General features: G+C 69.0%; 56 protein-coding genes (2 of these 56 only partly in view). 33 read left to right on the top strand and 23 right to left on the bottom strand.

The window, feature by feature from the left end; translation table 11 throughout:
- From ABOD76_RS17360 to infB, 7 genes are all read left to right on the top strand, one after another.
- Positions 1-811, top strand: the 3' end of a protein-coding gene (locus tag ABOD76_RS17360) for a DNA translocase FtsK (protein ID WP_350243216.1). It extends 2366 nt beyond the left edge of the window; the window shows 811 of its 3177 coding nt (coding positions 2367-3177); the start codon falls outside the window, past its left edge; its stop codon occupies positions 809-811.
- 156 nt (positions 812-967) lie between these two features.
- On the top strand, positions 968-2911 hold the full coding sequence (locus ABOD76_RS17355) for a fasciclin domain-containing protein (RefSeq protein ID WP_350243215.1): 1944 nt from the start codon (positions 968-970) through the stop codon (positions 2909-2911).
- A gap of 103 nt (positions 2912-3014) precedes the next feature.
- Positions 3015-3656 carry a septum site-determining protein MinC gene (locus ABOD76_RS17350; protein ID WP_350243214.1) on the top strand — a complete coding sequence of 214 codons (642 nt, stop codon included), beginning with the start codon at positions 3015-3017 and terminating at the stop codon, positions 3654-3656.
- 145 nt (positions 3657-3801) lie between these two features.
- Entirely contained in the window at positions 3802-4299 is a 498-nt protein-coding gene (gene rimP / locus ABOD76_RS17345) for a ribosome maturation factor RimP (protein ID WP_350243213.1), read from the top strand.
- An 82-nt stretch (positions 4300-4381) separates the two neighbouring features.
- Complete coding sequence (gene nusA / locus ABOD76_RS17340) at positions 4382-5581, top strand: transcription termination factor NusA (protein WP_350243212.1); 1200 nt, start codon at positions 4382-4384, stop codon at positions 5579-5581.
- A gap of 3 nt (positions 5582-5584) precedes the next feature.
- Positions 5585-5869 carry a YlxR family protein gene (locus ABOD76_RS17335; RefSeq protein WP_350243211.1) on the top strand — a complete coding sequence of 95 codons (285 nt, stop codon included), beginning with the start codon at positions 5585-5587 and terminating at the stop codon, positions 5867-5869.
- 47 nt (positions 5870-5916) lie between these two features.
- Positions 5917-7830, top strand: a complete 1914-nt coding sequence (gene infB / locus ABOD76_RS17330) for a translation initiation factor IF-2 (protein WP_350243210.1) — start codon at positions 5917-5919, stop codon at positions 7828-7830.
- A 164-nt stretch (positions 7831-7994) separates the two neighbouring features.
- Here the strand turns inward: infB and ABOD76_RS17325 are convergent, their stop codons facing one another.
- From ABOD76_RS17325 to ligA, 12 genes are all read right to left on the bottom strand, one after another.
- Entirely contained in the window at positions 7995-8471 is a 477-nt protein-coding gene (locus ABOD76_RS17325) for a hypothetical protein (RefSeq protein ID WP_350243209.1), read from the bottom strand.
- Positions 8472-8666: 195 nt separating this feature from the next.
- Entirely contained in the window at positions 8667-8837 is a 171-nt protein-coding gene (locus ABOD76_RS17320) for a hypothetical protein (RefSeq protein WP_350243208.1), read from the bottom strand.
- A 60-nt stretch (positions 8838-8897) separates the two neighbouring features.
- Positions 8898-9953, bottom strand: coding sequence for a GNAT family N-acetyltransferase (locus tag ABOD76_RS17315; RefSeq protein ID WP_350243207.1), 1056 nt, complete (start codon positions 9951-9953; stop codon positions 8898-8900).
- A gap of 278 nt (positions 9954-10231) precedes the next feature.
- The gene (locus ABOD76_RS17310) at positions 10232-13528 is read right to left on the bottom strand and encodes a chromosome segregation SMC family protein (RefSeq protein ID WP_350243206.1); all 3297 of its coding nucleotides are present in this window, start codon (positions 13526-13528) and stop codon (positions 10232-10234) included.
- Between the two features lie 55 nt (positions 13529-13583).
- Positions 13584-14129, bottom strand: coding sequence for a GerMN domain-containing protein (locus tag ABOD76_RS17305; protein WP_350243205.1), 546 nt, complete (start codon positions 14127-14129; stop codon positions 13584-13586).
- The gene (locus tag ABOD76_RS17300; protein WP_350243204.1) at positions 14126-15478 is read right to left on the bottom strand and encodes an N-acetylmuramoyl-L-alanine amidase family protein; all 1353 of its coding nucleotides are present in this window, start codon (positions 15476-15478) and stop codon (positions 14126-14128) included. The genes ABOD76_RS17305 and ABOD76_RS17300 overlap by 4 nt, the downstream gene beginning before the upstream one ends.
- Entirely contained in the window at positions 15475-15906 is a 432-nt protein-coding gene (gene smpB, locus ABOD76_RS17295; RefSeq protein ID WP_350243203.1) for an SsrA-binding protein SmpB, read from the bottom strand. The genes ABOD76_RS17300 and smpB overlap by 4 nt, the downstream gene beginning before the upstream one ends.
- Before the next feature lie 91 nt (positions 15907-15997).
- The gene (locus ABOD76_RS17290) at positions 15998-16456 is read right to left on the bottom strand and encodes a divergent PAP2 family protein (RefSeq protein WP_350243202.1); all 459 of its coding nucleotides are present in this window, start codon (positions 16454-16456) and stop codon (positions 15998-16000) included.
- Positions 16453-17304 (bottom strand): bifunctional 5,10-methylenetetrahydrofolate dehydrogenase/5,10-methenyltetrahydrofolate cyclohydrolase, encoded by an 852-nt coding sequence (locus tag ABOD76_RS17285; protein ID WP_350243201.1) that lies wholly within the window; start codon positions 17302-17304, stop codon positions 16453-16455. Before ABOD76_RS17285 ends, ABOD76_RS17290 begins: the two co-directional genes overlap by 4 nt.
- Positions 17301-17774, bottom strand: a complete 474-nt coding sequence (nusB, locus tag ABOD76_RS17280) for a transcription antitermination factor NusB (protein WP_350243200.1) — start codon at positions 17772-17774, stop codon at positions 17301-17303. The genes ABOD76_RS17285 and nusB overlap by 4 nt, the downstream gene beginning before the upstream one ends.
- 1 nt (position 17775) lies before the next feature.
- Entirely contained in the window at positions 17776-18126 is a 351-nt protein-coding gene (locus tag ABOD76_RS17275) for an Asp23/Gls24 family envelope stress response protein (RefSeq protein WP_350243199.1), read from the bottom strand.
- Positions 18127-18195: 69 nt separating this feature from the next.
- Positions 18196-20214: an NAD-dependent DNA ligase LigA gene (ligA, locus tag ABOD76_RS17270; protein ID WP_350243198.1), complete on the bottom strand. Its 2019-nt coding sequence runs from the start codon at positions 20212-20214 to the stop codon at positions 18196-18198.
- 181 nt (positions 20215-20395) lie between these two features.
- On the opposite strand from ligA, the gene ABOD76_RS17265 reads away from it, so the two are divergent.
- Positions 20396-21499 carry a BMP family lipoprotein gene (locus ABOD76_RS17265; protein WP_350243197.1) on the top strand — a complete coding sequence of 368 codons (1104 nt, stop codon included), beginning with the start codon at positions 20396-20398 and terminating at the stop codon, positions 21497-21499.
- 61 nt (positions 21500-21560) lie between these two features.
- On the opposite strand, the gene ABOD76_RS17260 is transcribed toward ABOD76_RS17265, so the two are convergent.
- The gene (locus ABOD76_RS17260; RefSeq protein WP_350243196.1) at positions 21561-22403 is read right to left on the bottom strand and encodes a phosphatase PAP2 family protein; all 843 of its coding nucleotides are present in this window, start codon (positions 22401-22403) and stop codon (positions 21561-21563) included.
- A 65-nt stretch (positions 22404-22468) separates the two neighbouring features.
- On the opposite strand from ABOD76_RS17260, the gene ABOD76_RS17255 reads away from it, so the two are divergent.
- The 3 genes from ABOD76_RS17255 to alr are packed head-to-tail and all read left to right on the top strand — an operon-like array spanning position 22469 to position 25820.
- A complete protein-coding gene (locus tag ABOD76_RS17255) occupies positions 22469-24034 on the top strand; it encodes an ABC transporter ATP-binding protein (protein ID WP_350243195.1) in 1566 nt (521 codons plus the stop codon).
- Positions 24031-24747, top strand: a complete 717-nt coding sequence (locus ABOD76_RS17250; RefSeq protein WP_350243194.1) for a metallophosphoesterase family protein — start codon at positions 24031-24033, stop codon at positions 24745-24747. Before ABOD76_RS17255 ends, ABOD76_RS17250 begins: the two co-directional genes overlap by 4 nt.
- 17 nt (positions 24748-24764) lie before the next feature.
- Positions 24765-25820 (top strand): alanine racemase, encoded by a 1056-nt coding sequence (alr, locus tag ABOD76_RS17245; RefSeq protein ID WP_350243193.1) that lies wholly within the window; start codon positions 24765-24767, stop codon positions 25818-25820.
- A 1-nt stretch (position 25821) separates the two neighbouring features.
- On the opposite strand, the gene ABOD76_RS17240 is transcribed toward alr, so the two are convergent.
- The 5 genes from ABOD76_RS17240 to trpE are packed head-to-tail and all read right to left on the bottom strand — an operon-like array spanning position 25822 to position 30313.
- Positions 25822-26802 (bottom strand): alpha/beta fold hydrolase, encoded by a 981-nt coding sequence (locus ABOD76_RS17240; protein ID WP_350243192.1) that lies wholly within the window; start codon positions 26800-26802, stop codon positions 25822-25824.
- Between the two features lie 59 nt (positions 26803-26861).
- Positions 26862-27866 (bottom strand): anthranilate phosphoribosyltransferase, encoded by a 1005-nt coding sequence (trpD, locus tag ABOD76_RS17235; RefSeq protein WP_350243191.1) that lies wholly within the window; start codon positions 27864-27866, stop codon positions 26862-26864.
- Positions 27863-28498 (bottom strand): anthranilate synthase component II, encoded by a 636-nt coding sequence (locus tag ABOD76_RS17230; protein ID WP_350243190.1) that lies wholly within the window; start codon positions 28496-28498, stop codon positions 27863-27865. The genes trpD and ABOD76_RS17230 overlap by 4 nt, the downstream gene beginning before the upstream one ends.
- On the bottom strand, positions 28495-28884 hold the full coding sequence (locus ABOD76_RS17225) for a tautomerase family protein (RefSeq protein ID WP_350243189.1): 390 nt from the start codon (positions 28882-28884) through the stop codon (positions 28495-28497). Before ABOD76_RS17225 ends, ABOD76_RS17230 begins: the two co-directional genes overlap by 4 nt.
- Before the next feature lies 1 nt (position 28885).
- Positions 28886-30313 (bottom strand): anthranilate synthase component I, encoded by a 1428-nt coding sequence (gene trpE, locus ABOD76_RS17220; protein ID WP_350243188.1) that lies wholly within the window; start codon positions 30311-30313, stop codon positions 28886-28888.
- A 275-nt stretch (positions 30314-30588) separates the two neighbouring features.
- Between trpE and ABOD76_RS17215 the strand changes: the two genes are divergently transcribed.
- The 5 genes from ABOD76_RS17215 to dxs all read left to right on the top strand — a co-directional run bounded on the left by ABOD76_RS17215 (position 30589) and on the right by dxs (position 35512).
- Positions 30589-31689 carry an NADH:flavin oxidoreductase/NADH oxidase gene (locus ABOD76_RS17215; RefSeq protein ID WP_350243187.1) on the top strand — a complete coding sequence of 367 codons (1101 nt, stop codon included), beginning with the start codon at positions 30589-30591 and terminating at the stop codon, positions 31687-31689.
- Positions 31690-31809: 120 nt separating this feature from the next.
- A complete protein-coding gene (locus ABOD76_RS17210) occupies positions 31810-32493 on the top strand; it encodes a PspA/IM30 family protein (protein WP_350243186.1) in 684 nt (227 codons plus the stop codon).
- A 37-nt stretch (positions 32494-32530) separates the two neighbouring features.
- On the top strand, positions 32531-32896 hold the full coding sequence (locus ABOD76_RS17205) for a YbjQ family protein (RefSeq protein WP_350243185.1): 366 nt from the start codon (positions 32531-32533) through the stop codon (positions 32894-32896).
- Positions 32897-32963: 67 nt separating this feature from the next.
- On the top strand, positions 32964-33638 hold the full coding sequence (locus ABOD76_RS17200; protein WP_350243184.1) for a hypothetical protein: 675 nt from the start codon (positions 32964-32966) through the stop codon (positions 33636-33638).
- Positions 33638-35512 carry a 1-deoxy-D-xylulose-5-phosphate synthase gene (dxs, locus tag ABOD76_RS17195; RefSeq protein WP_350243183.1) on the top strand — a complete coding sequence of 625 codons (1875 nt, stop codon included), beginning with the start codon at positions 33638-33640 and terminating at the stop codon, positions 35510-35512. The genes ABOD76_RS17200 and dxs overlap by 1 nt, the downstream gene beginning before the upstream one ends.
- 55 nt (positions 35513-35567) lie before the next feature.
- On the opposite strand, the gene ABOD76_RS17190 is transcribed toward dxs, so the two are convergent.
- Together ABOD76_RS17190 and ABOD76_RS17185 are read right to left on the bottom strand one after the other, a co-directional pair.
- Positions 35568-36785 (bottom strand): saccharopine dehydrogenase family protein, encoded by a 1218-nt coding sequence (locus ABOD76_RS17190; RefSeq protein ID WP_350243182.1) that lies wholly within the window; start codon positions 36783-36785, stop codon positions 35568-35570.
- 33 nt (positions 36786-36818) lie between these two features.
- Complete coding sequence (locus ABOD76_RS17185) at positions 36819-37295, bottom strand: GNAT family N-acetyltransferase (RefSeq protein ID WP_350243181.1); 477 nt, start codon at positions 37293-37295, stop codon at positions 36819-36821.
- An 81-nt stretch (positions 37296-37376) separates the two neighbouring features.
- Here ABOD76_RS17185 and aroA point away from each other — a divergent pair, with 81 nt between their 5' ends.
- From aroA to ABOD76_RS17170, 3 genes are all read left to right on the top strand, one after another.
- Positions 37377-38711 carry a 3-phosphoshikimate 1-carboxyvinyltransferase gene (gene aroA, locus ABOD76_RS17180; RefSeq protein WP_350243180.1) on the top strand — a complete coding sequence of 445 codons (1335 nt, stop codon included), beginning with the start codon at positions 37377-37379 and terminating at the stop codon, positions 38709-38711.
- A gap of 79 nt (positions 38712-38790) precedes the next feature.
- Complete coding sequence (locus ABOD76_RS17175; RefSeq protein WP_350243179.1) at positions 38791-39924, top strand: PQQ-dependent sugar dehydrogenase; 1134 nt, start codon at positions 38791-38793, stop codon at positions 39922-39924.
- A 23-nt stretch (positions 39925-39947) separates the two neighbouring features.
- The gene (locus tag ABOD76_RS17170) at positions 39948-40352 is read left to right on the top strand and encodes a hypothetical protein (RefSeq protein ID WP_350243178.1); all 405 of its coding nucleotides are present in this window, start codon (positions 39948-39950) and stop codon (positions 40350-40352) included.
- Positions 40353-40406: 54 nt separating this feature from the next.
- Here the strand turns inward: ABOD76_RS17170 and ABOD76_RS17165 are convergent, their stop codons facing one another.
- The gene (locus tag ABOD76_RS17165) at positions 40407-40931 is read right to left on the bottom strand and encodes an AAA family ATPase (RefSeq protein WP_350243177.1); all 525 of its coding nucleotides are present in this window, start codon (positions 40929-40931) and stop codon (positions 40407-40409) included.
- Positions 40928-42013 (bottom strand): aminopeptidase, encoded by a 1086-nt coding sequence (locus ABOD76_RS17160; RefSeq protein WP_350243176.1) that lies wholly within the window; start codon positions 42011-42013, stop codon positions 40928-40930. The genes ABOD76_RS17165 and ABOD76_RS17160 overlap by 4 nt, the downstream gene beginning before the upstream one ends.
- 69 nt (positions 42014-42082) lie before the next feature.
- Here ABOD76_RS17160 and purU point away from each other — a divergent pair, with 69 nt between their 5' ends.
- The 11 genes from purU to ABOD76_RS17105 all read left to right on the top strand — a co-directional run bounded on the left by purU (position 42083) and on the right by ABOD76_RS17105 (position 52378).
- Positions 42083-42967 carry a formyltetrahydrofolate deformylase gene (gene purU, locus ABOD76_RS17155; protein ID WP_350243175.1) on the top strand — a complete coding sequence of 295 codons (885 nt, stop codon included), beginning with the start codon at positions 42083-42085 and terminating at the stop codon, positions 42965-42967.
- A gap of 49 nt (positions 42968-43016) precedes the next feature.
- Positions 43017-44033: an ornithine carbamoyltransferase gene (gene argF, locus ABOD76_RS17150; RefSeq protein WP_380129700.1), complete on the top strand. Its 1017-nt coding sequence runs from the start codon at positions 43017-43019 to the stop codon at positions 44031-44033.
- Positions 44034-44038: 5 nt separating this feature from the next.
- Positions 44039-44593 carry a GNAT family N-acetyltransferase gene (locus tag ABOD76_RS17145; RefSeq protein ID WP_350243174.1) on the top strand — a complete coding sequence of 185 codons (555 nt, stop codon included), beginning with the start codon at positions 44039-44041 and terminating at the stop codon, positions 44591-44593.
- Entirely contained in the window at positions 44590-45546 is a 957-nt protein-coding gene (gene argC, locus ABOD76_RS17140) for an N-acetyl-gamma-glutamyl-phosphate reductase (RefSeq protein ID WP_350243173.1), read from the top strand. Before ABOD76_RS17145 ends, argC begins: the two co-directional genes overlap by 4 nt.
- 329 nt (positions 45547-45875) lie before the next feature.
- Positions 45876-47024 carry a bifunctional glutamate N-acetyltransferase/amino-acid acetyltransferase ArgJ gene (argJ, locus tag ABOD76_RS17135; protein ID WP_350243172.1) on the top strand — a complete coding sequence of 383 codons (1149 nt, stop codon included), beginning with the start codon at positions 45876-45878 and terminating at the stop codon, positions 47022-47024.
- A gap of 232 nt (positions 47025-47256) precedes the next feature.
- Entirely contained in the window at positions 47257-48450 is a 1194-nt protein-coding gene (nspC, locus tag ABOD76_RS17130; RefSeq protein WP_350243171.1) for a carboxynorspermidine decarboxylase, read from the top strand.
- A 45-nt stretch (positions 48451-48495) separates the two neighbouring features.
- Positions 48496-48972, top strand: a complete 477-nt coding sequence (locus ABOD76_RS17125; RefSeq protein ID WP_350243170.1) for a hypothetical protein — start codon at positions 48496-48498, stop codon at positions 48970-48972.
- On the top strand, positions 48969-49553 hold the full coding sequence (locus tag ABOD76_RS17120; protein WP_350243169.1) for a TetR/AcrR family transcriptional regulator: 585 nt from the start codon (positions 48969-48971) through the stop codon (positions 49551-49553). The genes ABOD76_RS17125 and ABOD76_RS17120 overlap by 4 nt, the downstream gene beginning before the upstream one ends.
- Before the next feature lie 158 nt (positions 49554-49711).
- Complete coding sequence (locus ABOD76_RS17115; protein ID WP_350243168.1) at positions 49712-50272, top strand: TerC family protein; 561 nt, start codon at positions 49712-49714, stop codon at positions 50270-50272.
- A gap of 64 nt (positions 50273-50336) precedes the next feature.
- On the top strand, positions 50337-51062 hold the full coding sequence (locus ABOD76_RS17110) for an endonuclease III domain-containing protein (RefSeq protein ID WP_350243167.1): 726 nt from the start codon (positions 50337-50339) through the stop codon (positions 51060-51062).
- 104 nt (positions 51063-51166) lie between these two features.
- Positions 51167-52378: an alginate O-acetyltransferase AlgX-related protein gene (locus ABOD76_RS17105; RefSeq protein WP_350243166.1), complete on the top strand. Its 1212-nt coding sequence runs from the start codon at positions 51167-51169 to the stop codon at positions 52376-52378.
- Positions 52379-52388: 10 nt separating this feature from the next.
- On the opposite strand, the gene ABOD76_RS17100 is transcribed toward ABOD76_RS17105, so the two are convergent.
- Positions 52389-52949 (bottom strand): hypothetical protein, encoded by a 561-nt coding sequence (locus tag ABOD76_RS17100; RefSeq protein WP_350243165.1) that lies wholly within the window; start codon positions 52947-52949, stop codon positions 52389-52391.
- Between the two features lie 106 nt (positions 52950-53055).
- Here ABOD76_RS17100 and ABOD76_RS17095 point away from each other — a divergent pair, with 106 nt between their 5' ends.
- The 3 genes in view from ABOD76_RS17095 to ABOD76_RS17085 are tightly spaced (each overlapping or abutting the next) and all read left to right on the top strand, a layout consistent with a single transcriptional unit that may run on beyond the window.
- Positions 53056-54147 carry an ATP phosphoribosyltransferase regulatory subunit gene (locus ABOD76_RS17095; protein WP_350243164.1) on the top strand — a complete coding sequence of 364 codons (1092 nt, stop codon included), beginning with the start codon at positions 53056-53058 and terminating at the stop codon, positions 54145-54147.
- Entirely contained in the window at positions 54144-54770 is a 627-nt protein-coding gene (hisG, locus tag ABOD76_RS17090; protein ID WP_350243163.1) for an ATP phosphoribosyltransferase, read from the top strand. Before ABOD76_RS17095 ends, hisG begins: the two co-directional genes overlap by 4 nt.
- A protein-coding gene (locus tag ABOD76_RS17085) for a phosphotransferase enzyme family protein (protein WP_350243162.1) crosses the window boundary here: on the top strand, positions 54767-55658 show its 5' portion. 74 nt of this gene lie beyond the right edge of the window; only the first 892 of its 966 coding nucleotides appear in the window; it begins with the start codon at positions 54767-54769; the stop codon falls past the right edge of the window. Before hisG ends, ABOD76_RS17085 begins: the two co-directional genes overlap by 4 nt.

Below are 55658 nucleotides of genomic sequence, written 5' to 3'. Positions count from 1 at the left end.
GGCCGGGGTGCTGCTGGGCGCGGTGGCGCACATGGAGCGGCGCTACAAGATGATGAGCCAGATCGGGGCCAAGAACCTGGAGCAGTTCAACGCCAAGATGCGTCAGGTGGGCGAGCCGGAACTGCCGCACCTGGTGATCATCATTGACGAGCTGGCCGACCTGATGATCACCAGCCCCAAGGAGGTGGAGAGCGCCATCATGCGGCTGGCCCAGATGGCGCGCGCCACCGGCATGCACCTGGTGCTCGCCACCCAGCGGCCCAGCGTGGACATCCTGACCAGCCTGATCAAGGTGAACGTGCCGGCCCGCATTGCGTTCGCGGTGAGCAGCAGCCACGACTCGCGCACGATTCTGGACGCGATGGGTGCCGAGCGGCTGACCGGCATGGGCGACATGCTGTTCTATCAGCCGGGGCTGGTGAAGCCGCTACGCCTCCAGGGGCCATACATCTCAGAGCTGGAGTCGCAGCGCATCTCAGATTTCCTGCGCCGGCAGGTGTTTGAGGACTGGTTCGTGGAAGCTTACGGCTCCGACTTCGACGGGGCGGTGGAAGCGGGCGCCGGGAGCACCCCGGAACGCGCCAACATGGACTTCTCGGACCCCTATCTGCGGCAGGCGGCCCAGATCTGCATTGAGGAGGGCCAGGGCAGCGTGTCGCGGTTGCAGCGGCGTCTCTCGGTGGGCCACGCTCGCGCCGGCAAGCTGATGGATATGCTGGAAGCCATGGGCATCGTCAGCAAGCATCAGGGCAGCAAGCCCCGCGACGTGCTGATCAGCGAGGCAGACCTTCCCGAGTACTTCGGCCGCTGAAGCCAGGCGCTCCACCAGAATGTGAGCCAAATGAGTTTGGCTCTAATTATTAATTAGGTTTTCATAAGCCGAGGTCTACAAATCTGATTTGAGTTGCATTCTGTCAACCCATAGTGTTGATTAGGATTTGCAATCCATCTACTCCGAGGTGATCTCATGAAGAAATCGATCGCACTGCTCTCGCTCGGCCTCATGTTTGGTAACGCTGCGCTCGCCGGTGGTGCGGGTGGCCCCACGACCGCTGCTCCGGCCGCCACCACCTGCCGCACCATCGCGGACCTCATCATGAACGACCCGCAGTTCAGCACCTTGCTGACCGCGGTGCAGGCGACGGGCCTGACCGAGACGCTCCAGGGCGGCAGCTACACGGTGTTCGCCCCCACTGACGCGGCGTTTGCCAAGCTGCCCAGCGACGCGCTGAGCAACCTGTTCAATGACCCGGATCAACTGAAGTCCATCCTGCTGTACCACGTTCTGCCGGGCAAGGTGAATGCCACCCAGGTCAAGGTGCTGAAGTCGGCCAAGACCGCCAACGGCGCCACCGTGTCGGTCAGCACCATGGGCAGCAAGGTGATGATCAACAACGCGACCGTCACCCGCGCCAACGTGCTGGCGTGTAACGGCATCGTCCACGTGATCGATACGGTGCTGATGCCGCCGATGGCGACCGTGACCCCGGCGCCGGCCGCGACCACCACGCCGGCCACCCCGGAACCCGCTCCAGCAGCGGCTCCGGCCGCCACCACCCCGTCGGCCCCCGCCGGCATCAGCGTGGCCGACATTCCCGTGACGCCGCTGAGTGGCGCGACCACCGCGTCCACCACCGACACCAGCACGACCACGGACACCACCACCCCCAGCGCGCCGGCGGATACGACCACCACCGACACCACCGCGACCGATACCACGACGACCACCGACGCGACGACGGACACCACCACGACCGACGCCACGACGACGGACACCACCACCACGGACGCGACGACCACGGAAGCCACCACGACCGACACCTCGGCCGACGCCTCCGCGACCACCACCGACGAGACGGCCAGCAACACCGTCTATGACGTGATCGCCTCGGACGAGCGCTTCAGCACGCTGGCTGGCCTGATCAGCGACGCGGGCCTGGACGAGACGCTGATGACCGGTGATTACACCATCTTCGCGCCCACCAACGAGGCCTTCGACAAGGTCGATCCTGACACCCTCGCCGTGATCGCCTCTGACCCGGCGCTGCTCAAGCAGATCCTGCTGTACCACGTGGTGGCCGGGAAGGTGCCGGCCTCGCAGGTCGCCACCAGCACCCAGCTGACCAGCGCGGAAGGCTCCAGCCTCAGCGTGATGGCCAGCGGCAGCTCGGTCATGGTCGGCACCGCCAACGTGACCGCCACCGACATCGCCTCCTCGAATGGCGTGATCCACGCGATCGACGCGGTGCTGATCCCGTCGGACGTAACCATCCCCGCCCCGCCCGCCGTCGCCGCCGACACCTCGACGACCGACGCGGCGGCCACGCCTTCAACTCCGGCCACGACCGACGCTGCGGCTACGCCTTCGACCCCGGCCACCACGGATGCTGCGGCGGCCACCCCCTCTACCCCGGCGACCACGGATGCCACCACGCCGTCGGCTCCGGCGGCCGCGGCCACCCCGGCTGCTCCGGCCACCGCCACCCCGGCCGCGACCAGCACCGTCGCTCAGCTGATCAGTACCGATCCGCGCTTCAGCACGCTGAACGGCCTGCTGCAGCAGAGCGGTCTGGCCGCCACGCTGGGCGGCGCCGGCCCCTTCACGGTGTTTGCGCCGACCAACGACGCCTTCGCCAAGCTGACTCCCACCCAGCTCTCCGACCTAACCAGCAACCCCACGGCGCTTGCCCGCGTGCTGTCCTACCACGTGGTGAGCGGCAGCTTCACCGCCAGCGACGCGGCAGCCCAGGGTGTGCGGACCACGACGTCCGATAACGCGCCTCTGCAGCTGGTCAGCAGCGGTGGGAACTTCATGATCGGATCGGCCATGATCACCCAGGCGGACATTCCGGCCAGCAACGGTTACATCGACGCGATTGACACCGTGCTGATGCCGCCCGCCCTGCCCTGAGCTGAACTGAGTTTCCCCTCGCCGGCGGCCTCCTAGGAGGCCGCCGCTGCGTTGTGCGGAAAGGTACATATCGCCCTTCTCAGTGGATTGCTAGACTGCCCTCATGAAATTGCGCGGCACACTGGGCGGGCTCAACCTGCTGATCGAGAGTGAGGACACCGCCGGCAGCGTGGCGGACACGCTGAGCGCCAGGCCGGATCTGCTGCAGACCAGCGTGACACTCGAACTGGCCGGCGACACCGACCCTCTGGCTCTGGAGGCGGCATTGGCGGCGGTGCGGGCTGCCGGCGGCACCGTCACTCGGGTCCGGACGCCCAAGGCCACCATTCCCACGCAGGTGCGCGTCAGCGCGCCGCCCCCCGAGGACCCGCGGGCGCAGGACGACACCCGCACCGTGATTCTGCAGCACGGTCTGCGGGCCGGCTTCCGGGGCGAGTACCGGGGCAGCGTGGTGGTGCTGGGGGACGTGAATCCGGGAGCCGAGCTGATCGCGGGCGGCGACGTGATCGTGATGGGGGCGCTGCGCGGAGTGGTACATGCCGGCGCAGACGGGCGGCAGGACGCCATCGTGTATGCCCGCCCGATCGCCAGCGCACAGATCCGCATCGCCGACGCGCTGGCCCGCGCCCCGGAGAGCAGCAGCATGGACAGCATGAAACGCCGGGAGGCCAGCCCCGAGGCGGAACTGGCCCGGCTGCAGGACGGCAGCATCCAGATCGAGGCGTACCACCCGCAGCGCAGCTAGCACCCCGGCAGATCGTCGTCTGCGTTGGGGTTCAGGCACTCAGATTTGCTATACTGTCACCAAGTTCCTCGAACGGAGGGTGGGCCGGATTCGCCCACCTTTTTTCGTGGAGGGGGTGAGAACACCGCCGAAAGGCGGACAACTTATGACCGACAATTCAGCCGTACAATCCAACCAAGCCAGGCCCAGCCAGAACACGGCGGGCGTTCTGCAGACCATCGCGCAGGAGGCGCTCGCACCGCTCGGCTTCGAGCTGCTCGAAGTGCAGGTGCAGAATCCCGGCAAACGCCCCATCGTGGTGGTGCGCATCGACCGCCAGGACGAACAGCCGGTCACCATCGAGGATCTCGAACTGGCCAGCCGCACGGTGGGCCAGGAATACGACCGTCTGGACCCGATCCGCAGCGAGTACCGTCTGGAGCTGGAGTCGCCGGGTGCCAAGCGCCCGCTGCTGCGCGCCCGGCATTTCGAGCGGATGCTGGGCCTCAAGGCCCGGGTCCGCAGCGGCGCCCATAGCTTCACCGCCCCGATCGTCAGCGTGGAAGACGAGCAGGTGACGTTCGAGCTGCCGGAAGGCCCGGTCACGCTGCGGATCGGTGAGTTTCAGGCCAATCTGGCCGAGTTTCCGGACCGCCACCGCTGAGCGGTTCGTCGCGGCCTGAGGCGTCTGAGGACGGCCAGGCCCGCTGGTGGGTGCGCCAGGCACCCGCCCACAAGGAAGTGATATGACCCAGGCAGAGAACATCAATTTCGCCGAGGCCCTGCGTGAAGTGGCGCAGGCCCGCAACATCAACGAGCTTCAGCTGATCGAGGCGTTCGAGCAGTCGCTGGCGCAGGCCTACAACCGCAACGTGGAGCCGGACAAGCGCGTCGAGGTGCATCTGGACCCCGAGAGCGGCGATCTGGAGGTGCTGATCGTGCGCGAGGTGGTCGAGAAGGTCGAGGACGAGAACGTCCAGATCTCATTGGCCGACGCGCTGGAGCTGGACCCGGAGGTCGAGATCGGGATGGAGATGGAGTTCCCGGTCGAGCGCGAGAAGTTCACCCGCATCGCGCTGCAGGCGGCCAAGCAGACCCTGACCCAGAAGATGCGCGAAACCGAGCGCAACATCGTCTTCAACGAGTACAAGGACAAGGAAGGCCAGGTCATCAACGCCACGGTCGTCCGGATGGACAACAAGCAGAACTACTTCGTGGAGCTGGGCGCCGGCGAGGCGATCCTGCCGCCGCGCGAGCAGATTCCCGGCGAGCGCCTGCTGAACGGCAACCGGGTCAAGGTGTACCTCAAGGAGGTCCGCAAGACCCCGAAGGGCCCCACCATCCTGGCCAGCCGGGCCGACGAGCGCCTGCTGGATTACCTGCTGCGCCAGGAGATCCCGGAGGTCGCCAACGGCATCGTGGAGGTCAAGGCCATCGCCCGTGAGGCGGGGCAGCGCAGCAAGGTGGCGGTGTACAGCCACAATAGCAACGTGGACCCGATCGGCGCCTGCATCGGCCACCGTGGCAACCGCATCCAGGCCGTGACCGGCGAGCTGGGCCGCGAGCGCGTGGACGTGATCCTGTGGGACAGCAACCTGCGCGAGTTCATTCGCAACGCGCTGTCACCGGCCAAGGTGGGCCTGATCGAGGTCAACAGCGACCGCAGCGAGGCCACCGTGACCGTCACGCCGGACCAGCTGTCGCTGGCCATCGGCAAGGGCGGGCAGAACGTGCGTCTGGCGGCCAAGCTGACCGGCTTCAAGATTGACCTGCGTGAGACGCAGGCGGTCAGCGACCTGGACGCCGCCATGCAGCAGGCGCTGCAGGACGAGAGTGGCGGCCGCGAGACCAGCAGCAGTGCCAAGAGCGCCTTCGACGCGCTGTTCAAGGACAGCAAGAGCGTGGCCGTCGCCAACCCCGACGGCAGCAGCAACGTCGAGGACTGAGCCGTGAGCACTGCCGCCCACACCCCGCACGTGCCGGAGCGCAGCTGTGTGGCCTGCCGCCGCAAACGCCCCCAGGGCGAGCTGCTTCGGCTGGTGCGCGGTGAGCAGGGGTGGCAGCTGCAGACGGGTCACCGGACCGGACGAGGCCGCTACGTGTGCGCTGACACCCCCGCCTGCTGGAGCGAGAAGCGGCTGCGCCGCAGCTTCGGCCCGCAGGCCGGCACCGTGAGCGCCCTGCTGAACGTCCAGACCCCACAACCGGCCATACAGGACCCTGCCATGAGATAATCAATGGCTTTGCCGCCCCTTCCGGGCGGCTCTCACCGGAGGTGAGTATGTCGAAGATCAGAATCTATTCTCTCGCCAAGGATCTTGGCGTGGACAACCATAAGCTGCTGGAAATCCTGGACAGCCTCGGCGTCAGCTACAAGAGCGTGTCCAGCACCCTGGACGAGGACACCGTCGAGACGATCAAGGAGATCCTGGCTGGCGAGGCCGAAGCGGGGACGGCCAGCGCCGCGGCGCCGGACGCCACCGATGTTCAGGCGCCTGCCCAGCCGGCCCCGGCAACCGCTGCTCCCGCACCAAGCGCTGCATCCACACCGAGCGCCGCGCCCGCGCAGAGTGCCGCACCTGCCACCGCCACCCTGACCCAGAACGCGGCTCCGGCCGCTCCGCACCCCGCCCCCAGCGCTGCGCCCGCAGTTGCCACCCAGGAGGTCGCCAGTTTGCCCACCACAGTTGAAATTCCGCACCGCGCGCCGGTCGTGACCATCATGGGCCACGTAGACCACGGCAAGACCAGCCTGCTCGACTACATCCGCAAGACCAAGGTGGCGGCCAAGGAGGCGGGCGGCATCACCCAGCACGTCGGTGCCTTCGAGGCCAAGACCAGCAAGGGCCGCATCGTGTTCATCGACACGCCGGGCCACGAGGCGTTCACGACCATCCGAGCACGCGGGGCCAACGTCGCCGACATCGCCATCATCGTGGTGGCTGCCGACGACAGCATCATGCCGCAGACCCGCGAGGCGGTGGCGCACGCCCAGGCTGCCAAGGTGCCGCTGATCGTGGCGGTCAACAAGATCGACCTGCCGCAGGCGGACGTGGAGCGGGTCAAGACCGACCTGACCACCCTCAACCTGGTGCCGGAAGAGTACGGCGGCGATACGGTGGTGGTGCCGGTGAGCGCCAAGACCGGCGAGGGCGTCGAGGACCTGCTGGAGTACATCTCGCTGACCGCCGAGCTGGAGGACCTGCGCGCTGACCCCAAGGGTGAATTCAGCGGCGTGGTGATCGAGAGCCGGGTGGACAAGCAGGCGGGCGTGCTGGCCACCGTGATGGTGCAGCAGGGCACCGTGCACGTGGGTGACTTCCTGGTCGTGGGCGAGAACTACGGCAAGATCAAGGCCATGACCGACAGCAACGGCGAGCGCATCAAGAGCGCCGGCCCCAGCACCCCGGTGCAGGTGCTGGGCTTCAGCGACGCGCCCAGCAGCGGCGACACCGTCAAGAGCGCCAAGAACGAGCACGCCGCCCGTGAAGTGGTGGCGGGCCGGGTGGACCAGCGCCGCGACGCCGAGGACGCCCGGGTGCGGCGCAAGCTGAGCCTGGACGACATCATGGGGCCGCTGGGCGAGGTGCGCGAGGTAAACCTGGTGCTGCGCGCCGACACCCAGGGCAGCGTGGAGGCCATTCAGGGCATCCTGGCCAAGAAGCAGAGCGACGACGTGAAGCTGAACGTGATGCTGGCCGGCATCGGCGCGCCCACCGAGGGCGACGTGCTGCTGGCCTCCACCGCCGAGGCCACCATCCTGTGCTTCAGCGTCACGCCGTCGGGCAGCGTCAAGAAGGTCGCCGATCAGAAGGCCGTAGAGCTCAAGAGCTTCCGGATCATCTACGAGCTGATCGACGAGGTGGACCGCCTGATCAAGGGCAACCTGGAGCCGGTCTTCGAGGAGCGGTACCTGGGCCGGGCCGAGGTGCGGATGGTCATCCGCCACCCCAAGAACGGCAACATCGCCGGGTCGTACATCACCGACGGCAGCTTCAAGCGCAACGCCAAGGCCAAGGTCACGCGTGGCCGGACCGTGGTGTACGAGGGCACCGTGGTGGGCCTCAAGCGCTTCAAGGACGACGTGCGTGAGGTGCAGCAGGGCTACGAGTGCGGGATCAACCTCGACTGGAACGATGTGCAGGAAGGCGACATCATCGAGGCCAGCGAGATGGTGGAAGTGCAGCAGGCGTAAGCCACAAAACGCTCAGAGCGCCGCGCCCCGGTTGGGGACGCGGCGCTTTTTGCTGCCGCTCAGCGGTTGTACGGGTACTCGTTGATCCAGTGGAAGCCGCGTGTCTTGAGTGGCTGCGGGGCCAGCCTAGTCAGTTCCCGGTCCGCAGCGAGCGTCCGCTGACCCTACAGGGATGCCTGACCCATCAGGGCCAGCACGGCGACCGTGGCCAGCCAGGAGGCCCAGACGCGCCCCCATCCGGTGCGCGCCGGCCATTCGGCTGCTGGCACCACCCTTCCAGTGAAGAGCGCCAGCAGCCGCGGCAGATCATAGGCGGCCAGCACCAGCGCCGCCAGGAGCAGGTGGAAGCTGAACAGCTTGACCGGAACGTCGTAGGCCATGTTGAGCGCGAACACGTTGGTTATGGTGACGACCGCGATCAGGGCGCCCAGCGTGACGGTCCGGCGGTGCAGCAGGAACAGGGCGGGCTGCACCTCGGCCACACCGCCCACCAGCTGGTACCCTGGGCTCGCCGCCATGAAGGTCCAGAGCAGGAACATCGGGCTGGTCTGGCCGTAGGTGTGGTTCAGCTGCCCCGGCGAGAGCAGCCCGAACTGGCCGAAGCTGAACTTCGCCAGTCCGTAGCTCAGCAGCCAGACCACAAGTGCTGCACGCAGGCCCGCCGCAAGCCACGCCAGATGACGAGATGACGGGGCGAGGGCGCAGCCCGCCCGTCCAGACCAGCCCCAGCAGCAGGGACACGAGGAGGCCACCCAGGGTCAACGCCCAGTCCTGAGAGGTGTCCCCGCCCCCGGCCGACAGCGGGATGGGCAGCGGCCGATGAACCAGCACCCGGTTCAACCAGTCCGCGACCGGGAACCTCCATCCACCGGGCAGTGCACCGGCGACTGCCCCACCACCAGGAAATACACGGCGAAGTAGCACGTCCCGAAGTTGATCAGGAACCGCTGTCCCAGCGGACGCTGCGCGGCTGGCAGAGTGGGGGCGGCGTCTGAAGGAAGGGTCATCCTCAGGTTGAAGTGTACCCCGATGCCCGGGCGCCCCACTCCGGACCTGCCCGGCGGACTTCAGCGGGCCAGTGAATCCTGCAACTCTGGAGCGGGGTGGCCGGGGGCAGTCAACTTGGCCGTCTCCCCCTGCCATTCCATCCGCCGGAAGACCGGCTGGAAGCCTAGGGCCCGGTTGATGCCGAGCATGGCCGCATTGCTTTCGGCGTTCCCGGTGCGGACCCGCACACCCTCCGGGTTGGCCGCCGGAAGGTCCAGCAGCAGGGCCGCCTTGAGCCACTGGCCCAGCCCGCGCTGCCGGTGGGCCGGGTCCACGCCCGTGGCTCCCTGATAGACCAGGCTGGCGCGGGCCGGGTGCCAGAACACCTCGGTGTACCCGACCAGCGTGCGGCTCTCCAGGTGTTCCACCGCGTACAGCAGGCGCCGCTCACCGCTGGCCACCAGCATCTCCTGCCAGCGGCGCACCATCGCGGGGGTGATCTCCCAGTCGTCGTAGGCCAGGTCTCCGCGCGGAGCGGTGTTCATCACCTGCATCACGGTGGCCACCCGCGCCAGCTCATGCTCGGGGATGTGGGCGTAGCGGTGCAGCGCGTAGCTGTCCGGGTGCGGGCGCGTCACCCAGCGGGACAGCAGCCCCTGGTCCAGCCCGTCCAGCCGCAACTCGCTAATGATCATCGGCAGGGCCGGATGCGCCCCCAGCCAGGCTGCGAACGCTTCGCCCGCCGGAGCGCGGCTGGCGGTGGCAGCGATATATGAGGTGCGGCCCAGCGTCAGGGCCAGCTCTCCGGCCCGCACGGCCAGGGCACGGCCCACCCCTCGGCGCCGGTTTGCGGGGCGCACCATCACGCCCAACGACGTCTGGTCCCGGTTCTGGGTCAGCGCGTAGTCCAGGCGGGCCCGGCCGATCAGCTGTCCGTCCTGATGGGCGAGCACCAGCCGGCATTCCTCGTCCTCGGAGGTCAGGCTCATCTCCTCGGCCAGCACGTCCGGCTGCAGGGGGGGGTCCGTTGGGTAGGCGGAGGCGAAACATTCGGCTTCGAGCCTCGCCACCTCCAGCCGCTGGTGCAGGCTGAGGGTGGTGGGGTCCTGCACTGTCAGATGGAGGTCCGGGTTCATGGCCCCAGTGTGCCCAGGCGAGGGTCAGCCCAGCATCCGCCAGATGGCACCCGGCCGGCTGCGCCATCTGGCGGACCCGGTCCAGGCCAGCCGGAGGACGCGACGGCTGCCAACGAGGGGCAACCCCGAGGACGCGTCCCTGACATCATCGTTCGGGAAGGCGCCGTTTCTCCTGAGCGGATCGACCCCTACCCTTCCCACTCAGGCACCGAAACCGTGACGTGCCATCGCTCTCGCAGGAACGCGTCCAGCGACGGCCCGCTCCCATGCTCCGGCGCTCAGGCCACCTCATGCGCCTGCCGGATGCTCAGCACCCGCGACGCCCCGCTGCCATCGGTGGTGACGCCCCACAGCGCCTGCGCCACCTCCATGGTGGCCTTCTGGTGCGTGACCAGCACAAACTGCGAGCCGCGCTCTGCGAACAGCGCCAGGAACCGGGTGAAGCGGCGGATGTTTGCCTCGTCCAGCGGCGCGTCCACCTCATCCAGCACGGCCAGCGGCAGCCCACCCATCCCCTCCTCGCCGCCCGCGTGGTTCAGCGCGAACAGGAAGGCGAGGCCCGCCATGGTCCGCTCGCCGGCCGACAGCAGGTTCAGGCTGCGGGTGCGCTTGCCCTTGGGCTGCACCGCCAACGCCAGCCCCACCAGCCGGCCCGTTCCGTCCCGCTCGGCGTCCAGTTCGCCGCTGCCGCCCAGCAACTCGCCAGAATACTCGGCGAAGGCGCGCGCCACCCGCTGATGCGCCAGCGTGATGGCCTGCGCCTCCACCTGCTCCAGCTCGGCGAGGTGACCACGCAGCTCGGCCACCGCCTGCTCGGCGTCGTGCCGTTCAGCGGACAGGCTGGCCAGCCGCCCGGCCTCGGCCGCCAGCTCGTCGTCTGCCGCCGCGTTCACCACCCCGATGCTCTCCAGTTCCGTTTGCACCCGGCCGAGTTCGGCCTGCCACTCGCGGGCTGTGCCGGGCAGCTGGGCGCCCGGTGGAATGCTGCCCAGGCTGCCCTCCCGCCGGGCCAGCGTGAGCCGCAGTTCGTCCAGCTGGGTTCGGAGTCGGTTCTGCCGCCCGATCTGGCTGGCGTAGTCCTGGGACGCCGCGTCTCGCGCCTGCTCGGCGCGGCCGAGCGCCTGCGGGTCCAGGGTGCCGAGTTCGGCCTGCCGCCGTTCCACCTCCTGGCGGGCCGCCTGCAGCTGGAGGGCCTGCCGGGTCAGCGCTTCCGCGTTGGCCGCCAGACGCTGCGACAGCTCACCGACCCGCTGCACGGCCGCATGATGGGCGCTCCAGGCCGCCTGGAGGTCCCTGGCCCCGCTCAGCTGCACCTGCTGTTCCCGCTCCGCGGCCTGCAGCTGCTCCAGGTCCGCACGCAGCTGCTGCAACGGGGCTTCCAGGGTGGCCGGGTCCGTGAGCGGAGTGGTCGTCGAGCGCTCCGGGAGAGGTCCGGCCGACAACTGCTGGAGGCGGAGCAGCTGCCGTTCCAGTTGCTGGACCTGGGCGCCCAGCTCGGTGGCCCGGCGCTCGGCCTGCCGCTCCTGTTGCACGGCCGCCTCGCGGCGCTGCCGGGCTTGCGCCTGCCGCTCCTGCTCACCACCCAATGCCGCGATGAGCTGTGGGAGCTCACGCTCCAGCCGCTGCTGCCGGGCGTCCAGCTCTGCCAGTTCGTCGTCCAGCTCCGCAAACCGGCGCTGATCGGCCAGCACCCCCACCCCGCTGTCACGCACCCGGCCCCCGGTCAGCGCGCCGCCCGGCTCGATCAGTTCGCCCTCCAGCGTCACCAGCCGGGGCCGGCTGGCGTGCCGGCGGGCCAGCCGGGTGGCGGCGCCCAGGTCCTGAATCAGCAGGGTATCGGAGAGCAGGTTCTGGCCCACAATGGCCGGCTCCGACGGGCACAGGTCGGCGAGGTTGCCCAGCACGCCCGGTTCGTGCAGCAGCGCGGCGTCCCGTCTGGGGCGCGGGCGCAACAGGTCCAGCGGCAGGAAGGTGGCGCGTCCGCCCTGGCGCTTGAGCAGGTCGATGATCTCGCGGGCGTCGTCGGCGCTCTGCACCACCACCTGTTCGAGCCGCCGCCCCAGCGCCGCGCCCAGCGCCGTCTCGTAGTCGGCCGGCACCGTCAGCAGATCGGCCACCGAGCCCACGATGCCGGGATGGTCGCTGTTCAGGGCGTGGCGGGCGCCCTCGCCGTAGCGGGCGTAGCTGTTGAGCAGCCCCTCCAGCCGGGTGCGCTCTCGCTGCAGGGGGGCGCGGGCCGCCTGCACGGCGCTCAGTTCAGCCTGAAGCTGCCGCTGACGCTCCCGCAGGGTGGTGCCGGCCTCGCCCATGCCGGCCAGCGCCGCCTCGGCTTCCGCCCGCGCCGACTGGGCCAGGGCCAGCGCCGCGAGCGCCTGCTCATGGTCGGGCCGCTGGGTGGTCAGCGCCTGTTGCAGGGTGGCCGCCTCGTGGCTGAGCGTGCTGTGCTGCGCTTCCGCCCGTGCCTGCTGCTCTGCGGCGCGGCTGTGTTCGGCCCGCGCCTGGGTCAGCTGCGCGTCCAGCCGCCGCGCCTCACGCTGGGCCACGTCCAGCCGCTCGCGGGTGGCCGCAAGCGCGGAGGCCAGGGCCGCCGTATCGGGGGCCGGCTGCTCTGGGGGGTGCAGCGGCAGCCGCTCCTGCTCGGCCGTCAGGGTCTGGCGTTCGCGTTCCAGATGCTGGTGGTAGCTGTGCGCCTGATCGGCCGCCCGCACCGCCGCCGAATGCAGCTCCAGCGCCTGCTGCTGGGCCTGCTGACGTTCGCGGGCCGCCAGCACCGCCGTTCTCAGCGTCTCCAGCCGCTCGGCGGCCGCCTGGATGCGGAGGGCCAGCTCTGCCGACTCGGCCTCCAGCGCTTCCACCCGCTGCTGGCCTTCGGCAAGCTCACGGGTCGCCACGTCGTGCCGGTGCCGGGCCTGGGCCTCCACCAGCGCCAGCTGACGCAGGCTCAACTCCCGCTGCCGCCGGGCCGCCTGGGCCGCGCGCTCCAGGCGCTGCACCCGGCCGCGCAGCTCGTCTTCCAGCAGCTGCAGCTGGGCCAATCCGTCATCGGCGCCGCGCAGCCGCTGTTCGGTCTCCTCGCGGGCCGCCACGCTGCGCGACAGACCCGCCGCCTCCTGCAGGTACCCGAGCAGGGTGCGGCCTTCCGCCTGCACCACGCTGCCCACCTCGCCCTGGCCGATCACGGCCAGCCCGCCGGCGCCCAGGCCGGTGCCGCGCAGCGCCGAGTGCACGTCGCGCACCCGCACCGGCCGGCCGGCCAGGTCCTGCTCGGTGCTGCCGTCGCGGTAGACCCGGCGGCACAGGTTCAGCCGCTGCCCCTGGGCGTCGCTAAGTTCCAGCTGCACCTCGGCCAGCCCCAGCGGCGCCTTGCCACCGGAGCCGTGGAAGATCAGCTCGCTGGAACGCCCGGCGCGCAGGTCCCGGGCACGCGCCTGATGCGTCACCCAGCGGATCGCCTCCACGACGTTGGACTTGCCGCTGCCGTTGGGTCCGATCACCGCGCTGACGCCCGGCCCGAATTCCAGCCGGGTGCGGTCCGCGAATGATTTGAAGCCCTGCAGGGTAATGCTCCCGATCAAGCCCGCCACCTCAGAGAGGCGTAGCCCTGCGCCTCAGCCACCGGAACCCTGTACCTCATTCCTCGGCACAGTCCTCGCGGGCGTACGGCGAACTCAGGTCGGCGTGGCCCAGCAGCGTGGACGCGTTCTGGCCGCCGACCAGGAACATCACGTCCTTGCCACGCTGCTCCAGCAGGGTGCGGGTCAGGCTGCAGATCAGCATCCGCTCGCCGCTGGAGCCGTAGTTGAGCTGGGTGTAGTTCTGCGGCAGGTTCACCACGAAGTGCTCGCCGCGCAGCCACACCTGCGGCACCTTGCTGCCCTTGGGCACCACCGCCACCGCGCCGCCACCCTGCGGCCCGGCCGCCCAGGCGTTCAGGGTCGCCTGCGCCACGCTCACCGGGGTCGTCTGCGGCACCAGCACCTCGCGCACCTGCTTCACAAAGCCTTGCACCTGCGAGTCGCTGAAGTAGAGGGTGGCCTTGACCTGCTTCTGATTGGCCGCCTGCAGCTTGGGCGGGTCGGGGGTCGCCGGGGGCGCCTGGACCATCCGCAGCGCCAGGGCCGCCAGCCCCAGCAGCGCCAGGGACAGCACGTTGAAGATTGAGAACAGCGGCCTCATGAGGTGCCGCCGTTGATGCGGGCCGCCAGATAGGTGGCGATCGAGTGTGCCAGCGCCTGGGCCATCTTCTGGTTCTGCTCGCTGCTGCTCAGCCGGGCCTGATCGGCATCGTTGCTGGGCCAGCCGAGCTCCAGCAGCAGGGCAGCGTGCGGCGCCTCGCCCAGCAGCACCTGACGGCTCACGCTGCGCTGGCTGGCGGGCAGCCCGCCGGCCTTCAGCTCGCCGCGCAGCAGGTCCGAGAGGCGCCGCGATTCGGCCGGGTCGCCCACCGCGCTGCGCACCAGTGACAGGTCCGGTGCCGAGCCCGCGTCCCGGTAGGCGTTCAGGATCTGGGTGCTGGAGCGCCCCACGTGCTGGTAGAGGGTGACGCCGCTGCGCGACGCCCCGGGAAAGCGGCCCAGGTCCAGCGACACGTACACGTCGCTCTGGCGGGCCAGCAGCAGCCGGCTGCCCAGGTTCTGCTGCTGGGCGGTGCTGCGCGTGAGCTGCACCTGCCAGCCGGCTTTGCTCAGCAGTTCGGCGGCGCTGCGGGCCACCTCCAGCGTCACGTCACCGCCACGCCCCGCCACGCTGGCCGGGTCCAGCACGATCACCGGACGCCGGACGCGGTTGATCAGGGCCGGCACGTTCAGCGAGATGCCCGGCCCGACGTCCAGCACCAGCCGCACGCCCTCCGGCCGGACCACGCTGTACAGGCGGTAGCCGCTCTGGCCGGTGAGCGGCAGCTCCACCTGCAGGTTGTCGCCGCTCTGCCGCACCTGCACGCGCGGCACGAAGCCGCCGCGCGTGGCGTAGGTCTGGGTGCTGCCGGCGGTGCCCAGCAGCGTCAGGCGGAGCTTGCCGCCCAACAGTTCCTCGCGCAGCTGAACGTTGCGGTTCAGGTCCAGCACGATCCGGTCGCTGGTGCGGCCCGCCAGCGACGAGACGCTGCCGAGTTTCGCCGGCGGAAAGGTGAACTTGCCCTGGCTGTACTCGGCGCCCAAGCCACGGGCCAGCGTGTCGAGGGGCAGCAGCACCTTGCCGTCCTGCACGGTTGCGGTGCGCGCCTTGACCCGTTCCGAGTCCAGCTGCACCGTATTGAAGTCGGTGGTGGCCCGCTGGTTGTCCTCGTCAATCGGGAGCAGCAGCAGGTGCCCGAAGCCGGTCACCCGCACCACCCCGCCGGTCTGCACGATGCTCAGCAGGTTGCCGAGCGTGCTGGCCGAGGCGTACTCGATGCCGTTGACCAGCACGCCCTGGACCCGCTGCCCGGCCAGGTTCAGCTGCGTCAACGCCAGCTGCGCGCCGGCCGCCCCCAGCGCCACCAGCAGCAGGGCCAGCGCGCCCGCCAGCACACGCGCCCGCCTCATATCTCGCGCATCTCCCGCTTGGCCTGACGCTCCGACTCGCTGCGGCGCTTGTCGTGCAGCTTCTTGCCGCGCGCCACGGCCAGCTCCACCTTGAAGACCCGGCCCTTCTGGTAGAGCTTCGTGGGCACCAGGCTCAGCCCCTTCTGGGTCAGGGCACGGCGGATCTTGTCGATCTCCTGGCGGTGCAGCAGCAGGCGCCGGGTGCGGCGCGGCTCATGGTTGTTGTAGGTGGCCTCGGTGTAGGTCGGGATATACAGTCCTTCCAGCTCCAGATTGCCGTTCTGCACGCGGGCAAAAGCGTCTCTGAAATCCACACCTCCGGCCCTCACGCTCTTGACCTCGCTCCCGGTCAGCGCGATGCCAGCTTCATAGCGCTCCAGCAGTTCGTAGTCGAAGTGAGCGCGGCGGTTAGTGTACACGCGCCGCATTGTAGCAGCCGAGCAGAAAGCTCCAGTCATGCTGTCAGTAAGTGAAAGTATTCACGATAAACCTGATTCGTGAATTTTTACGCTTCTCCGGTCACAGCCAACGGAAGGCCAGGAATCCGGCCAGCAGCCCGATCAGCAGCCCGGCCAGCACCTCCAGGTACGTGTGGCCCAGCAGCACCCGCAGCGGTTCCGGCGCGAAGCCTTCTCGCACCACCGCCCGGAGTTCCTCCACCAGTTCGTTGATCAGGCGGGCCTGCATGCCGCTGCTGCGGCGCACCCCGGAGGCATCGTGCATCACGATCAGGCTGAAGCCGGCGCTCACGGCAAACAGCGGGCTCCCCAGGCCGTGGGACAGCGCCACGCCGGTGCTGAGCGCCGAGACCAGCGCGCTGTGACTGCTGGGCATGCCCCCGGTCTGCCAGAACATGTCGGGGCGCCAGCGCCGCTCGATCAGCAGCACCAGCACCACCTTCAGCGCCTGGGCGAACAGCATGGCCAGCACCGCCACCCACAGCCAGCGGTTACCCATCAGGTCCTGCAGGCTGTTCATGCCTGCAGCCCCTCGGCGGCCAGCACCGTGTTGAGCATCAGCTGCGCCACCGTCAGCGGACCCACTCCCCCCGGGACCGGCGTGAGGGCGCCGGCCACCTCCCGCACGTCCGGATGCACGTCGCCCTGGAGATGGACCTTGCCGTCCGTGCTGGGCACCCGGTTGACACCCACGTCGATCACGGTGGCGCCGGGCTGCACCATGCCGGCGGTGATCAGGCCCGGCACGCCAGTGGCCACGATGAGCAGCGGCGCCTGCGACGTGACTTCATGCAGGTCCGGCGTACGCGAATGCGCCAGCGTGACGGTCGCGTCGCGGGCCAGCAGCATGGCCGCCAGGGGCCGCCCCACGATGGTGCTGCGCCCGACGATGACTGCCCGCTGACCCGCCACCGGCAGGCCGTAATGGTCCATCAGGTGCAGGATCCCGGCGGGGGTGCAGGGCGTCAGCCCCGGGTCGCCGCTCCACAGCCGGCCCACGTTGTGCGGGTGCAGGCCGTCCACGTCCTTGGCCGGGTCAATGGCCCGCTGGACCGTGCTGACCTGGATGTGCGGCGGCAACGGCAGCTGCACCAGGAGGCCGCTGACCTGCGGGTCGAGGTTCAGCCGCTCAACCAGCTGCAGCAGTTCCTGCTGGCTGGTGGTCTCCGGGAGCACGTGCACCTCGCTGTGCAGGCCCAGCGCGCGGGCCTGACGGTCCTTGAGGCGCACGTAGCTGACGCTGGCCGGATCGTCCCCCAGGCGGATGACGTGCAGGGAAGCCGGGCGGGAGAGCCGCTGAAGCCGCTGCCGGACCTGGGCCAGCAGGCTGTCTGCCGCCGGAGGGCCGTGCAGCAGCCGTGCGCTCAAGCGTCCCGTCCGCCGCCCTGGCTGCGCGAGAACCCGGCCAGCACCCCGTTCACGAAGCGCCCGGAGTCCTCTCCGCCATACTTGCGGGCGATCCGCACCGCCGACTCGATCACCGGCGGGTGCACCTCGTTCAGGAACACCATCTCCAGCACCGCCAGCCGCATCACGTTCAGGTCGGTCTGCGCCATCTGCTCGAAGCTCCAGCCGCGAATGGTGCGCCGCAGCAGGTCGTCCACCTCGCGGCCATGCTTCGCCATGGCGTCCAGCAGCACCCCCGCGAAGGTCAAGCCCTCGTCGCTCAGCGCAGGCACCAGTTCGTCGCCCTCACGCATGGCCCCTTCGGCGCGGCTGCGGGCCAGCCCCAGGTCCAGGTCGCCCTGCTGCGCCTCGAACAGCACCCGGAACGCGAACTCGCGGGCCGCGCGGCGGCTGCCGGTCGGCTGGGCGGCCTTCTCACGGCGGCGCGTCACGTCAGGCCCCCTTCGGCAGCATGATGCCCTGCACCGTCACGTTGACGGCGCGCACCCGCAGGCCGGTCATCAGTTCCAGGTTCTCGGTGATGGCCTGCTGCACCTGCGCCGCCACGGTCACCAGGTTCCGGCCGTACTCCACGTTCAGGCCCACCTCCACGCTGACCAGGCCACCGTCGCGGCTGACCCGCAGGGCGCGGGGGCGGCGCGGGCCGTTGCTGCCGAGCGACCCGCCGGACTTGAGCACCTCGGCGGCCTTCATCGGCGCCAGGGCGATCTCCAGCCCCTCGATGCGCTCCAGGGTGGTGGCCGCGATGTCCATCAGGACGTTCTTGCTGATTTCCAGTTCCATGGCTGCTCCAGTTCTGTGGCGGGCCCTGCTGGCCCGCCAGACAATATCCACAGTGTAGGGCAGGGCGGCTCAGTCCTGGGCGCGGCGGCTCTCCAGCAGCGCCTCCAGCCCCGCCTCGTCCAGCACCGGGACCTTCAGCTCCTGGGCGCGGGTCAGTTTGCTGCCGGCGTCCTCGCCGGCCAGCAGGTAGCTGGTCTTGCCGGTCACGCTGCCGGTCACGCGCCCGCCCTCTTGCTCGATCACGGCCTTGAATTCGTCCCGCGGGCGCGACAGGCTGCCGGTGATCACGAAGTTCAGCCCCGCCAGCGCCGTGCCGCGCTCCTGCTGCTGCGTCTGCGGGTTCAGACCGGCCGCCTGCAGCTTGCGTAGCAAGCGCTGCATCGCGTCGTCGTGCAGGGCGGTGTGAATGGATTCCGCCAGCGTCTCGCCCACCCCGTGCACCGCCGCCAGCGCCTCGGGCGTGGCCGCTTCCAGCCGCTCCAGACTCCCAAACGCCGAGGCCAGCGCCTGAGCGCCACGCTCGCCCACGCCGGGCATGCCCAGCGCGTTGATCAGGCGCCACAGCGGGCGCTGCTTGCTCTCCTCCAGCTGGGCCAGGATGTTGGCGGCCTTCTTGTCACCGCCGCGCTCCAGGCCACTCAGCTGCTCGGCGGTGAGGCGGTAGAGGTCGGCGGCGTCGTGGACGTAGCCGGCCTCGATCAGCTGGCGGGTCAGCTTCTCCCCGATGCCCCGGATGTCCAGCGCCCCGCGCGACACGAAGTACCGCAGCCGCTCGTAGGCCTGCGCCGGGCAGGCCGGGTTGACGCAGTAGGTGTTGGCGTCGCCCTCCGCCCGCACCGCCGCGTGGCCGCACACCGGGCAGTGGGTGGGGAATTGGTACGGCACGCTGTCTGCCGGGCGCAGCTCCGGCAGCACCCGCACGATCTCGGGAATCACGCCACCCGCCTTGCGGACCACCACCATGTCCCCGATGCGCAGGTCCAGGCCGGCGATGAAGTCCTCGTTGTGCAGGGTGGCCTTGCTGACGGTGCTGCCCTCGATCAGCTGCGGCTCCAGGTGCGCCAACGGGGCCAGCTTGCCGGTGCGCCCCACGTTGATGGTGATGTCCAGCAGGCGGGTCTGCGCCTCCTGCACCGGAAACTTGTAGGCGATGGCCCACTTGGGCGCGCGGCTGGTGAACCCGGCCTCGGCCTGCAGGTTCAGGCTGTCCAGCTTGATGACGGTGCCGTCCACGTCGAAGGGCAGGTCCGGGCGCTGCGCCACCATGTCGCGGTGGTAGGCGGCCGCCTCCTCGATGCCCTGCACGTGGCGCGAGTACTGGCTGATCGGAAAGCCCCGCTGTTCCAGCCAGTTCAGCAGCTCCCACTGGGTGCGGACCTCCACCCCGTCGCGCTTGCCCAGTGCGTACAGGATGGCCTTCAGGCGGCGGCGGCGCGTCACCTCCGGGTCCTTCTGCCGCAGCGCTCCGGCTGCCCCGTTGCGCGGGTTCTTGAGCAGCACGCCGCCCAGTTCCTCGGCCTCGGCGTTCAGCGCCGCGAAGTCCGCCCGGCTGAGGTACACCTCGCCGCGCACCTCCAGCTCACCTTTCAGGCCCTCCAGCCGGGTGGGAATGCCGGGAATGGTCAGCACCTGCCGCGTCACGTCCTCGCCGGTCACGCCGTTGCCCCGGGTGGCGGCCCACTGCAGCTCACCGTCCCGGTAGTACAGGTTGACGCTCAGGCCGTCGATCTTCAGCTCGCAGGTGTACGGGAACTGGCTGTCCAGCGGCGCGTTCAGCGAGCGGGCCAGCCGCTCCTGAAAGCCGGCCAGCTCCTCGTCGGTAAAGACGTTGTCCAGGCTGGTCATGGGGGTGGGATGGTCCACCGCCGCGAAGGTGGCCGCCGGCGCGAAGCCCACCTGGGGGCTGGGCAGCTCGGCGTTCACCCACTCGGGGTGCTCGGTCTCCAGCGCCCTCAGCTCGCGCATCAGGGCGTCGTAAGCGTCGTCCGAGATCTCGGGGGCGTCCTGCTGGTGGTACAGGCGGCTGTGATACTGGGTCAGCTCCACCAGTTCGCGGTAACGGGCTTCGGTTCCGGCAGCGGCACTCATGGAGACTCAGCCTAGCAGCTTGAGCCGCGCCCAGCGCGGTGCGGCGGCCCGCGACTTTACATACCCCTCAGCGGACTCATGTGGTGAGAATCTCCCTGGTCTTTTCTTGTGTGACTTGTATACTCTGGTTCGGGTTCCGTGCCGTCACCACCACCTCCAGCACCACCCCAAGGAGCAGGACATGAAGAAAATGCTGACCATCAGCCTGATCGCCGCGCTCGGCACCACCGCCCTTGCCCAGAACGCTGTCCGGGTGGGCATGGCCTACGACGCGGGCGGCAAGTTCGACAAGAGCTTCAACCAGAGCGCCTACAACGGCGCGCTGCGGGCCGTCAAGGACCTGGGCGTACAGGAGAAGGACTTCGAGCCATCCGACCCCAGCCAGATCGTGCAGGGCATCCGCGGCTTCGCCAGCCAGGGCTTTGACCTGACCATCGGCGTGGGCTTCAACAACAACGCCAGCATCACCCAGGTGGCCAAGGAGAACCCGGACCTGTACTTCGGTCTGGTGGACGACGTGTCCGAGGCCAAGAACGTGGCCAGCCTGACCTTCCAGGAGGAGCAGGGCAGCTACCTGGTGGGCTACCTCGCCGCGCTGAACAGCAGCACCGGCGTGGTGGGCTTCATCGGCGGCATGGACATTCCGCTGATCCACAAGTTCGAGGCCGGCTACACCGCCGGAGCCAAGGCCGCCAACAAGAGCGTCAAGGTGGTCTCGCAGTACGTGGGCACCACGCCTGACGCCTGGAACAACCCCGGCAAGGCCAAGGAGATCGCGGTGAGCCTGCGCAGCAAGGGCGCCGACATCATCTTCGCGGCGGCGGGCGCGTCCGGCAACGGCCTGTACGACTACATCAAGCAGGTGCAGTGCCTGAAGGCCAACCAGCTGCCCAGCGGCGTGACCTTCAAGACCGACAACTTCGCCAAGGTGCCGAAGAGCGCCAGCTACAAGGCCGCCTGCGCCGGCAACACCCGCCCGATGTTCTTCATCGGCGTGGACAGCAACCAGAACTACCTGGGCGACTTCGACAAGAACCCCGCCACCATGAACCACGGCCTGACCAGCATGCTGAAGCGGGTGGACAACGCCGTGTACACCCTGATCAAGGCGGTCAAGGGCGGTCAGTTCAAGGGTGGCCAGCAGGTGTTCGGGCTGAAGGCCAACGGCGTCGGGTACGCCGTGGACGAGTACAACCGCGCCCTGATCCCGGCCAGCCAGATCGCCAAGGTCGAGGCGATCAAGCAGCAGATCATCGCGGGCAAGATCGTGGTGCCCTCCAAGTAAGACGGGAACCCTCAAAGGAAGCGCCCCCCGGCCTGAGCCGGGGGGCGCTTTTTGCCGCCTGTCAGGCGCGGCTGACCACCGGCACGGCGTCCGGCTGCATCCAGAAGCGCAAGACCCTGGGCACCACCTCTCCAGCCATCAGCACCAGCAGGAAGTAGCGCACCGCGCGCACACCGCCCAGGTCGCGGATGGCGTGCGGGAGCAGCGCACTCAGGCCGAAGTAGACGGCGAACACCAGCACCAGTCCCACCACCGCCACCCCGATGCGCGCCGGCCAGCTGCGCGGCGCCTGGAACGTGGGCCGCAGCAGCCAGAACCCGGCGGTGAGGCCCAGGCCCACCGAATACTCACGCGGCACGCTGGCCGGCAGGGCGGCGGCCACCACCAGCAGGAGTACCGGCACCCACCAGTTCCAGGGAAAGCGCCCCGACACGGCCACCCACGCAAACAGGCCGCCCAGCAGCAGACCGCCCAGCACGTCCAGCGGGTAATGCACGCCCAGCACGATCCTGGAGAGGCTGATCAGCAGCACCAGCACGCCCGCCACCCACCAGAACCACCGCCGACCCAGCTGCGCGGCCATGCCCAGCCACAGCGTGGCGCTCAGCTGCGCGTGGCCGCTGGGAAACCCGGGGCCGCCGCCCGTGGCCTGCGCGGCCGGCGACGCCACCGCCGGGTCCAGGGCGAAGGGCCGCGACAGGTTCAGGCCGTACTTGAGCAGGCTGTTGAGCAGGTAGCTGAGGCCGAAGGCCACCCCCAGCCGCCGCATGCCCGCCGGATTCACCAGCCAGGAATACAGCGCCAGCACGACGATGAACACCTCGTCCCGCCCCAGGCTGGTGAGCGCGAGCCACAGCGGTTCCGGGCCGCCCAGGGCGGCATGCAGGGAATGTACAATGTCCACTCCATTACCATACCGGGCCGCGGCTCACCGGTGCACCACATCTGCCCCCGAATTACACTGGAGCCATGACCAGGCCCTCCTCGTCCCCGAACGCCATCGAACTGCGCGGCATCACCAAGCGCTTTCCGCTGGTGCTGGCCAACGACAACATCTCGATGACCGTGAAGTGGGGCAGCATCCACGCGCTGTGCGGTGAGAACGGCGCCGGCAAGAGCACCCTGATGAAGATCCTGTACGGCATGCAGCCGCCCACCAGCGGCGAGATTCTGGTGGACGGCCAGCCGGTGACGCTGCACGACCCCAAGGACGCGATCCGGCTGGGCATCGGGATGGTGCACCAGCACTTCATGCTGGTGGAGCCGCTGACCGTGACCGAGAACGTGATCCTGGGCAGCGAGCCCACCCAGGGCACCAGCATCAACTACGCGGCGGCCCGCAGACGGGTGGCCGAGCTGATCCGGCAGTTCGGCTTCGATCTGGACCCGGACGCCCGCATCGAGGACCTGCCGCTGGGGCTGCAGCAGAAGGTGGAGATTCTCAAGACGCTGTACCGGGGCGCGCGCATCCTGATTCTGGACGAACCGACCGCCGTGCTGACGCCCAGCGAGACCGACGAACTGTTCGACTTCCTGAAGAACAACTACGCTCGCAGCGGCAACAGCGTGATCTTCATCAGCCACAAGCTGCACGAGGTGCTGCACATCAGTGACGAGATCAGCGTGATCCGCGACGGCAAGATGATCGGCACCATTCCGGCGCAGGGCGCCACCACCGAGACGCTCGCCCGCATGATGGTGGGCCGCGAGGTAGTGATGCGGGTACAGAAGGCCGCCGCCACCCCGGGCGAGGTGGCGCTGGAGCTGCACAACGTGGTGGTGGGCAGCGGCAACAAGCCGGCTGTGGACCACGTCAGCTTTCAGGTGCGGGCCGGCGAGATCGTGGGCATTGCGGGGGTGGAGGGCAACGGCCAGAGCGAGCTGGTGGAGGCGATCACCGGCCTGCAGCGCTACCAGGGCCAGATCCGCTACCAGGGCCAGGAGGTGCACGGCGCCAGCAACGTGTCGCTGGCCGGCGTGAGTCACATTCCCGAGGACCGCAATGAGCGCGGGCTGGTGCTGGACATGACCACCGCCGAGAACTTCATCCTGGGCGAGCAGAACCGTGCACCCTTCGCCGGCACCCTGGGGTTCCTGAACCAGGAGGCGATTCAGGAGAACGCCCGCGCCCTGTCGGAGGCCTACGACGTGCGCCCGCGCAGCGCGTCGCTGCTGGCCGGTCAGTACTCGGGCGGCAATGCCCAGAAGATCATCGTGGCGCGCGAGATGCGCAAGAACCCGAAGATCCTGGTGGCCAGCCAGCCGACCCGGGGCGTGGACATTGGGGCCATCGAGTCGATTCACCGGCAGATCGTGGCGGCGCGCGACCAGGGGCTGGCGGTGCTGCTGGTCAGCGCCGACCTGGGCGAGGTGATGAACCTCTCGGACCGCATCCTGGTGATGTACGAGGGGCGCATCGCCGGTGAGGTGGCGGCGGCCGAGGCCACCGAGACGCAGCTGGGCCTGATGATGACCGGCTCCGGCACCGCGCGGCCCGCCGCGCCCGACTCGAACCATCCGGCCGCGGTGGAATGACTGTGCGGCTGGCGGTGTTCGGGGACATCCACGGCAACCTGCCCGCCTTCGAGGCGCTGCTGAACGATGTGCGGGGTCAGGCGCCGGATCAGCTGCTGTGCACCGGCGACGTGATCAGCGGGGGCGCGTGGCCCGCCGAGTGCGTGCAGCTGCTGGCCAGCCTGAACTGCCCGGTGGTGCAGGGCAATGCCGACCAGGACGCCCTGCAGCCCACACCGTTCCAGCCGCGCGGCGTTCCGGACGAGCAGCAGATCCACGACCTGGACGTCTGGGGCCACACCCAGCTGGGCGAGGCAGAGCTCGGCCTCATCACGGCCTACCGGACCACGGTGGAGCTGCCCGGCCTGCTGGCCTTTCACGGCTCGCCGGCCGATTGCCGGGAGGTGATCGGCGCGGCCACCCCTCAGGAGCGGCTGGCCGAGCTGCGCGCCACCTTCGGGCCGCAGGCCATCTGGGTGGGTGGCCATACCCACCAGCCGCTGCTGCGGACGCTGGACGGGTGGCGGCTGCTGAACCCCGGCTCGGTGGGCCTGGCCTATGAGCTGCGGGGCGCGCGGTATGTGAACGTCGCCCACGCCGAGTACCTGCTGCTGGACGGCGCGAACGTGCAGTTCCGCCGGGTGCCGTACGACGTGCGGGCGGTGCAGCAGGGCATCCGTGAGCGGGGCCTGCCACACGCCGAGTGGTGGGCCGCCGAGTGGGTGCCGGCCTGAGCCGCTATGCTGACCGGATGTTGCCGCGCGCCGTCGCCACCATCTCTGCCGCCGCCCTGAGCCACAACCTGCGCCTGCTGAGCGGGCGGGCGGGGGTCCCGTTGATCCTGCCGGTCAAGGCCAATGCCTACGGGCACGGCCTGGAGGAGGTGGTGCAGATCGCGGCGCCGCTTCCCGAGGTCTGGGGCTTTGCGGTGGCGCTCCCCCAGGAAGCGGTGACGGTGGCCCGGCTGAACACCGGCAAGCCGGTGCTGCTGCTGACCCCCGCCGCTCCGGAGGAGATGGCGGAGCTGGCCCGGCTGGGCGTACGGATTCCCATCGGCACCGCCGCCGAACTGGCGGCCCTGCCTCCGGAGGCAAAGGCCCACCTGAAGGTGGACACCGGTATGAACCGGCTGGGCGCACGGCCCGCCGAGGCGCTGGACCTGGGCCGCGAACTGGCGCGGCGGGGACAGCTGGAAGGGCTGTACACTCACTTCGCCAGCGCCGACGAGCCGGACCCGAGCGGCGCGCTGCGGCAGTTTGAAGCGTTCCTGGCGGTGCGTCGGCACTTTCCGGACGCGCTGGCCCACGCGTCCAACGGGGGCGGGGTGCTGAGTTTTGGCCCGCTGGACAGCATGACCATGGCGCGGCCCGGGCTGGCCAGCTACGGCTACGCGCCCGAGCACCTGAGCGGCGTGCTGGATCTGCAGCCGGTGATGACCCTGCAGGGCCGGGTGGGCGCGGTGCATACCGCGCTGGCCGGCGAGCAGGTCAGTTACAGCGGCCTGTGGACCGCCCCGCGCGACACCCGGGTGGCCACGGTGCAGGTGGGCTACGCTGACGGCTACCCGCGCAGCGCGACCCTGCAGGCCCAGGTCTGGGTGCAGGGGGAGCGCCGCACCGTGCTGGGGCGCATCTGCATGGACCAGATGATGGTGGACGTGACCGGGCTGGACGTGAACCCTGGCGACTACCTCACGCTGTGGGGGCCGCAGGGCATCCACCCCGGCGAGGTGGCCCGCTGGGGTGGCGTGGTGGAGTATGAGCTGCTGACCGGCCTGTCGGCGCGGGTGGCGAGGCAGGTGGGCTAGTTCAGGGGTGGGCGCTCCAGAAGGCGTCCAGGGCAGCCCGCACCTGTTCCGGCTGCTCGAACTGTGGCAGGCCCTTGGTCGGCGCGATCCGGACGGCGCTCACGTTCGGGTGCTGGGCATACTCCTGCAACCGGTCGAAGTTCACGAAGCGGTCCCGGTCATACAGCACCAGCACCGGCTGCTTGAGCGGCGCGTACAGCTGGTCATAGGCGTTCGGCGTGAACAGCAGGCCGCCGATGAAATACAGCGGCGCGTAGCGGGCGCCCGGCTGATGCGCCGAGACGTAGCTGTAGTCCACCAGTCCCTGATCCGGCTGGCCCTCGAAGCTGCCGGAGAGGAAGTAGCGGATGCTGGGCCCGCTCGCGATCAGGCTGTACAGCGCTCCGGCCCACAGCGGATTGCTGAGATTGCGGTACAGCCGGTCCGGCTGCGCACTGCCCGCTGCCTGCTGACTGCCGCCCTCGGCGCGGCCCATGCCGGTGGGGCTGATCAGGGCGAGCGTGTGGATGCGCGGGTCCGCAAGGGCGGCGCGCGCCGCGAACTCGCTGCCCAAGCTCAGCGCCACCACGTCCACGTCCTGACCGATCACGTCCAGCATCTGCTGCAGCGCCCGGGTCATCAGTTCCGGGGTGTACCGCACGTCCGGGCGCGCGCTGGAGCCAAAGCCGGGCCACTCCAGCGCGTACACCGGGCGGCTGCCCCGGTACGCCAGGAAGATCGGGCGCATCTCGTAGGCGCTGGCCGCCGCGTTGACGCTGTGCAGCAGCAGCAGCGGTCGGCCGCTGGCCCGGGTGTCTTGGTAGTACCCGACCCCCCCGAAACCCGGCAGTTCGAAGCTGAGCCGGTCCGCGCTGAAGGCGGACGTCTGGGCCGAGGCGCGGGAGGCGGAGGGGGCCGCCGCAGCGTTCGTCTGGGCGCCGGCCAGCCCCAGTCCCAGCACGGCAAGTCCCAGCCCGAGCAGCAGCACATGTCGTGGTTTCATGGCCTCAGCGTGTCAGAGCGGCCCTGGCCCTTCGGTCAAGGGTGTTACAATTCACACTTTCAGCGGCGGGTGTGGGCGGCGTAGCGCTCCAGCAGGGTCCAGGCCTCGCCGCTCTCCAGCACCTGACAGGCCAGCTGTACCCCCGCCGCGATGTCCGGCGCCCGGCCCGCAAGGTACAGCGCCGCCCCGGCATTCAGCGCCACGATGTCGCGCTGGGCCGGCGTCCCGTGGCCCTGCAGCAGCGCCCGGGTGATCACGGCGTTCTCCGCCGGGGTGCCGCCCACCAGCGCCGACGGATCGTGACGGTCCAGGCCCACCTCCTGCGGGTCCAGGGTGCGCTCGCTCAGCTCCCCGGCCTTCAGCTCCGCCACGGTGTTGACGCCCGACACCGTGAACTCGTCGAGGCCCCCGCCGTTCACCACCAGCGCCGCCCTGGCCCCCAGCAAGCGCAGCACCTCCGCCAGCGAGGCGGTCAGCGCCGGGCTGTACACGCCCACGACCAGGTGGGTAGCCCCGGCCGGATTGCTGAGCGGCCCCAGAATGTTGAACACCGTGCGGGCCGCCAGCTCGCCGCGCACCGGGGCGGCGTGGCGCAGGGCCGGGTGGTAGTTGCGGGCGAACATGAAACCCACGCCCAGCTCATCCACCGCCTCGGCCACCCGCTCGGGGGCGGCGTCCAGGTTCACGCCCAGCGCCTCCAGCACGTCGGCGCTGCCGGCCTTGCTGCTGGCGGCCCGGTTGCCGTGCTTGGCCACCGGGACACCTCCGGCCGCCACCACGAAGGCGCTGGTGGTGCTGATGTTGAAGGTGTGCGCGCCGTCTCCCCCGGTGCCCACCACGTCCAGCAGCAACTCACGCGGGCGGATCGGCAGCCGCACGGCGTTCTCGCGCATCGCCTGGGCAAAACCGGCAATCTCCTCCGGGGTCTCGCCGCGCACCCGCAGTGCTGCCAGCGCCGCCGCCATCCGCACGGCGCTCATCTCACCGCCCATCAGCTCGCCCATGAACTGCCGGGCCTCGTGCTGGCTGAGCCGCTCCCCGTTCATCAGCCGGGCATGCATCATGCCTGCGCCGCCGGCTGGGCGTGGTGCGCCCGCACCAGTTCCAGGAAGTTGCGCAGCATCTGCTTTCCGTCCTCGGTGGCAATGCTCTCCGGGTGGAACTGCACCCCGTACATCGGGTAGTCGCGGTGGCGCAGCGCCATCAGGATCTGCCGCTCACCCTCCGGCGTCTGATCGGTGGCCCAGGCGGTGGGAATCAGGGTGTCGGGCAGTTCCTCCACGATCAGGGAGTGGTAACGCGTCACGCGGGCCTGCTCGCCCAGCCCGGCAAACAGGCCCTGCCCGTCGTGCTGCACCACGCTGGTCTTGCCGTGCACCGGCACCGGCGCGCGCGTCACGGTGGCCCCGAAAGCCTCGCCCATGCTCTGGTGGCCCAGGCACACGCCCAGCATCGGGTAGCGCGGCGCGAAGGCGCGCACGGCCGCCACGCTCAGGCCCGCTTCCAGCGGGGTACACGGACCGGGCGACACCACGATGGCGTCCGGGTTCAGCTGCTCTACCTCCGGCAGCGTGAACTGGTCGTTGCGCCACACGGTCAGCTGGCAGCCCAGCTCCCCCAGGTACTGCACTAGGTTATAAGTGAAGCTATCGTAGTTGTCGATAATCAGCAGGCGGAGGGGATGGGGGGCCGTCATACGTTCACCTCATAACTCAGGCTCAGCTCGTGCCCGAGCTGGCCGCGAATGCCCCACTGCTCGGCGGGGGTCTGGATCAGCACGACTTCCAGGTCGTTCGGCAGGCCGCCGAGGTCCTGCTGCCAGCCGCGCTGCAGGTCACGGATCAGCTGCCGCAGGGTCTCGGGCCGGCGGCCGGTGAACAGCTGCACCTCCATGATGGTGTAGCGCTCGCTGCGGTCTTCGGGGAACACAAAGTCTTCCGGGGCCAGCGGCAGGAAGCGCTGGAACCGCTTGCTCTCCGGCAGACCCAGCGCCGAACCGAGCGCCGCCTGGATCATGTCGGACAGGGCGGGGCGCAGGGCGTCCAGCGTGCTTCGCAGGGCATACACCTTGATCTGCGCCATCTCACAGCCCTCCGGCAGCCAGCTCGGCGGCCCGCATCAGGGCGGCGGCCTTGCTGCGCGTTTCCTGCTCCTCGGCCACCGGGTCCGAGTCGGCCACGATGCCGGCCCCCACCTGGATGTGCAGCCGGCCTCCGGTGGCCACCATGGTGCGCAGTGTCAGGGCCATGTCCAGCGAGCCGTCGTAGGCGATATAGCCGAATGCCCCACCATACGGCCCGCGCCGGGTCGGCTCCACCTCGTCGATGATCTGCATGGCCCGGATCTTGGGCGCCCCCGAGACGGTCCCCATCGGCAGCACCGAGGCCAGCGCGTGCAGCGGGGTCTGGTCGCCCGAGAGCTTCCCGGTCACGCTGCTCACGATGTGCATCACGTGGCTGTAGCGCTCGATGGTGAAGGCGTCCTGCACCTGCACCGTGCCGAACTCGGCCACCCGCCCGATGTCGTTGCGCCCCAGGTCCACCAGCATCAGGTGCTCGGCGCGCTCCTTCTCGTCGGCCAGCAGCTCCGCGCCGTTGGCGGCGTCCTGCTCGGGGGTGGTCCCGCGCCGCCGGGTGCCGGCGATCGGCTTGGTGGTCACGGTCACGCCGTCGCTGCGCAGCAGACTCTCGGGGCTGCTGGCGATCAGCTGCACCTCGCCCAGGTCCAGGTAGCCGAGGTACGGGCTGGGGTTCACGCCGCGCAGCGCCCGGTACAGGGCGAACGGTTCCACCGTCAGGTCGGCGCTGAAGCGCTGCGACGGCACCACCTGAAAGATGTCGCCGGCCCGGATGTACTCCAGGCAGCGTTCCACGGCGCGGGCATAGCCGCCGTCCGGCAGGTTGCTGACGAACTCCGGGCGGGGGGCCGGCAGCCGCCCCGGCACCTCCGGCAGCGGCCCCTTGAGCCGCTCCACCAGCCGGTCCGCCACGCGCCCTGCACGCGCCTCGTCCTCGGCCACCGCCACCACGAACAGTTTGTGGCCCAGGTGATCGAAGATCACCATGCCCTCCGGCACCAGAAACAGGGCGTCCGGCAGGTTCAGCTCATCGGGATTGGCGTCCGGCAGGCGCTCGTAACTGCGGATCAGGTCGTAGGCGGCGTACCCGACCGCCCCGCCAATGAAGGTGGGCAGGCCCGCCGGCACCGGCACCGGCTGCCGCACCCGCCCGTACAGCAGACTCAGCGGGTCGCTGGTCGGCACGCGCTCCGGCTGGCCGCCCGCCGCCAGCACGCCGCTGAGCAGCGCCACGCCGCCGCGCAGCTCGAAGCGGCCCTGCTCGCCCACCCCGATGAACGAGTAGCGGCCCATGCGCTCGCCCGCCTCCACGCTCTCCAGCAGGAAGCTGACCGGCTGGCCCTGGGCGGCCTTCAGGTAGGCGGTGACCGGGGTATCCAGGTCGGCGGTGAGTTCTCGGACGGTGATGGCGGCCCGGTCTGTGGCAATGTTCATGGGGTCTCCGGAGGGTGAGGAACAGAAAACAGCGCCCGGTGGTGCTTCACCTGGGCGCTGTTGCGGCGTGGTACGACGGCAAGCGGTTACCCAGGAAACCTGGGCCACCACCATGCACGGACGGACGTCATGCGCCGAGTGTACATGGATTGCCGCCCGCTGCACAGACCCGCCCTCCGGCCTGTCCAGCCAGGGCCGGACCGCCCGTCTCCATTCAGGGTTGATATTGAAATCCAGGCACACTCTGGAACGGTTGCGCTGCCTACAGTTCCGTCATGACCGCCACCTCCTCAGCCACCGACACCAGCCCCCTGTTCTCCTCCCTCAAGCTGCGCGGCGTGACGCTGGCCAACCGCCTCGTGGTGTCGCCGATGTGCATGTACAGCGCCCGGAACGGCCTGCCCACCGAGTTCCATATGGTGCATCTGGGGCAGTTCGCGCTGGGTGGGGCCGGGCTGATCCTGACCGAGGCCACCGCCGTCAGTCCGGAAGGCCGCATCTCGCCGGAGGACTTGGGACTGTGGAGTGACGAGCACATCGCGCCGCTGGGCCACATCACCGACTTCGTGCACGACCACGGCGGCCTGATCGGCACCCAGCTGGCGCACGCCGGGCGCAAGGCCAGCACGTACGCCCCGTGGCGCGGCGAGGGGGCCGTTCCGCTCCGGGAGGGCGGGTGGCAGGTGGTCGGCCCGGACGACCAGCCGTTCTTGCCCGCGTACCCGCAGCCGCGCGCGATGACCCCGGAGGATATTCAGAAGGTCATCACCGATTTCGAGGCGGCCACCCGCCGCGCCATGATGGCCGGCTTCGACGTGGTGGAGATTCACGCGGCGCACGGCTACCTGCTGCACCAGTTCCTGTCGCCACTGTCGAACTCGCGCGGCGATCAGTACGGCGGGAGCTTCGAGAACCGCACCCGGCTGGTGCTGGAGGTGACGCGGGCGGTCCGGCGCGTCTGGCCGATCCACCTGCCGCTGTTCGTGCGGCTGTCGGCCACCGACTGGGCCGAGGGCGGCTGGGACCTGGACCAGACGGTGGAACTGTGCCGGCTGCTGAAGCTGGAGGGCGTGGATGTGATTGACGTATCGAGCGGCGGCCTGACCACCGCCCAGCGCATCACGGTGGAGCCGGGCTATCAGGTGCCGTTCGCCGCGCGGGTGCGGCAGGACGCGGGCATCGAGACGATGGCGGTGGGTCTGATCACCACGCCGGAGCAGGCCGAGCAGATCCTGAGGGCCGGGCAGGCGGACCTGATCGCCTTCGCCCGCGAATTTCTGCGCGACCCGCACCTGGCGCAGCGTGCAGCGCTGGAACTGGGCGCCTCGGCCCCGGTGCCGAACCAGTACGCCCGCGCGCAGCCGCGTCGCCCCTGAGCAAAGGGGGGAACTCCTGCCGCGCCGGCTCGTATTGTGGGCCGAGAGCTGCCGTTCACGGCCGGCGGCCATCCCCGTGCGGTCCAGTGTTGCCGTAATTCCCCTTTCGGAGGTACTACCATGAGCATTCTCGATCGTCTGTCCCGCCTGATCCGCGCCAACGTCAACGACCTGATCAGCCGCGCCGAGGACCCGTCCAAGATCATCGACCAGACGCTGCTGGACATGCGCGAGGCCTACGGCGAGGCCCGCAATGAGGTGGCCGGCGCGATGGCGCAGGCGGCCAAGCTGGAGCGCGAGGCCAGCACCAACCGCAAGCTGGCCCAGGAGTACGGCATGAAGGCCGAGGAGGCCATGCGCGCCGGCAGCGAGGACCTGGCCCGGGAGGCGCTGCGCCGCAAGAAGAACCACACCGATCTGGCGAGCGGCTTTGAAGCGCAGCTCGCCACCAGCAGCAGCACCGTGGACCAGCTCAAAACCCAATTGCGCGCCCTGGAGGCCAAGATTGACGAGCTGGAGAGCCGCCGTCAGCTGCTGGTGGCCCGCCAGCAGACCGCCCGTGCGGGCGAGTCGCTGGAGAAGGCCAGCGGCTTCGACAAGGCCGGCAGCGCCATGAGCGCCTTCGAGGACATGGAGCGCAAGGTGGCGGGCATGGAGGACAAGAACCGCGCCATGACCCAGCTGCGCGAGGAGGGCGACCTGGACGCTCAGCTGGCCAACCTGGGCCGCGACCGCGAGATCGACGACGAGCTCGCGGCCCTGAAAGCCCGGGTCCAGGGCGGCAGCGACCCGCTGCAAAAGTAAGCGGTGCTCAGCCGGAGGGGGATGTCATCATGAAGGTATGACATCCCCCTCCGGCCGTCCGGTCCCCAGCGCCCTGATCGTGACCACCACCAACGAGCTGGAGGGCCACCGGGTGGTGCAGCAGCTGGGGCTGGTGCGCGGCCTCACCGTGCGCTCGCGCAGCGTGCTGGGCAACCTGGGCGCGTCGTTGCAGACGCTGCTGGGCGGCAACATCACGCTGTACACCGAGCTGGCCGAGAAGGCGCGGGCGGAGGCGTACGAGCTGATGGTGCAGCACGCCCGTGAGCTGGGCGCCAACGCCGTGCTGGCGATGCGCTACGACGCCAACGAGATCACCGACGGCGTGACCGAGGTGCTGGCCTACGGCACGGCCGTGGTGGTGGAGGAACGGCCCGGCAGCTAGCCCGCCGGGCTGCGTTCTTTATCCAGATTGACATTCATCCCGGCCGCTTCCCGCTATGCTCAGGCCTATGAGTTCCCGCCGCTTCCTCCTGCCGCTGGCCCTGCTGGGTGCCGCGCTGGCCGGATGCGCGCCCACCCAGCAGACCAAAGGGCCCGCGCTGACCGCCACCACCACCATCTCACAGGTCTCGTTCTATCCGTCCCAGGCGGGCCTGCGCTGGAATTACCTGCCGGACGGCGCGATCGCGTCCGACGTGCCGTACGTGCTGAGCAGCCAGGGGCCCACCATCTTCGCGGGCCAGGAGGTGCAGGGCTTCCTGCTGAGCGGACGCGGCGCCGACCAGACCTCCTACCGGCAGCTCAGCGGCGACGGGGTGCTGCTGCTCGGCTTCCGCAAGCCGGGCCTGACCGTGACCCTGACGCCCCCCTGGCGCGAGTATCCGGCCGAGGGTGCGTGGGCGGTGGGCCTCAGCTGGCAGGGCCAGAGCGACGTGCGGGTGCTCTCCGACGACGGCAAGACCAACGTGAGTGGCAAGGTCAGCTACCGCTACTCGGTGCTGGACCACCGCACCGTCGCGGTGGGTGGACGCAGCTACACCGTCTGGGTCATCAACCGGCAGATCACCGACAACGTGGGCGGCCTGTTCCCCGCCTCCCAGGAACTGTGGTTCGCGCCCTACGTGGGCGAGGTCCGCACCCCGGAGGCGCTGCTGCTCGCCTCACGCAACTTCACAGGAGGCTGATGATGAGCCCGACCCCGCTGCTCGACCAGATTGAATCCCCCGACGACCTCAAGCGCCTCACCCGCGAGCAGCTGCCCGCGCTGGCCCAGGAGCTGCGCGACGAGATCGTGCGGGTCTGCTCGCTGTCGGGCGGGCACCTCGCCTCCAGCCTGGGCGCCACCGACCTGATCGTGGCGCTGCATTACGTGCTGAACTCGCCCCGTGACCGCATCCTCTTCGATGTGGGCCACCAGGCCTACGCGCACAAGTTCCTGACCGGCCGCAAGGACCGGATGCACACCATCAAGAAGGAAGGCGGGCTGAGCGGCTTCACCAAGGTCAGCGAGTCGCCGCACGACGCGATCACGGTGGGGCACGCCAGCACCAGCCTTGCCAACCTGCTGGGCATGGCGGTGGCGCGCGACGCGCTGGGCCAGGACTATCAGGTAGCGGCGGTGATCGGGGACGGGGCGCTGACCGGCGGCATGGCGCTGGCGGCCCTGAACACCATCGGGGACAGCGGCAAGCGGATGCTGATCATCCTGAACGACAACGAGATGAGCATCTCCGAGAACGTGGGCGCCATGGCCAAGTTCATGCGGACGCTGCAGGTGCAGCGCTGGTTCCAGGAGGGCGAGGGGGCCGGCAAGAAGGCGGTGTCGGCCATCAGCAAGCCGCTGGCCAACCTGATGAGCCGCGCCAAGAGCAGCACCCGCCATTTCTTCGATCCGGCCAGCATCAACCCGTTTGCTGCGATGGGCGTGCGCTACGTGGGGCCGGTGGACGGCCACAACCTGCAGGAGCTGGTGTACCTGCTGGAGCGCCTGAACGAGCTGGACGGCCCCACCATCCTGCACGTGGTGACGCGCAAGGGCAAAGGCCTGGACTACGCCGAGGCCGACCCGATCAAGTGGCACGGCCCCAGCAAGTTTGACCCGGAGACCGGCAGCAGCGACCCCAGCACCAGCTACTCGTGGAGCGCGGCCTTCGGGGACGCCGTGACGGAGCTGAGCACCCAGGACCCGCGCAATTTCGTGATCACCCCGGCCATGCGCGAGGGTTCCGGACTGGTGGGCTACAGCAAGGCGCACCCGAACCGCTACCTGGACGTGGGCATTGCCGAGGACGTGGCGGTGACGGCGGCGGCGGGCATGGCGCTGCAGGGGCTGCGGCCCATCGTGGCCATCTACAGCACCTTCCTGCAACGCGCCTACGATCAGGTGCTGCACGACGTGGCCATCGAGAACCTGCCGGTCATCTTCGCCATCGACCGGGGCGGCATCGTGGGCGCAGACGGGGCCACCCACAACGGCGTCTTCGACCTGTCGTACCTGCGCAACATTCCGAACGTGCAGATCGGGCTGCCGCGGAACACGTCCGAGCTGCGCGGCATGCTCAGGGAAGCGCAGCGCATCGGTGGCCCGGTGGCGATCCGCTACCCGAGGGGCAACACCGACCGGGTGCCGGCCGGCACGTGGCCGGAGCTGCGCTGGGGTACCTGGGAGCGGCTGCGGGCCGGTGATGACGTGGTGGTGCTGGCGGGCGGCAAGGCGCTGGAATACGCCGAGCGTGCGGTGGTGGACCTGCCCGGAGTCGGCCTGATCAACGCCCGCTTCGTGAAGCCGCTCGACACCGCGATGCTGCGCGAGGTGGCCACCTCGGCCCGCGCCCTCGTGACGGTCGAGGACAACACGGTGGTGGGCGGCTTCGGCTCGGCGGTGCTGGAGCAGCTGTCGGCCTGGGGCCTGCAGACGCCGGTGCGGGTACTGGGCATTCCGGACGAGTTCCAGGAGCACGCCAGCGTGGAGCGGGTCCACGCCCGCAGCGGCATCGACACCCAGGCGATCCGCACGGTGCTGGCGGAGCTGGGGGTGGACGTCCCGCTGGGCGTGTAGGCAGAAAGGGCGAGGGCGGCGGCCAACAGCTGGCCGCCGCCCTCCTCTGTACCCTTCAGTCGCGGACGAGTTCAATGCCGCCCAGCTGATCCACCGGGAGGCCCCAGCGGTTCATCGCGTCGATGAACGGGTCCGGGTCGAACTCCTCGACGTTGTAGACGCCCGGCTTCTGCCAGATGCCCTGCAGCATCAGCATGGCCCCGATCATGGCCGGCACGCCGGTGGTGTAGCTGACGCCCTGCGCCTGCACCTCCTTGTAGGTGGCCGCGTGGTCGCAGACGTTGTACACGAAGTGCACGTTCGGCTGGCCGTCCTTGCCGATGCCCTTCGCCTGCACCCCGATGCAGGTCTGGCCGGTGTAGTTCTCGGCCAGGCTCTCGGGGGCCGGCAGCACAGCCTTCAGGAACTCCAGCGGCGCGATCTGCTGGCCCCGGAAGTTGATCGGCTCGATGCTGGTCATGCCGATGCCCTCCAGCACGTTCAGGTGCCGGATGTAGCTCTCCCCGAAGGTCATCCAGAAGCGAGCGCGCTTGATGGTCGGGAAGTTGATGACCAGCGACTCCAGTTCCTCGTGGTACAGCACGTAGCTGGTGCGGGTCTGGACCTTCGGGTAGTAGATGTCCTGGCTGATCTCCAGCGGCCGGGTCTCCACCCAGTTGCCGTTGTCCCAGTAGCGCCCGTTGGCGGTGATCTCGCGGATGTTGATCTCGGGGTTGAAGTTGGTGGCGAAGGCCTTGCCGTGGTTGCCGTTGTTGCAGTCCACGATGTCCAGGTACTCGATGGCCTGGAAGTGGTGCTTGGCGTGGTAGGCGGTGAACACGTTGGTGGCGCCCGGGTCGAAACCGCAGCCGAGCAGGGCCATCAGGCCCGCCTGCTCGAAGCGCTCGCGGTAGGCCCACTGCCAGGAGTACTCGAACTTCGCCACGTCGCGCGGCTCGTAGTTGGCGGTGTCCAGGTAATGCACGCCCGCTTCCAGGCAGGCGTCCATGATGGTCAGGTCCTGGTACGGCAGCGCCACGTTGATCACCAGTTCCGGCTGGAACTCGCGGAACAGCTCCACCAGGGCCGGCACGTTGTCGGCGTCCACCGCGCGGGTGGAAAAGACGGCCCGGCTGTTCGGGAAGTGCTCGTGGATCTCGGCCACGATCTTGTCGGCCTTGCTGACGGTGCGGGTGGCGATCAGCACCTCGCTGAAGACTTCGTCGTTCTGGGCACACTTCTTGGCGACCACGTTGCCCACGCCGCCCGCGCCGATGATGATGACCTTGCTCATACGGGGGCCAGTGTACCCCAGCGGCGTCCGGGCTCAGCGGATGGGGCGGCTCAGGATCAGGTTGGTGGGTTCGAAGCCCAGCCGCTCGTACAGGGCGCGGGCCGGGTGGTTATGACCGAACACATGCAGCCTGACCCGGCTGGCTCCCTGAGCAGCGGCGTGCCGGTCCAGCAGCCGGAACGCCTCGCTGGCGTAGCCGCGGCGCTGGAACTGTGGAAAGACCGCCACCTCATAGACGAAGGCCGACGGTTCTCCCCCGTTGGTCCGCAGCGCGTACCACAGCACCCCCACGTCCTGGCCCAGTTCCGGGTCGTGCAGGTCGAAGAGGAAATTGCCCGCGCTGTCCAGGCCGTCCGGCAGCAGGTCCCGGAAATCGGCGGTGGACCGCTCCACGGCCTCGGCCTCGCTCCATTCGCCGCTGCGGACCTTCTCGGCGGCGTAGTCCGGAATTGCCCGGTCCATGAAACGCTGGAAACTTTCGGCGGTCATCGGGCGCAGGTCAATGGGCATGTCTGAAGCGTACCGCCGCTCCCGTGGCCCTGTCTTGCCCACCACGCTGCGGCCTGCCCCGGCTCGCCTATCCTGGGGGCCATGAGCGAGCTGCCCGACCGTTTCGATGTGCTGGTGTTCCCGGTGGCCGAACTGCGCGGCACGCTGCGGGCGCAACCGAGCAAGAACTACACCACCCGCTACCTGCTGGCCGCCGCGCTCAGCGAGGGGCAGACCCGTGTGGTGGGGGCCGCCACCTCCGAGGACGCCGAGGCGATGCTGGCCTGTCTGTCGGCCTGGGGCGCGGGAATTGAGCGGGTAGGGGCAGACGTGGTGGTGCGCGGCTTCGGCAGCCGGCCGCGCGACGGCGTGACGCTGAACCCCGGCAACGCGGGCGCGGTCGCGCGCTTTCTGATGGCCGTGGCCGCGCTGACCGGCGGCACCCGCTTCGTCACCGACCATCCAGATAGCCTGGGCCGGCGGCCGCAGGGCGACCTGCTGGAGGCCCTGGAGCGACTGGGCGCCCGCACCGAGAGTCAGGAGGGCCGCCTGCCGCTGTCGGTGGCCGGGCCGGTGCGTGGCGGCCCGGTGGAGGTGAGCGCCGAGCGCAGCAGCCAGTACGCCTCGGCGCTGATGTTCCTGGCCCCGCTGCTGCCGGACGGGCTGGACCTGCGACTGACCGGCGACATCAAGAGCCACGCGCCGCTGCGTCAGACCCTGGACACGCTGCGGGCCTTCGGGGTGCAGGCCAGCGCCAGCGAGGACCTCCGGCGCATTCAGATTCCTGGCGCTCAGCGCTACCGGCTGGAACGGGCTGAGGTGCCGGGCGACTACCCGGGGTCGGCGGCGATCCTGGCGGCAGCGGCGCTGCTCCCCGGCGAGGTGACGCTGCACAACCTGCGCGCCCAGGACCTGCAGGGCGAGCGTGAGGCGGTGGACGTGCTGCGCGAGATGGGGGCGGACATCGTGCGCGAGGGCGACACGCTGCGGGTGCGGGGCGGTCAGCCGCTGCGGGCCGTGGTGCGCGACGGCGACGGCTTCACCGACGCGGTCCAGGCGCTCACGGCCGCCGCCGCCAGCGCGGAGGGCACCACCACCTGGGAAAACGTGTCGACCCTGCGGCTCAAGGAATGCGACCGCATCTCCGACACGCGCCGGGAGCTGGAACGGCTGGGGCTGCAGGCCAGCGAGACCGCCGACAACCTGAGCGTGACCGGCGGGCCGGTGGCGGGCGGCGTGACGGCCGACGGGCACGGCGACCACCGCATGATCATGCTGCTGACGCTGCTGGGGCTGCGGGCGGCGCAGCCGATCACCATCACCGGAGCCCATCACATCCGCAAGAGCTACCCGGACTTCTTCCAGCACCTGGAAGCCCTGGGCGCCCGGTTCGAGTACCTCGCGCACGACGTGCGGACACCCGCACCACACGGGTGAGCCGCAGCCTCACCCATCTGCAGGCGCTGCTTCACGCTCTCCCCCGCTGATCTTCATGGCCGCGCCCTACCCTGGTGGCATGAAACGTCCCCTGACGGCCCTGCTGGGCCTGCTGCTCAGCGTGTCGGCCTGCGCCCAGTCGTCCAGCCCGTCCACCACGGCCCAGGCGCCCAATGTGGGGGCCGCCCCCAGCTTCACCATCCAGGCTCCGGAAGGCTTCAAGGTGTCGGTGTATGCCGACGGCTTCAAGGCCCCGCGGCTGCTGGCCGTGGCCCCCAACGGCGACATCTTCCTGAGCGACACCGGCGCCGGGACCGTGTATGTGCTGCCGGACCGCAACAAGGACGGCAAGCCGGACAGCAAGGCGGTGTTCGCCAGTGGGCTGTCCCAGCCGCACGGACTGGCCTTCCACGGCAACGCGCTGTACGTCGCCAACACCAACGCGGTGGTGCGCTTCCCGTACAAGTCCGGCGACCTGAAGGCCACCGGGCCGGCCGAAAAACTGGTGGACCTCCCGAGCGGGGCCGGCCACAGCACCCGCACGGTGGTGTTCGGGCCGGACGACCGGATGTACGTGGCGACGGGCAGCAGCTGTAATGTCTGCGAGGAGAGCGACCCCAAGCGCGCCGCCGTGTGGGTGTTTGACGCGGACGGCAAGAACGGCAAGGTGTACGCCAGCGGCCTGCGCAACAGTGTGGGCCTGGCGTGGCAGGGCACCACCCTCTACGCCTCCATGAACGGCCGGGACCAGCTGGGCGACAACGTGCCGCCCGAAGCGTTCTTCAAGCTGTCTGCCGGCGGCTTCTACGGGTGGCCGTACTGCTACACCCTGAACGGCGAGCAGACCTACGACAAGGACTTCGGGCGCAAGACGGCCGCGGTGTGCGACACCGCCAAGCCGGCCTTCGCCACCGTGACCGCCCACAGCGCGCCGCTGGGCATCAACTTCTACACCGGCAAGGCCTTCCCCAGCGCCTATCAGGGCATGCTGTTCGCGGCGCTGCACGGCTCGTGGAACCGCAGCGAGAAGAGCGGCTACAAGGTCGTGATGATTGATCCCAAGAGCGGCAAGGTGACCGACTTCCTGACCGGGTTCCTGAACGGCCAGCAGGTGAACGGCCGGCCGGTGGCGGTGGTGACGGCCGCCGACGGCTCGATGCTGCTGACCGACGACGGCAACGGCACGGTCTACCGCATCACCTATACGAAGTGATCCGGATTTAGTACATTAGAAGCATGAGCCAAGCAGCCCTCGGCCAACCGGAGAAACTCAACTGGGTGACGGTCCCCCTGATCGTGCTGATGGTGTTTCAGGTGCTGGCCGTGATTCTGGTGCCGCTGGTGTGGCCCCTGATCACCGCCATCCTGTCCGGCGACACCACGCTCGCCTCCCAGGACGTGCAGCTGGCCCGCACCGTGACCGGCAGCGCCATCGCGGTGGCGGAGGTGGTGCAGCTCATCATCCTGGTGTTCACGTTCCTGACCTACCGGGCTGTGGTGCAGGGGCGCAGCTGGGGGCGCATCGCGGCGGTCGTGCTGTTTGTGCTGAACATCCTGAATTTCCCCTTCGGAACGCTGCTGGCCGTGTTCGGGCTGATCGGCGCCTTTGACCCGGACGTCCAACGCTACTGCTCGCGCTAACCGACCAACAACGAACCGGGGCCACTGAAAGCAGTGGCCCCGGTGTCGTCTGAATCAGCGGAGCAGCCGGTCCACCGTCTGTTCCACCGTCAGCTCAGCCGTGTCCAGCACGGTCCAGCCGGCTTCCCGGTAGGCCTCCGGCGGCATGGCGGGGTACAGGGCCGCGATCAGGGGCGCCAGCGTGGCCGGCTCAAAGGCCTTGGTGAGCCGGGCAGCGTTGCGCGCCTGCGCCACCTCCAGCCCCGGCGCCAGAAAGACCCGGTGAACCTCCAGCCCCTCCAGCGCGGCCAGGAACAGCGCCGCATCCTGCGGGCACAGCACGTCGTCCACCGTCACCGCAAAGCCTGCCTCCGCGTACAGGCGGGCATGATGGGCCGCCGCCTGCCGGGCCAGCCGGAACTGGCGGTCGGTCTCCGGGTTGGGCGTCATGGACGGGTGCGAGATGCCCGAGACCACCAGTTCGCGCAGATCGTCCACCGGCAGGTGCAGGCCACGCGGGAAGCGGGTCAGCAGGGCGCGGCTCACGCTGCTCTTGCCGACCCCCGGGCATCCGGAGATGAGCCAGACCGGACCGGTCATTCCACGAACTGGCCGTCCTGCTGGAACACCTCGCCGTCCAGCAACACCTGTCCGCCTCCACGCAGGTCGCAGATCATGTCCCAGTGCAGCGCCGACTCGTTGAGGCCGCCGGTTTCCGGGTAGCTGCGGCCCAGTGCCAGATGCACGGTGCCGCCGATCTTCTCGTCGAAGAGGATGTTGCGGCTCGGCACCTGAATGCCGTAGTTGGTCCCGATGCCCAGCTCACCCAGGTACCGGGCGCCCTCGTCGGTGGCCAGCGACGCCTGCAACACATCGTCGCCCTCCTCGGCGCTCGCCTCCACCACCCGGCCCGCCTCGAAGCGCAGCCGGATGCCCTGCACGGTGCGCCCGCCCACGCTGGTGGGCAGGCCGTAGTAGATGTGCCCGGACGCTGACTGCTCGTGCGGCCCGGTGAACACCTCGCCGCTCGGCATGTTGCGCTTGCCGTCACTGTTGGCCCAGGTGCGCCCCTTGACGCTCATGGTCAGGTCGGTGTCTGGCCCCAGAATCCGCACCTGATCGGCCCGGCTCAGCCGCTCGATCAACCGCGCCTGCCGCTCGCGCACCCGCACCCACTCGGCCACCGGGTCCGGCGTGTTCAGGAACAACGCGTCGGCCACGAACCCCTCGTAGTCCGTCAGGGACATGCCGGCCGCCCCCGCCCCTTCCGGCGTGGGGAACAGCGTCAGGCTCCAGCGCCGCTGCGAGCGCAGCGCGCCGATGGGCGCCACCGTGCGGGCGTGGCGGGTACGGCGGTCCGGGTGGCTGTCGGTCACCGGCGGCTGCGGGGTCAGAATCCGCAGGGTGGCGTCGGTGGCCTCCATGTCGGCCACGTCGGCCGGGTGCAGGCTGTCCAGCAGCAGGTCGGACGCGTGGCGGTAGAAATCGTCCTGCTGGCCGGGGTATTCCAGCCGCAGCACCGGACGGGCACCCAGGCCCAGCAGTTCCCGGTGCAGCGCCTCCACCAGCGGCAGGGCCAGGGTGGTGGCCGACACCTGCACCCGCTGGCCCGGCTGGGCGTCCAGGCAGTAGCGGGCGAGCAGTTCGGCGTGCCGGACAGGATCGTACGGAGTTGCAGCCATACGGCAGGCTATCAGGCGGGCTGGGCAACGCGCCGCCGGCCCGCCTTGAGCGTTGCTATGCTTGGCCGCATGACGCTGGACCCCCGCCCGGAGATGGACCCCCGCCACACCGCCCGACTGACCATCAGCTGCCCGGACCAGCGCGGCATTGTGGCCGCCGTGTCGCAGTTCCTGCACAACCACGGGGCCAACATCATCCACAGTGACCAGCACAGCACCGATCCGCAGGGCGGAACCTTCTACATGCGGATGGAATTCCACCTGGACGGCCTAGACCTCGCCAAGGGGCAGTTCGAGCGCGCCTTCCAGCAGGTGGTGGCCGAGCCGTTCGGGATGGAGTGGCGGGTGTGGTACACCGCCGAGCCGAAGCGCATGGCCATCCTGGTCAGCCAGTACGACCACTGCTTCCTGGACCTGCTGTGGCGCCGCCGCCGGGGCGAGCTGGACGTGACGATTCCGATGGTCGTCAGCAACCACGAGGCGCTGCGCCGCGACGCGGAGATGTTCGACATCCCGTTCCACGTCGTGCCGGTGCGCAAGGACAGCAAGCCGCAGGCGGAGGCGGAACAGCTGGCGCTGCTGAAAGGCCAGTGCGACTTCGTGGTGCTGGCGCGCTACATGCAGATTCTCAGCGGCGACTTCCTGCGCGAGGTGGGCGTGCCGGTCATCAACATCCACCACTCGTTCCTGCCGGCCTTCATCGGGGCCAACCCCTACCGCGCCGCCCATGTGCGCGGCGTGAAGCTGGTGGGCGCCACCGCCCACTACGTGACCGAGGAACTGGACGCCGGCCCGATCATCGAGCAGGACGTGGCCCGGGTCACGCACCGGGAGACGCCCGAGACGCTGATGCGGCTGGGCCGGGACGTGGAGCGGCAGGTGCTGGCCCGGGCCGTCAAGGCGCACGTGGAGGACCGGGTGCTGGTGCACGGCAACAAGACGGTGGTGTTCTGAGTCGGACGCAACTGCATGAAGTTGCACCACTTATGTATAATTTTGCCCTATGACGCGCAGCGCCTCCCCCAAGTCCAAGAGTAAAAAAGCCCAGCAACCGCCGCAACCGTTTCTGCACACCCCGGACAGCCTGCCCGCCCCGGTGATGGCCGGCCGTGATTTTTTAAGCAACCTGGACACCAGCCCGGAAGAACTGCGGGCGATTCTGGACACTGCGGCCAGCATGAAGCGCGGCGAGTGGCGGAATGTCAAACCGCTGCAGGGCCTGAGCCTGGCGCTGCTGTTCGAGAAGGCTAGCCTTCGGACCCGCACCACCTTCGATGTGGGCATGTACCAGCTGGGCGGCCACGCCATCACGCTGTCCAACCAGGAAATCGGGCTGGGCACCCGCGAGCGCGTCTCGGACGTGGCGCGCAACCTGGAGCGCTGGGTGGACGGCATCATGGGCCGCGTCTACCTGCAGCACACCCTGCACGAACTGGCCGACCATGCCGAGGTGCCGGTCATCAACGGCCTGTCGGACATGCTGCACCCGGTTCAGCTGCTGGCGGACTACCAGACCATCGAGGAAACGGTGGGCCCGGTGCAGGGCAAACGGGTGGTCTACATCGGAGACGGCAACAACCTCGCCAACAGCCACATTCACATGGGCGTGCTGACCGGCGCCGACGTGACCATCGTGACCCCGGTGGGCTTCGAGCCGAACGGCGCGGTGCTGATGGACGCGGTTCGGCGCGGCGCCAGCGTGACGCTCACCAGCGACCTCGCGGCCGTGGACGGCGCCGACGTGCTGTACACCGACGTGTGGATCAGCATGGGGCAGGAGGAGGACGGCGCCCGCCGACGCCGGGCCTTCCAGGGCTATCAGGTCACCCCACAGATGCTGGAACGGATTGCCCCGCAGGGCATCTTCCTGCACTGTCTGCCGGCCCACTACGGCGAGGAGACGGTGCCGGAGGCGACCGAGCACCCCAAGAGCCGCGTCTTCGATCAGGCCGAGAACCGGCTGCACGCCCAGAAGGCGCTGCTGTACCACGTGATGGGCCAGATGAAGCCGCGCTGGTAAGCAGGATGGTCACCGACAGCTGGACCATCCGGAGTTCACGGTTGCTGCTGCGCCCGCTGCAGCAGCACGACGCTCCCGTCCTGGCCCGCTACCGCAACGACCCGCAGGTGGCGGCCTTCCAGGCCTGGCCGCTGCCCTACACCCTGGAGCAGGCCCAGGCGCTGATTGAGGCGATGCAGGGCCGCGCTCCGGGCGACGAGGGCTGGGTCCAGATCGCCGTGACGCTGACCAGTACCGGTCAGCTGATGGGCGACGTGGCGCTGAGAACCTTCGACCGAGGGGCCGGGGGGCAGGCGGAAGTGGGGGTCACGCTCTCGCCGGAGGCCCAGGGTCAGGGGTACGCTCAGGAGGCGCTGACGGCCCTGCTGGGCCACGTGTTCGGAACACTTCGGCTGCACCGGGTGTCCGCCAGCATCGACCCACGCAACGAGGGGGTGCGCCGGTTGCTGGAGCGATTGGGCTTCCGGCACGAGGGCACGCAGCTGCAGAGCTACTGGCACCGTGGCACCTGGACCGACGACGCCATCTACGCTCTGCTGAGAGAGGAATGGAACACGTGAAGACGCCACGCATCTTTATTGACGGAGAGGCCGGCACCACCGGCCTGCAGATCCGCGCGCGGCTGGAGGGCCGCCAGGACATCGAATTGCTGAGCATCGCCCCGGAGCGGCGCAAGGACCCGGAGGCGCGGCGCGAGCTGCTGAACAGCGCTGACGTGGCCATCCTGTGCCTGCACGATGATCTGGCCCGCGAGGCGGTGACGCTGGTCGAGAACCCCACCACCCGGATTCTGGACGCCTCGTCCGCCCACCGGGTCAGCGACGGCTGGGTGTACGGCTTTCCCGAGCTGACGGCGGGCCAGCCGGAGGCCATCAGGTCCTCCGCCCGGGTCAGCAATCCCGGCTGCTACAGCACCGGAGCGATCGCGCTGCTCCGTCCGCTGACCGAAGCCGGCCTGCTCCCGCCCGAGTATCCGGTGAGCGTGGCGGGCTTCAGCGGCTACAGTGGCGGGGGCCGGGCATTGGTGGACGCTCACGAGCAGGGCACCGAGCACCCGATGGGCGGCCCGTTCAAGAGCTACGGCCTGCAGCTGAGCCACAAGCATGTCCCGGAGATGCAGCGCTACGGCGGCCTGAGCTTTGCGCCGCTCTTCGCCCCGAACGTGGGCGGCTGGCGCCAGGGAATGATCGTGCAGGTGCCGGTCCACCTGCGCCTGATCGGGCAGACGGCGGAGCAGCTGCATGCGGCGTTGGCGCAGCACTACCGGGGGCAACCCTATGTGCACGTGATGCCCTTCAGCAACGAACCGGCGATCCTGGACCCACAGGCGCTGAACGACACCAACCAGATGCAGCTGTTCGTGTACAGCAATCCGGCCACGGAGCAGGCGCTGCTGGTGGCCCGGCTGGACAACCTGGGCAAAGGCGCAAGCGGCGCGGCCGTACAGAACCTGGAGCTGATGCTGGGCCTGCAGGTCAGAGACAGCGTGGATGCAGGGGCAGCCCTGGCGTAGAGCGTATGAAAACGGAAGCCGGCCACCCGGTAAATCGGCCGGCTTCCGTTTTCATACGGATGAAGACCGGTACACTCTGCCCCTGCAGCACGCTGGCTCTCAAAAAGCTGCAACGGCCACACAACTGCGAATCAGATCAATCTGCCCGGCTGCACCGGGACGCCACATTACTGGCCTGCACCGCTGAGGGCACACCGGCCGCAGGCTCATCGTCTCCCCTTCCACTGCTTGAATACCGCCTCACCTCAACGACGGCGGCAGCCGGGTGGCCCTTCAAAGCCATAGACCGCCGCGCACCCCAGACGCGGCCCGCCGCTAGACTGGGCGGCATGAAGTTTCCGCAGGGATTCCGCTCCGCCGCCCTCGCCGCCGGGATCAAGCCGAGCGGCAAGACCGACCTCTCGTGCGTGGTGAGCGACCGGCCGTGCAGCTGGGCGTTTGCCGGCACCCGCAGCACCACCGCCGCCGCCTGTGTCACCCGCAACCGCGAGGTGTACGCGTCCACCCGGCCGGTGAGGGCCATCGTGGTGAACGCCGGCAACGCCAACGCCGCGACCGGGCGTCAGGGTGCCCGGGACAACCGCGACATGGCCGAGGCCGCTGAGAGTGTCTTCGAGCTGCCGCGTGACGCCGCACTGACCGCCAGTACCGGCATCATCGGCCACCTGCTGCCGATGGACCGGGTGCTGAGCGGCCTGGAGCACCTGCCGGACGATCTAAGCGACGACGTGGGTGCCTTCGCGACAGCGATCATGACCACCGATACGCGGCCCAAGACGGCCACCGCGACCCTCAGCAGCGGCGCGCAGATCGTGGGGACTGCCAAGGGCAGTGGCATGATTCACCCGGACATGGCCACCATGTTCGCCTTCGCCTTTAGCGACGCGCAGGTGGATCAGGCGGCGCTGCGCGAGGCGTTTCCCGGTATCGTCAGCCGCACCTTCAATGCGGTCACGGTAGACGGCGATACCAGCACCAACGACATGGCGGTGGCCATCTGCAACGGGGCGGCCGGCGAGGTGGACCTGGCGGAGTTTCTGACGGCCCTGGAAACGGTCATGCGGGATCTGGCCCGTCAGATCGCCGCCGACGGCGAGGGGGCCACCAAACTGCTGACCGTGCAGGTGAGCGGCGCAGCCAGCGAGCAGGAGGCGCTCACCGCCGCCCGCACCTGCTGCGTGTCGCCGCTGCTCAAGAGTGCGGTGCACGGCAACGATCCGAACTGGGGCCGGGTGATCATGGCGGTGGGTCGCAGCGGGGCCGCCGTGAACGTCGAGGCGATGACGGTCAGCGTGCAGGGCGTGCCGGTGTTTGCCGGAAAGCCGCTGGATTACGATGCCCGGGCCGTGTCGGAGAGCATGAAGGCCGAGGAGGTGGTGTTCGAGGTGAACCTGGGCGCAGGTGAGGCCCACGGCGAAGCCTGGGGCTGCGACCTGAGCGGCGACTACGTGGTGATCAACGCCGAATACACCACCTGACGCACACCGGGCCAGCAGCCGGGACCATCTCTGCCCGGCCCATACAGCGGGGCGCGGCCAATCTTTGAACGAATGCCGCGCCGCTTGAGAACGGCAGTGCCAGGACTGTTCCCTCCTCACCGGTCGACCTGTTCAGCTCTGTGTAGGTCAACCCCGCTTGAGCCTGCCGGCGTGGCACCAGGGCCTCCCCCCGCCACCATTGGCCGGGGGCTTTTCCCTTACCCTGTTCTCCATGACCAAGGCCGCCGAACTGAAGCTCCCCGACGTGTACCCTGTCTCGGATATTCCCTGGAACCAGATTCCCAGCCCGGCCTTCGTGCTGGACGAGTCGCGGCTGCGGCGCAACCTGAGCCTGATCTCGCAGGTGCAGGAGCGCAGCGGCGCCCAGATCATCGTGGCGTTCAAGGGCTTTTCGATGTGGAGCACCTTTCCGGTGCTGCGTGAGTACGGCATCACCGGCGCCACCGCCAGCAGCCTGAACGAGGCGATCCTGGCCCGCGAGGAGATGCAGGGTGAGGTGCACGTGTACGCGCCCGCCTACAGCGACGAGGACTTCCCGCGCATCCTGGAGCTGGCCGACCACCTGACCTTCAACAGCTTCTCGCAGTGGAGCCGCTTCCGTCCGCAGGTGGAGGCGGCCCGCCGGGCCGGCAAGCAGGTGCATATCGGCATCCGCATCAACCCGGAATACGCCGAGGTGGAAACGGACCTCTACAACCCGGCCGGTCCCTTCTCGCGGCTGGGCGTCACGCAGCGCGAGTTCCGCCCGGACCTGCTGGACGGCGTGGACGGCCTGCACTTCCACAGCCTGTGCGAGAAGGACAGCGACACGCTGGAGCGCACCCTGGAGGTCATCGAGCGCAACTTCGGGGAGTGGCTGCCGCAGATGCGCTGGGTGAACTTCGGCGGCGGGCACCTGATGACGCGGGCCGGCTACGATATCGAGCGGCTGGTGCGGGTGGTGCGGGCCTTCCGCGAGCGCTGGAACGTGCAGGTGATCCTGGAGCCGGGCAGCGCCTTCGGGTGGCAGACCGGCTGGCTGGTCAGCAGCGTGCTGGACGTGGTGCACAACGTCAAGGACAGCGTGCTGCTGGACGTCTCGGTGTCGGCGCACATGCCGGACGTGCTGGAGATGCCGTACCGCCCGCGTGTGCTGGGGGCTGGGGAGCCGGGCGAATCCACCCACGATTACCTGCTGGGCGGCACCACCTGCCTCGCCGGGGACGTGGTGGGCGAATACAGCTTCCCCGAGCGGCTGGCGGTGGGCGACCGGGTGGTGTTCGACGACATGATCCACTACACGATGGTCAAGACGACCTTCTTCAACGGCGTGAAGCACCCGGACATCGGGGTGTGGCGCCAGGACGGCCACTATGAGGTGATCCGCACCTTCGGGTACGAGCAGTTCCGGGACAAGCTGAGCTGAGGGCCGCCCACTGGCCGGCAGGGGCACACGCTACACTCCAGCCATATGTACCTATTTGTGCTCTCGCTCCATAACGTGCTGCGCTGGGCGGTGCTGATCGCGGCGGTGTATGCGCTGGCCCGCACGCTGCCCGGCGTGGGCGGTGGCCGCGCCTGGACCGGCCGGGAAGCTGTGGCCGCCCGGGTGTACACCAGCCTCACTCACCTGCAACTGGTGGTGGGGCTGGCCCTCTATCTGGGCCTCTCTCCGTACATGCGGACGGTGTTGGACAATTTCGGGGCGGCCATGAAGCAGGACCAGTCACGCTTCTTCGCGGTGGAGCACAGCACCGGCATGATCGTGGCCGTGGTGTTCGCAACGCTGGGCAGCAGCCTGAGCCGGCGCGCGTCCGGCGACCAGCGCAAGTACCGGGTGGCCAGCCTGTGGTTCGGCCTGAGCCTGCTCGTGATGCTGCTCCTGATTCCCTGGTGGCGCCCGCTGCTGCGGCTGTTCGGGGTGGACGTGCCGGGCGTCGGCGGGTGAGCACCGCCCTGCGCAGCGAGACCTCCACCCGGGAACGGGCGCTGGCCCAGGCGGCCCAGCTGTTCACCGAGCGTGGGTACCACGGCGTCAGCATGCGCGAAGTGGCGCAGGCGGTGGGCGTCACCAAACCAGCCCTCTACCACCACTTCGTAGACAAGGACGCGCTGTTCCTGGCGGTGCTGGAGGAGTCGTTGGAAGGCCTGATGGCGCTGCTGCAGCGGGCCAGCACCCAGGTGACCCTGCCAGAGCAGCTGGGCTGCCTGCTGACCGACCTGCTCAGCACCGCCAGCCAGCAACGGGTGGGGCTGAAACTGGCGGGCGAACTGGGCCACATCGAGCCGGCCCGGCGGCTGGCTTTCGAGCAGGCGTACCGGCGTGGCTGGCTGGGCGGCGTGAACGCGCTGCTGGATCAGGCGGTGCAGGCGGGGCAGCTGAGGGCCGACCTCCCGTCCCAGACCCTGACCCGCGCCCTGATGGGCATGGTGTACCCGCTGGTCACGGCCGGACACCCGGTCCCGGACCCTGGAGGCACCGCCCGGGCGCTGCTCAGCATCTTTCTGGACGGTGCCGGCACACGGTAAAGCCTGAATGTGCAGGTCCTTGAGCAGATTCTTGGGAACGGTGGTCCACCTGCCCCAGAGCATGAAGTCCGGAGACACACCTGTTGAACCCCCTTGATTTCGGCTGGATTACTCAACCTAAAGCGTAGCTGGCGTTCGGAACCCTCTTCCTGCTGGAAGTGATTCTGGGCATCGACAAAGGTATTTTCATCTCGCTGCCGGCCGAGCAGCAGGCGCGTGCCTGGACCATCGGCCTGCCGGGCGCCATGGTGATGCGGGTGCTACTGCTGTTTTTGGTGGCGTGGCTGGCCCGCCTGACCGAGCCGATCATCAGCGTGCTGGGCCTAGCCTTTTCTGGCCGCGACCTGATTCTGCTGGCCGGCGGCCTGTTCCTGCTGTACAAGGCCGGCAGCGAGATGCACGAACAGCTGGAGGGTGACCACCGGGCGGCCGAGGCCCAGGGCCGCGCCCGGTTCGGCAGCGTCATCGCCCAGATCATGCTGTTCGCGGCCGGTCCGATCGGTCAGTGTGTGCAGGCGCATCCCACCGTCCGGATGCTGGCCCTGGCCTTCCTGCTGATGATGGGCGTGCATCTGGGGGCCGAGGGGCGGGGCTTCCATATCCCCGAGCGCTCCACCTCTTTCGCGATGGTTCGCGATGGTCTTTGCGGTGATGGTGGAACTGCTGAACCTGCGGGTCCGGCGCGGCAGTGCGGCCGGGTGAGGCGGCCAACACTTTAGAGCTGATGGATGTTCGCAGCTTCGCTCACGGCGGCCGACCCGCAGGCGCTCTAGCCTGCCGGGCATGGCCCGCTCTCCCCTGCCGCTCTCGGTACAGCACCCTGCACCGTCCAGCCTGCCCGAGATCAGCCGGCGGCTCGCCGAGCAGTACCTGCCGCTCCCGCCCCTACCCAGCGTCAGCCGTGAACCGCTGGACGGCCTGATCCGCACCATCCTGTCGCAGCAGAACGTCGCGCCGATCACCCGGCGGCAGTTTGAGGGCCTCAAGGCGGCCTATCCCCGCTGGGAGGCAGCGCTGGCCGACGGCCCGGACGGCATCGAAACTACCCTGAGGGCCGCGGGCGGCGGGCTGGCGCGGGTCAAGGCGCAGGCCATCTGGGGCACGCTGAATCAGCTGGAGGAGCAGCGTGGGGAGCTGAGCCTGAGGGACACCCGGCAGCTGCCGGACCAGGCGGTGAGGTCCCTGCTGGAAGGGCTGCCGGGCGTGGGCATGAAGACCGCCTCCTGCGTGCTGCTGTTCGATCTGGCGCGGCCGGCCATGCCGGTCGACACACACATTGACCGGATCTCCAAACGCCTGGAACTGCTGCCCACACAGTGGAACGCCGTCAAGGTGGAGCGCTGGTATGACGAGGTGCTTCCGCGCCAATGGCAGGACCGCTACACCTTCCACGTCTCCATGATCCGGCATGGCCAGCAGACCTGCCGCGCGCAGAGGCCCCGCTGTGAGTTGTGCGTTCTGCAGGACCTGTGCCCGAGCGCCGGACTGGTGTTGGAGGGGAGCGGCTGAAGACCGGCTTGGTTCCCCTGGTACTAGGCACACTTGTTCCTTTGTTGCATCATGCACAGGCAACGATGGCTGGTACTTGGCCACGACGTTCTTGAGGTTTACTGATGCACAGAGCCCTGACCACCCTCGTCCTCCTGATCTGCTTCTCCACAGCTCAGGCCACCCTCCCGCATTGTCAGGCCGCACTGGATCCAAACTCTTACAGCAGTGCACCACACAATGCCATCGTAGAAGTGAATGACGATGGAAGTATTGTAGTTCAGCATGACCTGACCTCTTTCACTCCTCAGCCAGAGGTCATGGCAGATTTTGAAAGATTTTATGCTGAGATGAGCAGCCGCAACAAAACCTTTGCCTTCTTCCCTCTTTACAACCGGGCTATAGATTTCAGCAGTGAAAGGCCCGACTTTCGTGGCGATGAATCTATCACGGCTTATCAGCATTACGTTGCCGACCTGAAGAAGATCGGCCTATACGTACCGGATCTGATCCGATTGCGCCGCCGGACCGGTACGGCCTTCCTAAAGCAGGATAACCACTGGACGAACGATTTTGCGAAAGTCGTGGCCGATAATATCGCCCAGCACATCAGAACCTGGCCTGGATATGCCGCTCTTGATCACCACCGAGTGGTTCTCCAGCGTGATCTGACCAGCTTCATCGGTGCTTACGGCAGTTCGCTCGCGCATGCCTGTCAGGCACATGTCGCAGACGAAATGCAGCCGCGGTATGTGGCCACCGTCAGGCGAGATCTGCTCAGCGACAGTGAGCCTCAGGTTGTTGTTTTAGGTTCAAGTAACATGAGCAGAGGCAGCGAGCAGTCATTTGAGGCGGAACTTGAGTACGACCTGCGGGCGCAGGTTGTGAATTTTGGTGTAGTCAGCGGAGACTTTGAGGCGGCCATGGAGAATTATCTGGATTCTCCGGCTTACGCATACACAGGTCCCCAGTACGTGGTGTGGGAATCGCCTGGCCCGATCTGGAAACCAGACTTCTTCCGGCGTGAGATCGCGCGCGCCAAAGGCGTATGTCAGAGCCCGCTGTTTACCGTGACCACCCAGAATGGGAGTCAGACTCTGTCTACTCCGCTGCAACTGGGGCCACAGGACTACCTGGCGCTCATAGGTGACGGGCCTGGCATGTTCGAGGCCAGTGTGACGCTGAATGGTGCCGTCACCTTGGCCCTCTCCAAACATCCTATGTCCGAAAACAACTCCCGGCTATTCGTCGAGGTAGGCCGGCCGGTCAGCGTCTCCAGGTTACAGATCGACAGCCCCTACCTCGGCCACATGACCCTAAGCGTCTGCAGGGGCTGACTTCGACCTTTTACTGCGCCCGGCGCTTCACCGTGTTGCCCGCCGAATCGCGGACCTCGATGTCAGCAAACTGGCCGGTGGTCTCCGCGTAGAATTCCACCCGCGCGCCCGGCGTGATGTTCAGCCGGGTTCCGTCCACACTGACCTGCGCCACCCGCAGGTTGTCGGCGGCCACACCCGATACCCGGATCACCTTGCCGTCGCGTTCCAGCTGCGTCACGGTGACGGCGGGCGCCACCCGGTCCACCCGCACCGGCAGCGTCAGGCTGGTGACGTTGCCCGACAGATCGGTGGCCTCAATGCGGTAGTCGGCACTGGTGCCGGACACCAGGGTCTTGAAGGAAAACGGCTCGATCTTCTCGCTGCCGGCCAGCCGCACCTGAACGCCCTGCACCTTTAGCGAACGCACGCCTTTGTCGTCCAGCACATACCCCTTGACCACAAAACTGGTCTGGGAGGTGGCCCCACCGCCGTCCGGCACCGTGATCACGATGCGCGGCTTGAAGGTGTCCTGCCGGGGGGCGCAGGCGGCGAGCAGGGCGGGGAGCAACAGGAGCGGGACGCGGCGCATGGGCGCAGTATAGGGGCGCGGCCTCCGGCGGGTGCCGGGCCACCCCTGCTATATTCCGGGGCGTGCAAGGAGCGATCAGGTGATACTGCCAGCTGGAACCCGTGATGTGCTGCCGCCCGAATGGGCCTGGCGCGAGCATCTGCGGCAGCGTGTGGCGGCGCAGTTCTCGGCCTGGGGCTATCAGGGCGTCGAGCTGCCCGCCCTGGAACTGCAGGACCACGCGCACCCGCAGGACACCCTGGCCTTCAAGCTGATTGACCGGGGCGGCGAGGTGCTGGCCCTGCGCAGCGAATTCACCACAGCAGTGCAGCGGCTGGCCCAGGCACGCTATCCGCAGGGACCGTTTCCGCTGCGGCTGCAGTATGGCGGCCGGCTGTGGCTGCGCGGCCTGAACAGCGAACTGGGGCGCCTGCGTGAGTTCACCCAGCTGGGCGTCGAGCTGATCGGGGTCAGCACCGCCCAGGCCGACGCTGAGCTGATGGAACTGGCGCTCAGCACGCTGGCCAGCGTGGGCGTGAATGGGCAGCTGGAAGTGGGCCACCCCGGCTTTCTGGATGCCATTCTGGCGGACGCCGGGCTGGCGGGTCCGGTGCGCGATCAGCTGCACCGGGTCATCGACCGCAAGAGCGGCCCGGACCTCTCCGCACTGATTCAGCGGGAGGGCCTGAGCCGCGAGCTGGAGCAGACGCTCAACACCGTGCTGGAGCTGTACGGCGGCTCCGAGGTGCTGGCGGAGGCCGGCCGGCTGACGCTGGGCCGCCAGGCCCACGCCGCCCTTCAGCACCTGCAGCAGGTGGCCCACCTGTTCGGCCCGGAGCGGCTGCTGTTCGACCTGGGTATGTCCAGGCGATACGGCTACTACAGCGGCTTCACCTTCCGCGCCTATGTGGAGGGCTCGCCCCGGCAGGTGCTGGGCGGCGGGCGCTACGACGCCGGGCTGCCGGGTGCGGGCTTTGCCATCGGGCTGGAGCGGCTCACCGAGGTGGCGGCCCACAGCCTGCCGCCCGAACCGGAGGTGGTGCTGGCGCTGGACCTGCCGGGCGCCGAGTACGCCCGGTCCGGCGGTCTGGTGGCCGAGCTGGCCTGGACCGACGACCCGGCCGCACTGGGCCACTACGCCCGGCAGCGCGGCATCCGGCGGGCCGTGCGCGGGCAGACGCTGGACGACGTGAGCCGGCTGCTGGGCGGGCCGGCATGAGCGAGACCCTGACCATCGCGCTGCCCAAGGGCCGCATTTTCGAGGAGGGCATCGCCCTGCTCCAGCAGGCCGGGCTGCCGCTGCATCTACCGGAAAAGAGCCGCGCCCTGCAGTGGCGCATGGGCCACGTGACGTTGCTGGAACTGCGCAATCAGGACGTGCCGGTGTACGTGGACCTGGGGATCGCGGATGCGGGCATCGTGGGCAAGGACGTGCTGGCCGAGTCGGGCCGGGCGGTCTACGAACCGCTGGACCTGGGCTTCTCGCGCTGCCGCCTGTCGCTGATCCGCGAGGTCGGGGCGACGGGGCCGATTGGCCGGCTGGCCAGCAAGTACCCGAACCTGAGCCGACGCTGGCTGCAGGAACGCGGGCTGAGCGCCGAGGTGGTCAAGCTGAGCGGCAACATCGAACTGGCGGCCCTGACCGGCCTGGCCGACGCGGTGGTGGACCTGGTGCAGACCGGCAGCACCCTGCGCGCCAACCACCTGGAGGAGGTGGAGGTGCTGATGCACTCCAGTGCCCGGCTGGTGGTGAACCGCACTGCCCTGAAGCTAAAGCGCGATCAGCTGCGCCCGCTGATCGGCCGCCTGCGCGAGCTGACCGGCACCACCTCCGCTCCGTGACGGGCGGTCTGCTGGGGCGGCTGACCAATGCCAGCGTGCTGGAGGCCGCCCGGCGTTTTGTGGGGCCAGGCGTGGTACCGGAGCCGGTCAACCTCGGCGTCAATCACGTCTACCGCTGCGCGGATCTGGCGCTCCGCTTCACCCACAGCGGCATGCGCGACGAAGCGTACCTGACGCCACCGCTCGCGTGGCTGCGGCATCTGGAGCAGGCGGGCGCGCCGGTCTGCGCGCCACGCGCCTCGCGGAACGGAAAGCTCATTGAACAGCTCCAGCAGGACGACGACACGTTTCTGGTGACGGCGGTGCAGTGGGTCACCGGGCCCCGCCTGTCGGCCCTGACCCCCACGGAGGACCTGTATCACGCGTTCGGCCGCAGCATCGGTCAGCTGCACCGGCTGACCGAATACTTTGCCCTGCCGCCCGGCACGGCCCCGATGATCTTCGCCGAGCAGCGCCGGCCGTTTCCCGAATGGGCCGAGCTGTGGCACCGGGCCGCCCCGGACGCGGCCGGACATCCGACGCTGCGGCGCGCCTTCGAGCGGCTGACGCCAGAGGTGGACCGCTGGAGCAACTCGGGCGCCGGGTTCGGCCTGATGCACGGCGACCTGCGCCCGGGGAACGCCATCTGGGACGGCCAGCGTGCCGTCATCATCGATTTCGACGAGCCGGTCTGGGCCCCGCTCGCCAACGATCTGGCCCGGGCGGCCCTGGAACTCAGCGAACCGGTGGCCGCACGGCTCCTGCCCCACCTGATCGCGGGGTACCGCACGGAGCTGCGGCTGGAGGAGGTCTGGGTGGAGCGGCTGCCGCTGCTGACGGCCGCCCGCTGCGCCCTGATGGCAGCCTGGAGCGTGGGCGACGGCAGCAGTCAGGCCAGCCGCGGCAGTG

Source organism: Deinococcus sonorensis KR-87 (assembly GCF_040256395.1).
Taxonomy (GTDB): domain Bacteria; phylum Deinococcota; class Deinococci; order Deinococcales; family Deinococcaceae; genus Deinococcus; species Deinococcus sonorensis.
The sequence above is the reverse complement of the archived record's forward strand: the minus strand, read 5'-3'. Positions and strand labels throughout refer to the sequence as shown.

What these genes read in the sequence shown, in the direction of transcription:
- ABOD76_RS17355 (WP_350243215.1), top strand. Translation starts at nt 968, where the DNA reads ATGAAGAAATCGATCGCACTGCTCTCGCTCGGCCTCATGTTTGGTAAC.
- ABOD76_RS17350 (WP_350243214.1), top strand. Translation starts at nt 3,015, where the DNA reads ATGAAATTGCGCGGCACACTGGGCGGGCTCAACCTGCTGATCGAGAGT.
- rimP (WP_350243213.1), top strand. Translation starts at nt 3,802, where the DNA reads ATGACCGACAATTCAGCCGTACAATCCAACCAAGCCAGGCCCAGCCAG.
- nusA (WP_350243212.1), top strand. Translation starts at nt 4,382, where the DNA reads ATGACCCAGGCAGAGAACATCAATTTCGCCGAGGCCCTGCGTGAAGTG.
- infB (WP_350243210.1), top strand. Translation starts at nt 5,917, where the DNA reads ATGTCGAAGATCAGAATCTATTCTCTCGCCAAGGATCTTGGCGTGGAC.
- ABOD76_RS17320 (WP_350243208.1), bottom strand. Translation starts at nt 8,837, where the DNA reads ATGACCCTTCCTTCAGACGCCGCCCCCACTCTGCCAGCCGCGCAGCGT.
- ABOD76_RS17315 (WP_350243207.1), bottom strand. Translation starts at nt 9,953, where the DNA reads ATGAACCCGGACCTCCATCTGACAGTGCAGGACCCCACCACCCTCAGC.
- ABOD76_RS17305 (WP_350243205.1), bottom strand. Translation starts at nt 14,129, where the DNA reads ATGAGGCCGCTGTTCTCAATCTTCAACGTGCTGTCCCTGGCGCTGCTG.
- ABOD76_RS17300 (WP_350243204.1), bottom strand. Translation starts at nt 15,478, where the DNA reads ATGAGGCGGGCGCGTGTGCTGGCGGGCGCGCTGGCCCTGCTGCTGGTG.
- smpB (WP_350243203.1), bottom strand. Translation starts at nt 15,906, where the DNA reads ATGCGGCGCGTGTACACTAACCGCCGCGCTCACTTCGACTACGAACTG.
- ABOD76_RS17290 (WP_350243202.1), bottom strand. Translation starts at nt 16,456, where the DNA reads ATGAACAGCCTGCAGGACCTGATGGGTAACCGCTGGCTGTGGGTGGCG.
- ABOD76_RS17275 (WP_350243199.1), bottom strand. Translation starts at nt 18,126, where the DNA reads ATGGAACTGGAAATCAGCAAGAACGTCCTGATGGACATCGCGGCCACC.
- ligA (WP_350243198.1), bottom strand. Translation starts at nt 20,214, where the DNA reads ATGAGTGCCGCTGCCGGAACCGAAGCCCGTTACCGCGAACTGGTGGAG.
- ABOD76_RS17265 (WP_350243197.1), top strand. Translation starts at nt 20,396, where the DNA reads ATGAAGAAAATGCTGACCATCAGCCTGATCGCCGCGCTCGGCACCACC.
- ABOD76_RS17255 (WP_350243195.1), top strand. Translation starts at nt 22,469, where the DNA reads ATGACCAGGCCCTCCTCGTCCCCGAACGCCATCGAACTGCGCGGCATC.
- ABOD76_RS17250 (WP_350243194.1), top strand. Translation starts at nt 24,031, where the DNA reads ATGACTGTGCGGCTGGCGGTGTTCGGGGACATCCACGGCAACCTGCCC.
- alr (WP_350243193.1), top strand. Translation starts at nt 24,765, where the DNA reads ATGTTGCCGCGCGCCGTCGCCACCATCTCTGCCGCCGCCCTGAGCCAC.
- ABOD76_RS17240 (WP_350243192.1), bottom strand. Translation starts at nt 26,802, where the DNA reads ATGAAACCACGACATGTGCTGCTGCTCGGGCTGGGACTTGCCGTGCTG.
- trpD (WP_350243191.1), bottom strand. Translation starts at nt 27,866, where the DNA reads ATGATGCATGCCCGGCTGATGAACGGGGAGCGGCTCAGCCAGCACGAG.
- ABOD76_RS17230 (WP_350243190.1), bottom strand. Translation starts at nt 28,498, where the DNA reads ATGACGGCCCCCCATCCCCTCCGCCTGCTGATTATCGACAACTACGAT.
- ABOD76_RS17225 (WP_350243189.1), bottom strand. Translation starts at nt 28,884, where the DNA reads ATGGCGCAGATCAAGGTGTATGCCCTGCGAAGCACGCTGGACGCCCTG.
- trpE (WP_350243188.1), bottom strand. Translation starts at nt 30,313, where the DNA reads ATGAACATTGCCACAGACCGGGCCGCCATCACCGTCCGAGAACTCACC.
- ABOD76_RS17215 (WP_350243187.1), top strand. Translation starts at nt 30,589, where the DNA reads ATGACCGCCACCTCCTCAGCCACCGACACCAGCCCCCTGTTCTCCTCC.
- ABOD76_RS17210 (WP_350243186.1), top strand. Translation starts at nt 31,810, where the DNA reads ATGAGCATTCTCGATCGTCTGTCCCGCCTGATCCGCGCCAACGTCAAC.
- ABOD76_RS17205 (WP_350243185.1), top strand. Translation starts at nt 32,531, where the DNA reads ATGACATCCCCCTCCGGCCGTCCGGTCCCCAGCGCCCTGATCGTGACC.
- ABOD76_RS17200 (WP_350243184.1), top strand. Translation starts at nt 32,964, where the DNA reads ATGAGTTCCCGCCGCTTCCTCCTGCCGCTGGCCCTGCTGGGTGCCGCG.
- dxs (WP_350243183.1), top strand. Translation starts at nt 33,638, where the DNA reads ATGATGAGCCCGACCCCGCTGCTCGACCAGATTGAATCCCCCGACGAC.
- ABOD76_RS17190 (WP_350243182.1), bottom strand. Translation starts at nt 36,785, where the DNA reads ATGAGCAAGGTCATCATCATCGGCGCGGGCGGCGTGGGCAACGTGGTC.
- ABOD76_RS17185 (WP_350243181.1), bottom strand. Translation starts at nt 37,295, where the DNA reads ATGCCCATTGACCTGCGCCCGATGACCGCCGAAAGTTTCCAGCGTTTC.
- aroA (WP_350243180.1), top strand. Translation starts at nt 37,377, where the DNA reads ATGAGCGAGCTGCCCGACCGTTTCGATGTGCTGGTGTTCCCGGTGGCC.
- ABOD76_RS17175 (WP_350243179.1), top strand. Translation starts at nt 38,791, where the DNA reads ATGAAACGTCCCCTGACGGCCCTGCTGGGCCTGCTGCTCAGCGTGTCG.
- ABOD76_RS17170 (WP_350243178.1), top strand. Translation starts at nt 39,948, where the DNA reads ATGAGCCAAGCAGCCCTCGGCCAACCGGAGAAACTCAACTGGGTGACG.
- ABOD76_RS17165 (WP_350243177.1), bottom strand. Translation starts at nt 40,931, where the DNA reads ATGACCGGTCCGGTCTGGCTCATCTCCGGATGCCCGGGGGTCGGCAAG.
- ABOD76_RS17160 (WP_350243176.1), bottom strand. Translation starts at nt 42,013, where the DNA reads ATGGCTGCAACTCCGTACGATCCTGTCCGGCACGCCGAACTGCTCGCC.
- purU (WP_350243175.1), top strand. Translation starts at nt 42,083, where the DNA reads ATGACGCTGGACCCCCGCCCGGAGATGGACCCCCGCCACACCGCCCGA.
- argF (WP_380129700.1), top strand. Translation starts at nt 43,017, where the DNA reads ATGACGCGCAGCGCCTCCCCCAAGTCCAAGAGTAAAAAAGCCCAGCAA.
- ABOD76_RS17145 (WP_350243174.1), top strand. Translation starts at nt 44,039, where the DNA reads ATGGTCACCGACAGCTGGACCATCCGGAGTTCACGGTTGCTGCTGCGC.
- argJ (WP_350243172.1), top strand. Translation starts at nt 45,876, where the DNA reads ATGAAGTTTCCGCAGGGATTCCGCTCCGCCGCCCTCGCCGCCGGGATC.
- nspC (WP_350243171.1), top strand. Translation starts at nt 47,257, where the DNA reads ATGACCAAGGCCGCCGAACTGAAGCTCCCCGACGTGTACCCTGTCTCG.
- ABOD76_RS17125 (WP_350243170.1), top strand. Translation starts at nt 48,496, where the DNA reads ATGTACCTATTTGTGCTCTCGCTCCATAACGTGCTGCGCTGGGCGGTG.
- ABOD76_RS17110 (WP_350243167.1), top strand. Translation starts at nt 50,337, where the DNA reads ATGGCCCGCTCTCCCCTGCCGCTCTCGGTACAGCACCCTGCACCGTCC.
- ABOD76_RS17105 (WP_350243166.1), top strand. Translation starts at nt 51,167, where the DNA reads ATGCACAGAGCCCTGACCACCCTCGTCCTCCTGATCTGCTTCTCCACA.
- ABOD76_RS17100 (WP_350243165.1), bottom strand. Translation starts at nt 52,949, where the DNA reads ATGCGCCGCGTCCCGCTCCTGTTGCTCCCCGCCCTGCTCGCCGCCTGC.
- hisG (WP_350243163.1), top strand. Translation starts at nt 54,144, where the DNA reads ATGAGCGAGACCCTGACCATCGCGCTGCCCAAGGGCCGCATTTTCGAG.